Annotated in this window: 50 protein-coding genes (2 of these 50 only partly in view); 27 read left to right on the forward strand and 23 right to left on the reverse strand. The window is 61.4% G+C overall.

Translation table 11 applies throughout. From position 1 onward, the window contains the following. From AC3IX1_RS12535 to AC3IX1_RS12555, 5 genes are all read left to right on the forward strand, one after another. Positions 1-259, forward strand: partial view of an NnrS family protein gene (locus AC3IX1_RS12535; protein WP_489388424.1) — the 3' end only. The gene continues 896 nt to the left of window position 1, outside the view; the window shows 259 of its 1,155 coding nt (coding positions 897-1,155); its start codon lies beyond the left edge, outside the window; it ends in the stop codon at positions 257-259. A gap of 231 nt (positions 260-490) precedes the next feature. Beyond that, positions 491-946, forward strand: coding sequence for a (2Fe-2S)-binding protein (locus AC3IX1_RS12540; protein ID WP_489273309.1), 456 nt, complete (start codon positions 491-493; stop codon positions 944-946). Between the two features lie 7 nt (positions 947-953). After that, entirely contained in the window at positions 954-3,122 is a 2,169-nt protein-coding gene (locus tag AC3IX1_RS12545; RefSeq protein ID WP_489388425.1) for a xanthine dehydrogenase family protein molybdopterin-binding subunit, read from the forward strand. A 1-nt stretch (position 3,123) separates the two neighbouring features. Continuing rightward, a complete protein-coding gene (locus tag AC3IX1_RS12550) occupies positions 3,124-3,705 on the forward strand; it encodes a hypothetical protein (RefSeq protein ID WP_489388426.1) in 582 nt (193 codons plus the stop codon). A 73-nt stretch (positions 3,706-3,778) separates the two neighbouring features. After that, positions 3,779-4,360 carry a GGDEF domain-containing protein gene (locus AC3IX1_RS12555; RefSeq protein WP_489388427.1) on the forward strand — a complete coding sequence of 194 codons (582 nt, stop codon included), beginning with the start codon at positions 3,779-3,781 and terminating at the stop codon, positions 4,358-4,360. A 123-nt stretch (positions 4,361-4,483) separates the two neighbouring features. Here AC3IX1_RS12555 and AC3IX1_RS12560 read toward each other — a convergent pair whose 3' ends face one another. Further along, positions 4,484-4,909 (reverse strand): VOC family protein, encoded by a 426-nt coding sequence (locus AC3IX1_RS12560; protein ID WP_150724089.1) that lies wholly within the window; start codon positions 4,907-4,909, stop codon positions 4,484-4,486. 112 nt (positions 4,910-5,021) lie between these two features. Between AC3IX1_RS12560 and AC3IX1_RS12565 the strand changes: the two genes are divergently transcribed. Next, positions 5,022-5,882 carry a LysR family transcriptional regulator gene (locus AC3IX1_RS12565; RefSeq protein WP_489388428.1) on the forward strand — a complete coding sequence of 287 codons (861 nt, stop codon included), beginning with the start codon at positions 5,022-5,024 and terminating at the stop codon, positions 5,880-5,882. Between the two features lie 181 nt (positions 5,883-6,063). Here the strand turns inward: AC3IX1_RS12565 and fabI are convergent, their stop codons facing one another. The 8 genes from fabI to gloB form a co-directional block, all read right to left on the reverse strand. After that, the gene (gene fabI / locus AC3IX1_RS12570; RefSeq protein WP_046037212.1) at positions 6,064-6,858 is read right to left on the reverse strand and encodes an enoyl-ACP reductase FabI; all 795 of its coding nucleotides are present in this window, start codon (positions 6,856-6,858) and stop codon (positions 6,064-6,066) included. A gap of 19 nt (positions 6,859-6,877) precedes the next feature. Beyond that, a complete protein-coding gene (locus AC3IX1_RS12575; protein ID WP_489388429.1) occupies positions 6,878-8,488 on the reverse strand; it encodes an ABC transporter ATP-binding protein in 1,611 nt (536 codons plus the stop codon). Between the two features lies 1 nt (position 8,489). Further along, entirely contained in the window at positions 8,490-9,509 is a 1,020-nt protein-coding gene (locus AC3IX1_RS12580) for an ABC transporter permease (RefSeq protein WP_489388430.1), read from the reverse strand. 1 nt (position 9,510) lies between these two features. Then, entirely contained in the window at positions 9,511-10,584 is a 1,074-nt protein-coding gene (locus AC3IX1_RS12585; protein WP_489388431.1) for a microcin C ABC transporter permease YejB, read from the reverse strand. Positions 10,585-10,588: 4 nt separating this feature from the next. Next, positions 10,589-12,430, reverse strand: coding sequence for an extracellular solute-binding protein (locus AC3IX1_RS12590; protein ID WP_489388432.1), 1,842 nt, complete (start codon positions 12,428-12,430; stop codon positions 10,589-10,591). Beyond that, complete coding sequence (locus tag AC3IX1_RS12595) at positions 12,427-14,256, reverse strand: extracellular solute-binding protein (RefSeq protein ID WP_489388433.1); 1,830 nt, start codon at positions 14,254-14,256, stop codon at positions 12,427-12,429. Before AC3IX1_RS12595 ends, AC3IX1_RS12590 begins: the two co-directional genes overlap by 4 nt. 152 nt (positions 14,257-14,408) lie before the next feature. Then, a complete protein-coding gene (locus AC3IX1_RS12600; protein ID WP_489388434.1) occupies positions 14,409-15,842 on the reverse strand; it encodes a transglycosylase SLT domain-containing protein in 1,434 nt (477 codons plus the stop codon). Positions 15,843-15,941: 99 nt separating this feature from the next. Further along, positions 15,942-16,709, reverse strand: coding sequence for a hydroxyacylglutathione hydrolase (gloB, locus tag AC3IX1_RS12605; RefSeq protein ID WP_489388733.1), 768 nt, complete (start codon positions 16,707-16,709; stop codon positions 15,942-15,944). A 65-nt stretch (positions 16,710-16,774) separates the two neighbouring features. Here gloB and AC3IX1_RS12610 point away from each other — a divergent pair, with 65 nt between their 5' ends. The 5 genes from AC3IX1_RS12610 (at position 16,775) to AC3IX1_RS12630 (ending at position 22,083) form a co-directional block, all read left to right on the forward strand. Further along, the gene (locus tag AC3IX1_RS12610; RefSeq protein ID WP_008051875.1) at positions 16,775-17,533 is read left to right on the forward strand and encodes a class I SAM-dependent methyltransferase; all 759 of its coding nucleotides are present in this window, start codon (positions 16,775-16,777) and stop codon (positions 17,531-17,533) included. Between the two features lie 92 nt (positions 17,534-17,625). Then, positions 17,626-18,078 (forward strand): ribonuclease HI, encoded by a 453-nt coding sequence (gene rnhA / locus AC3IX1_RS12615; RefSeq protein WP_007979123.1) that lies wholly within the window; start codon positions 17,626-17,628, stop codon positions 18,076-18,078. 72 nt (positions 18,079-18,150) lie between these two features. Beyond that, positions 18,151-18,909, forward strand: coding sequence for a DNA polymerase III subunit epsilon (dnaQ, locus tag AC3IX1_RS12620; protein ID WP_046037200.1), 759 nt, complete (start codon positions 18,151-18,153; stop codon positions 18,907-18,909). A gap of 289 nt (positions 18,910-19,198) precedes the next feature. Further along, positions 19,199-21,454, forward strand: a complete 2,256-nt coding sequence (locus AC3IX1_RS12625) for an Orn/Lys/Arg family decarboxylase (protein WP_489388435.1) — start codon at positions 19,199-19,201, stop codon at positions 21,452-21,454. Positions 21,455-21,468: 14 nt separating this feature from the next. Further along, the gene (locus tag AC3IX1_RS12630; protein ID WP_489388436.1) at positions 21,469-22,083 is read left to right on the forward strand and encodes a GNAT family N-acetyltransferase; all 615 of its coding nucleotides are present in this window, start codon (positions 21,469-21,471) and stop codon (positions 22,081-22,083) included. Here the strand turns inward: AC3IX1_RS12630 and AC3IX1_RS12635 are convergent. Both AC3IX1_RS12635 and AC3IX1_RS12640 read right to left on the reverse strand, forming a co-directional pair. Further along, positions 22,049-22,942 carry a LysR substrate-binding domain-containing protein gene (locus AC3IX1_RS12635; RefSeq protein WP_489388437.1) on the reverse strand — a complete coding sequence of 298 codons (894 nt, stop codon included), beginning with the start codon at positions 22,940-22,942 and terminating at the stop codon, positions 22,049-22,051. The two genes, AC3IX1_RS12630 and AC3IX1_RS12635, sit on opposite strands and share 35 nt — an antisense overlap. Before the next feature lie 88 nt (positions 22,943-23,030). Further along, complete coding sequence (locus tag AC3IX1_RS12640) at positions 23,031-23,258, reverse strand: hypothetical protein (RefSeq protein WP_008051885.1); 228 nt, start codon at positions 23,256-23,258, stop codon at positions 23,031-23,033. 175 nt (positions 23,259-23,433) lie between these two features. On the opposite strand from AC3IX1_RS12640, the gene AC3IX1_RS12645 reads away from it, so the two are divergent. Then, entirely contained in the window at positions 23,434-23,994 is a 561-nt protein-coding gene (locus tag AC3IX1_RS12645; protein WP_489388438.1) for an NADPH-dependent FMN reductase, read from the forward strand. Positions 23,995-24,066: 72 nt separating this feature from the next. Here AC3IX1_RS12645 and AC3IX1_RS12650 read toward each other — a convergent pair whose 3' ends face one another. Further along, a complete protein-coding gene (locus AC3IX1_RS12650; RefSeq protein WP_489388439.1) occupies positions 24,067-25,017 on the reverse strand; it encodes a DUF1853 family protein in 951 nt (316 codons plus the stop codon). A gap of 117 nt (positions 25,018-25,134) precedes the next feature. Between AC3IX1_RS12650 and AC3IX1_RS12655 the strand changes: the two genes are divergently transcribed. The 9 genes from AC3IX1_RS12655 to AC3IX1_RS12695 all read left to right on the forward strand — a co-directional run bounded on the left by AC3IX1_RS12655 (position 25,135) and on the right by AC3IX1_RS12695 (position 37,762). Then, entirely contained in the window at positions 25,135-26,025 is an 891-nt protein-coding gene (locus AC3IX1_RS12655; RefSeq protein ID WP_057398469.1) for an NAD(+) kinase, read from the forward strand. Continuing rightward, complete coding sequence (locus AC3IX1_RS12660) at positions 26,025-26,996, forward strand: metallophosphoesterase (RefSeq protein ID WP_489388440.1); 972 nt, start codon at positions 26,025-26,027, stop codon at positions 26,994-26,996. Before AC3IX1_RS12655 ends, AC3IX1_RS12660 begins: the two co-directional genes overlap by 1 nt. Then, positions 26,993-27,862: a rhomboid family intramembrane serine protease gene (locus AC3IX1_RS12665; protein ID WP_489388441.1), complete on the forward strand. Its 870-nt coding sequence runs from the start codon at positions 26,993-26,995 to the stop codon at positions 27,860-27,862. The genes AC3IX1_RS12660 and AC3IX1_RS12665 overlap by 4 nt, the downstream gene beginning before the upstream one ends. 32 nt (positions 27,863-27,894) lie before the next feature. Next, a complete protein-coding gene (locus tag AC3IX1_RS12670; RefSeq protein WP_056727623.1) occupies positions 27,895-28,155 on the forward strand; it encodes a YeaC family protein in 261 nt (86 codons plus the stop codon). Then, positions 28,152-28,982, forward strand: a complete 831-nt coding sequence (locus AC3IX1_RS12675; RefSeq protein WP_489388442.1) for a DUF2797 domain-containing protein — start codon at positions 28,152-28,154, stop codon at positions 28,980-28,982. The genes AC3IX1_RS12670 and AC3IX1_RS12675 overlap by 4 nt, the downstream gene beginning before the upstream one ends. 10 nt (positions 28,983-28,992) lie before the next feature. Further along, positions 28,993-31,650 (forward strand): aminopeptidase N, encoded by a 2,658-nt coding sequence (gene pepN / locus AC3IX1_RS12680; protein WP_489388443.1) that lies wholly within the window; start codon positions 28,993-28,995, stop codon positions 31,648-31,650. Between the two features lie 919 nt (positions 31,651-32,569). Next, a complete protein-coding gene (locus AC3IX1_RS12685) occupies positions 32,570-33,673 on the forward strand; it encodes an IS110 family RNA-guided transposase (RefSeq protein WP_489388444.1) in 1,104 nt (367 codons plus the stop codon). A gap of 623 nt (positions 33,674-34,296) precedes the next feature. Next, a complete protein-coding gene (locus tag AC3IX1_RS12690) occupies positions 34,297-35,349 on the forward strand; it encodes a WD40/YVTN/BNR-like repeat-containing protein (protein WP_489388445.1) in 1,053 nt (350 codons plus the stop codon). A 28-nt stretch (positions 35,350-35,377) separates the two neighbouring features. Further along, positions 35,378-37,762 carry an efflux RND transporter permease subunit gene (locus AC3IX1_RS12695; RefSeq protein WP_489388446.1) on the forward strand — a complete coding sequence of 795 codons (2,385 nt, stop codon included), beginning with the start codon at positions 35,378-35,380 and terminating at the stop codon, positions 37,760-37,762. 90 nt (positions 37,763-37,852) lie between these two features. Here AC3IX1_RS12695 and AC3IX1_RS12700 read toward each other — a convergent pair whose 3' ends face one another. The 3 genes from AC3IX1_RS12700 to AC3IX1_RS12710 form a co-directional block, all read right to left on the reverse strand. Then, positions 37,853-41,566 carry a dermonecrotic toxin domain-containing protein gene (locus AC3IX1_RS12700; protein WP_489388734.1) on the reverse strand — a complete coding sequence of 1,238 codons (3,714 nt, stop codon included), beginning with the start codon at positions 41,564-41,566 and terminating at the stop codon, positions 37,853-37,855. Between the two features lie 30 nt (positions 41,567-41,596). Further along, positions 41,597-42,742, reverse strand: a complete 1,146-nt coding sequence (locus AC3IX1_RS12705) for a hypothetical protein (RefSeq protein ID WP_489388447.1) — start codon at positions 42,740-42,742, stop codon at positions 41,597-41,599. Positions 42,743-42,892: 150 nt separating this feature from the next. Beyond that, on the reverse strand, positions 42,893-43,606 hold the full coding sequence (locus AC3IX1_RS12710) for a FadR/GntR family transcriptional regulator (protein WP_489388448.1): 714 nt from the start codon (positions 43,604-43,606) through the stop codon (positions 42,893-42,895). Between the two features lie 205 nt (positions 43,607-43,811). Here AC3IX1_RS12710 and AC3IX1_RS12715 point away from each other — a divergent pair, with 205 nt between their 5' ends. The 6 genes from AC3IX1_RS12715 (at position 43,812) to AC3IX1_RS12740 (ending at position 46,573) form a co-directional block, all read left to right on the forward strand. Then, positions 43,812-44,150 (forward strand): DUF5629 family protein, encoded by a 339-nt coding sequence (locus AC3IX1_RS12715; protein WP_223448248.1) that lies wholly within the window; start codon positions 43,812-43,814, stop codon positions 44,148-44,150. After that, a complete protein-coding gene (locus tag AC3IX1_RS12720) occupies positions 44,143-45,312 on the forward strand; it encodes a lactonase family protein (protein ID WP_489388449.1) in 1,170 nt (389 codons plus the stop codon). Before AC3IX1_RS12715 ends, AC3IX1_RS12720 begins: the two co-directional genes overlap by 8 nt. A gap of 156 nt (positions 45,313-45,468) precedes the next feature. Continuing rightward, positions 45,469-45,648 carry a hypothetical protein gene (locus AC3IX1_RS12725; protein WP_489388450.1) on the forward strand — a complete coding sequence of 60 codons (180 nt, stop codon included), beginning with the start codon at positions 45,469-45,471 and terminating at the stop codon, positions 45,646-45,648. Positions 45,649-45,865: 217 nt separating this feature from the next. Next, positions 45,866-45,991, forward strand: a complete 126-nt coding sequence (locus tag AC3IX1_RS12730) for a hypothetical protein (RefSeq protein ID WP_489388451.1) — start codon at positions 45,866-45,868, stop codon at positions 45,989-45,991. Between the two features lie 115 nt (positions 45,992-46,106). Beyond that, positions 46,107-46,319 carry a hypothetical protein gene (locus AC3IX1_RS12735; RefSeq protein ID WP_489388452.1) on the forward strand — a complete coding sequence of 71 codons (213 nt, stop codon included), beginning with the start codon at positions 46,107-46,109 and terminating at the stop codon, positions 46,317-46,319. Next, a complete protein-coding gene (locus AC3IX1_RS12740) occupies positions 46,316-46,573 on the forward strand; it encodes a hypothetical protein (protein WP_489388453.1) in 258 nt (85 codons plus the stop codon). Before AC3IX1_RS12735 ends, AC3IX1_RS12740 begins: the two co-directional genes overlap by 4 nt. A gap of 172 nt (positions 46,574-46,745) precedes the next feature. Here the strand turns inward: AC3IX1_RS12740 and AC3IX1_RS12745 are convergent, their stop codons facing one another. The 8 genes from AC3IX1_RS12745 to AC3IX1_RS12780 form a co-directional block, all read right to left on the reverse strand. Then, positions 46,746-47,342 carry a glutathione S-transferase gene (locus tag AC3IX1_RS12745; RefSeq protein ID WP_489388454.1) on the reverse strand — a complete coding sequence of 199 codons (597 nt, stop codon included), beginning with the start codon at positions 47,340-47,342 and terminating at the stop codon, positions 46,746-46,748. Beyond that, entirely contained in the window at positions 47,339-50,980 is a 3,642-nt protein-coding gene (locus tag AC3IX1_RS12750) for an AAA family ATPase (protein WP_489388455.1), read from the reverse strand. Before AC3IX1_RS12750 ends, AC3IX1_RS12745 begins: the two co-directional genes overlap by 4 nt. Next, positions 50,977-52,221 carry an exonuclease SbcCD subunit D C-terminal domain-containing protein gene (locus AC3IX1_RS12755; RefSeq protein WP_489388456.1) on the reverse strand — a complete coding sequence of 415 codons (1,245 nt, stop codon included), beginning with the start codon at positions 52,219-52,221 and terminating at the stop codon, positions 50,977-50,979. Before AC3IX1_RS12755 ends, AC3IX1_RS12750 begins: the two co-directional genes overlap by 4 nt. 271 nt (positions 52,222-52,492) lie before the next feature. Next, positions 52,493-54,142: a BatD family protein gene (locus tag AC3IX1_RS12760; protein ID WP_489388457.1), complete on the reverse strand. Its 1,650-nt coding sequence runs from the start codon at positions 54,140-54,142 to the stop codon at positions 52,493-52,495. Further along, positions 54,139-55,878: a tetratricopeptide repeat protein gene (locus AC3IX1_RS12765; protein WP_489388458.1), complete on the reverse strand. Its 1,740-nt coding sequence runs from the start codon at positions 55,876-55,878 to the stop codon at positions 54,139-54,141. The genes AC3IX1_RS12760 and AC3IX1_RS12765 overlap by 4 nt, the downstream gene beginning before the upstream one ends. Further along, positions 55,875-56,957, reverse strand: coding sequence for a vWA domain-containing protein (locus AC3IX1_RS12770; protein ID WP_489388459.1), 1,083 nt, complete (start codon positions 56,955-56,957; stop codon positions 55,875-55,877). Before AC3IX1_RS12770 ends, AC3IX1_RS12765 begins: the two co-directional genes overlap by 4 nt. Beyond that, positions 56,950-57,444 carry a DUF4381 domain-containing protein gene (locus tag AC3IX1_RS12775; protein WP_489388460.1) on the reverse strand — a complete coding sequence of 165 codons (495 nt, stop codon included), beginning with the start codon at positions 57,442-57,444 and terminating at the stop codon, positions 56,950-56,952. The genes AC3IX1_RS12770 and AC3IX1_RS12775 overlap by 8 nt, the downstream gene beginning before the upstream one ends. Beyond that, positions 57,441-57,671 carry the end of a DUF58 domain-containing protein gene (locus AC3IX1_RS12780; protein WP_489388461.1) on the reverse strand. The gene runs 714 nt beyond the window's last position, so the window shows 231 of its 945 coding nt (coding positions 715-945); its start codon lies beyond the right edge, outside the window; its stop codon occupies positions 57,441-57,443. Before AC3IX1_RS12780 ends, AC3IX1_RS12775 begins: the two co-directional genes overlap by 4 nt.

Raw genomic sequence — 57,671 nt, forward strand, 5'->3', positions numbered from 1 at the left:
TTCACTGGCCGTCGGCGGTATCGGCGGGTTGGTTCTGGCGATGATCGCGCGGGTCAGCCTGGGGCATACCGGGCGGCCGTTGCTGCCCTCGAAAGTAATCGTTGTGGGATTTGCCCTGGTGCTGGTGGCGGGTGTGTCACGGGTGTTGCTGGTGCCGTTTTCCGGGTGGGGATTGGGAATGTCGGCGCTGCTTTGGTGTATGGCATTCGGGCTGTTTCTTTCGCGTTACATCGGTATTTTGTTCAAGCCCAGGGTGTAGGAGCGAAGCTTGCTCGCGACGGACGTCAACGATAACGCGCCCTGTCTGAATGACCGCGTTGTACTGACGTTTTTCGCGAGCAAGCTCGCTCCTACAGGTGACCGGTGGTCGATGCGCCACGGCCTGCCGGCAAATTTGCGCTTAGCTGAAGGGATAGCCCGAGGCGCGCACAGGTTTTACAAGGCCGCAGCGACGCCCCTTCAGATCACCCTGAGTCTGAGGAACTGCGCCATGCTCACCCTGAACATCAATGGCCAGGATCAGGAGCTGGATGTCCCCGCCGACATGCCGCTGCTCTGGGTCTTGCGCGATGTCGCCCACCTCACCGGCACCAAGTTCGGCTGCGGTATGGCCCAATGCGGGGCCTGCACCGTGCACGTCGATGGCGCACCGCTGCGCTCGTGCATCACACCGGCCACAGCCGTGGCCCATGGGCAAAAAATTCTTACCATCGAGGGCCTTTCCGCGGACGGTTCGCACCCGGTGCAACAGGCCTGGGCGGAACTTGACGTGGTCCAGTGTGGCTACTGCCAGTCCGGGCAGATCATGTCGGCGGCGGCGTTGCTGGCGAAAATTCCGCAACCGACCGACAGCGACATCGATCAGGCGCTGTCCGGCAACATCTGCCGTTGCGGCACTTACCCGCGGATCCGCGCGGCGGTCAAACGCGCCGCCGAGCTGGGTTGAGGTGGCCATGAACAGCATCAATGGGTTATCGCGTCGTGGTTTTCTCAAGGGCAGTGCCGTGCTGGGCGGTGGGCTGGTGGTGGCGTTTGCCATGCCCGGTGCCCACCGTTTCGCCATGGGCGCGGAGAACCAGGGCAACGTGTTTGCACCCAACGCCTTCCTGCGCATTGGCAACGACAACAGCGTCACCGTGTTGCTCGGCCACTCGGAAATGGGCCAGGGCATCTGGACCGGCCTGACCATGCTGATCGCCGAAGAACTGGACGCCGACTGGACGAAAATCCGCGTCGAGCATTCCCCGGCTTCGGCCGCCGATTACGGCCTGCCTGGCTTTGGCGGGATGCAGATCACCGGCGGCTCGACCTCGACCTGGATGGAGTTTGACCGCTATCGTCAGGCGGGCGCGGCGGCGCGCTTGATGTTGATCGACGCGGCGGCCAAGCGTTTCAACATCGCACCGTCCGGGATTCATACAGAATCGGGGGTGGTCATTGCCGGTGAACACCGTGCCACCTATGGCGAACTGGCCGATGACGCCGGGCAGTTGCCACGACCGGACCCGGCCTCGATCAAACTCAAGGACGCCAAGGACTGGAGGCTGATCGGCAAGCCCACCAAGCGTCTGGACACACCGGAGAAAATCACCGGCCGGGCAAAGTTCGGCATGGACGTGCAGTTTGACGGGTTGATGACCGCGATGGTCGCCCGTTCACCCACCTTCGGCGGCAGCGTAAAATCCTTTGAAGGCGCCGAAGCGCTGGCGATTCCGGGGGTGCACAAAGTGGTGCAAGTGCCGACGGGAATCGCGGTGATTGCCGATCATTTTTGGGCGGCGAAGTTGGGGCGCGATGCGCTGAAAATCGAGTGGAATCCAGGGCCGAACGCTGGGCTCGACAGCCAGGCGTTGCTGGAAAACTTCCGCAAGCTCGCCACCACCCCCGGCCTGAACGCCGGTCAGGCAGGCGATACCCAGGCAGCGCTGGCGAAAGCGGCGAAGAAAATCGACGTTGAATACAGCGTGCCTTACCTGGCCCACGCACCGATGGAGCCGCTGAACTGCACGGTGAGCATCACCCAGGACAAATGCGAAATCTGGACCGGCACCCAGTTCCAGACCCTGGACCAGATGGTCGCCGGGGAAATCACCGGGCTCAAACCCGAACAGGTGTTGATCCATACCGAATTTCTCGGCGGCGGCTTCGGGCGCCGGGCCAATCCGACGTCGGATTTCGTCAGCGAAGCGGTGTATGTCGCCAAGGCCGCCGGTGCACCGGTGAAAACCGTGTGGGCGCGGGAAGACGACATCCGCGGCGGCTATTACCGTTCGGCGTTCCTGCACCATGCGCGTATCGGGCTGGGCGCCGACGGCCTGCCGCTGGCCTGGAAGCATGTGATGGTCGGGCAGTCGATCATGGCCGGGACCTCGCTTGAGGCGAGCATGGTCAAGGACGGAATCGACAAGACCTCCGTCGAAGGCGTGGCCGACAGCCCTTACCTCGAAGGACTGGCCAATCACCAGATCGAACTGCACTCACCGAAAACCGGCATCAGCGTGTTGTGGCTGCGTTCGGTGGGGCACACCCACACTGCGTTTGTCATGGAGTCGCTGATCGATGAGCTGGCCACGGCGGCCGGCAAGGATCCGGTGGAATACCGACGCACCTTGCTCAAGGACCATCCGCGCCACCTCGGTGTGCTGAACCTCGCGGTGGAGAAGGCCAACTGGACCGCGCCACTGCCGGACGGCCATGCCCTGGGTGTGGCGGTGCATGAGTCGTTCGGCAGCTACGTGGCCCAGGTGGCCGAGGTGTCCCAGGACAACCTTGCCATCCGCGTGCACCGGGTGGTGTGTGCGGTGGACTGCGGCATTGCGGTCAACCCGCAGAGCATCGCCGCGCAGATGGAGTCGGGCATCACCTTTGGCCTGAGCTTCGCCTTGCACAGCAAATTGACGCTCAAGGACGGGCAGGTGGTGCAGTCCAACTATCATGACTATCAGGTGCTGCGGCTCAACGAAATGCCGGTGGTCGAAGTGCATATCGTGCCCAGTAGCGACAAACCCGGTGGTATCGGCGAAGCCGGTGTACCACCCACGGCGCCGGCGGTGGCCAATGCGGTGTTTGCCTTGACCGGGCAGCGCCTGCGCGAACTGCCCTTGCAGCTGTCGGGGGTGTGAGATGAAACGACATCACTGGTTGCTTGGGGCGGTGATCCTGGTCTGTCTCATAGCCTACGCATCCCACGTGTTCGCCGATGACCGCGAGGCCTTGCAGGCGTTCGACACCGTGCAGAAGGTCTTCCAGAGCCCCCGTTGCCAGAACTGCCACATTCCCGGGGATTCGCCGCTGCAATTCGATGCCGGTGTGCCCCACGCCATGAATGTCGTGCGGGGCATGGACGGCAAGGGCTCGGCCGGGTTGCCCTGTGCAACCTGCCATGCGCAAAACAATCCGCCGGCCAGTTACGGTCCGCACGCGCCACCGGGGGCGCCGCACTGGAGTTTGCCTCCGGCCGCGCATCGCATGGCCTGGATCGGCCTGCCAGCCGACCGGCTATGCGCGATGATCAAGGATCGCTCCAGCAATGGCGATCGGGATTTTGCCGCGCTGATCAAGCACGTCAGCGACGACAAGCTGGTGCTGTGGGGCTGGAATCCGGGCGGCAATCGTGCGCCGGTGCCGGTGCCGCACGATATCTTCGTCACCCGGTTCAAACTCTGGGCCGATGCAGGAGGGCCGTGTCCTGTGGCGGGTAGCTGACCAGCGGCACGCTAACAGGGAGTCAATGCGGGTATGGGCGACTCTAACGTGCATACCTGCAAAGGAGTGAACGATGTTGATCTCAGGCAAAACGGGCAAATCGGGCCGATCCGCAAACCCCTTGCTCACGCCACAGCAAGAACGTGAACGGCTGCGGGATCTAGCGCGCCAGGCTGAGCGAGAGCTGGCAGGCGTGCAGATGGCGAGCATGGACGAGCTGACGCTGCTGTCCAATCGCCATGGTTTCGCCGAACTGGCCCGACTCGGGCTTGGCGCCTGCCGGGAGCTGGAAACGCCGGCAACGCTGCTGTACTTCACCCTCGATGAATTCAAGCGCATCAGCTATCTGTATGGCCGGGCCAAAGGTGACGATGCACTCAAGACATTTGCCGATGTCCTGCGTATCGGCTTTCGTGAAAACGATGTGGTCGGCCGACTCGAAGGCGACCGGTTCGTGGCGCTGCTGACCGGTTCCACTGCCGTGGAGATTGCAGTGATCAAGGCTCGGCTCAATGAGATACTCGACGAGCGCAACGCCACGGCGCATCGCAGTTATGACATTCGGTTCAGTGTTACCCAGGTCGAATATGACCCTATTGTTCATGACTCAATCGAGGAACTGCTGGGTGAGGCCGAGCGTGTGATGAGCCGTTAGGGCGGTGTTGTGTTGGCGGGCCTCTTCGCGAGCAGGCTCGCTCCCACACAGGCCAGTATTGTTCACACAATCCCTGTGGGAGCGGGCTTGCCCGCGAAGAGGCCCGAACAGGCACCACAACTTTCATTTGGCAAACAACTGCCCAATGTCCTTGAACGCCTTGAACTCCAGCGCATTCCCGCAAGGATCAAACAGAAACATCGTCGCCTGTTCACCCACCAGCCCCTGAAAGCGAATCCCCGGCTCGATCACGAAGCGAGTCCCCAGTGACTTCAACCGCTCGGCCAACGCCTCCCACTCAGCCATCCCGAGCACCACGCCAAAATGTGGCACCGGCACGTCGTGACCATCAACGGCATTGGTGTGCGCGGCTTCCTGCGAAGGATTTTTCGGTGCCAGGTGAATCACCAGTTGATGACCGAAAAAATTGAAATCCACCCAATGCTCGCTAGAGCGACCTTCTTCCAGGCCAAACACTGAACCATAGAAATGTCGGGCGGCCGGCAAGTCGTAGACCGGAATGGCCAGGTGAAAAGGGGACAGTTGCATCAGGCGAGCCTCGGTGTGGGTGGGAATGTGTCGAGTTTAGCCCTGTGCTTTTTGATTGAAAGACGATAATTTTTGCATCGAGCTCAAATTATTTCGATCAATCGAGGCCGCTATGCTGCGAGAACTGAAAACCTTTATCGCGGTGGCGCGTTACGGCACGTTCGCCGCCGCGGGTATGCACATCGGCCTGACACAATCGGCGATCAGCGCACAGATTCGCAATCTGGAACAGGCTCTTGGCATCCGTCTGTTCGACCGCACCGGCCGCCAGGCGCTGCTCAATGCGGCGGGGCAGCGTGCGTTGCCGATGGCCAGGGAAATGCTCGAAACCTTCAGCCGCATGGCCGTCAGTGACGATGTCAGCGAGTACCGTGGCGAACTGAAAATCGGCGCGGTGGCGACGGCGCAGACCGGGCTGCTGCCCCAGGCGCTGCTGCAACTGCGCCAACAGGCCCCCTTGCTGGAGCCCAAGCTGGTGCCCGGGGTGTCGCTGAATCTGTTGAGCCAGGTGGACACGGGAGAAGTGGACCTGGCGATCCTGATCAAGCCGCCGTTCGAGTTGCCCAAGGAGTTGTCCGCGCAGGTGATTCGCCGCGAGCCGTTCGTGCTGATCGTACCGGCGGACCTGGACGGCGATGATCCGCTGCAACTGCTCGCTGAGCACCCTCAGGTGCGCTACGACCGCAATTCGTTTGGCGGGCGGCTGGTGACGCGGTTTCTGCGCGAGCGGCAGATCGAGGTGCGGGTGGCGCTGGAGCTGGATGAACTGGAGGCCATTGTGAAAATGGTCGAGTGTGGCCTGGGGGTTTCCCTGTTGCCGGAGGCCGGGTTGTGGCTTGAGCATGGGGCCGGGGTGCGGATCGTCCCGCTGGGCGAATTGACTTTCTATCGGGAGATCGTGCTGTTGCAGCGCTACAGCCAGCGGATGCAGCCGATTCAGCAGTTGTTTGCCCAATGTCTGAGACAACACTGACCCTGTAGGAGCGAGCTTGCTCGCGAAGGTCGTCAACGATAACGCGCGCAGTCTGGATGAACGCGGCGTGCCCGGGTTTTTCGCGAGCAAGCTCGCTCCTACAGGAGGACGGCATCGGCCGGGGAATTCACAGGCATAAAAAACCCGCCAAAAAAGGCGGGTTTTTTTGGCTGACCGAAGATTACTCTTCGATGCTGCCCATGGCCGTGGTGTTGAAGCCACCGTCCACGTACATGATTTCACCGCTGATGCCGGACGCCAGGTCCGAGCACAGGAAGGCGCCGGCGTTGCCGACTTCGTCGATGGTGACGTTGCGACGCAGCGGAGTTTGCGCTTCGTTGGCGGCCAGCATCTTGCGGAAGTTCTTGATGCCGGAAGCAGCGAGGGTGCGGATCGGGCCGGCCGATACGCAGTTGACGCGAGTACCGTCCGGGCCCAGGGAGCCGGCCAGGTAACGTACGCCGGCTTCCAGGGAAGCCTTGGCCATGCCCATCACGTTGTAGTTCGGCATGGTGCGCTCGGCGCCCAGGTACGACAGGGTCAGCAGGCTGCCGTTGCGGCCTTTCATCATTTCGCGGCCGGCCTTGGCCAGGGCCACGAAGCTGTAGGCGCTGATGTCGTGGGAGATACGGAAACCTTCACGGGTGGTGGCTTCGGTGAAGTCGCCGTCCAGTTGGTCGCCCGGGGCGAAGCCGACGGAGTGCACGATGCAGTCCAGGCCGTCCCACTTCTTGCTCAGCGCTTCGAAGACCTTGGCGATTTCTTCATCGCTGGCCACGTCGCACGGGAAGCACAGCTCAGGGCTCGAACCCCAGCCTTGTGCGAACTCTTCGACACGACCCTTGAGTTTGTCGTTCTGATAAGTGAAGGCAAGCTCAGCGCCCTCGCGATGCATGGCGGCAGCGATGCCGGATGCGATGGACAGCTTGCTGGCGACACCGACGATCAGTACGCGCTTACCGGCGAGAAAACCCATGTGTTGCTCCTCTTTCAGGTTATTGCGCAGTGGCCGGAGCCAAAAAAGCGGCTTCCAGCAACTGCTGTGTATACGGATGTTGGGGGGCGGCAAAAATGCTTTGCGCGTCTCCCTGTTCGACCACTTGGCCATGCTTGACCACCATCAACTGGTGGCTCAGCGCTTTCACCACAGCCAGGTCATGGCTGATAAACAGATACGTCAGGTTGTACTTGGTTTGCAGTGAACGTAAAAGCTCCACTACCTGGCGTTGTACCGTGCGGTCGAGGGCCGAAGTCGGCTCGTCCAGCAAAATCAACGCCGGTTTTAACACCAATGCCCGGGCAATGGCGATTCTCTGCCGTTGCCCGCCGGAAAATTCGTGGGGGTAGCGGTGCCGGGTTTCCGGATCCAGACCTACCTCCTTGAGTGCCGCAATGATCGCTTGTTCCTGTTGCGCCTCGGTGCCCATCTTGTGGATCCGCAGGCCTTCGCCAACGATCTGGCTCACGCACATCCGCGGGCTCAGGCTGCCGAACGGGTCCTGAAACACCACCTGCATCTCCCGCCGCAGCGGCCGTACCTGTTGCTGCGTCAGGCAGTCTAGCTGCTGGCCCTCAAAGCGAATGGCGCCTTTGCTGGCGATCAGCCGCAAAATCGCCAGGCCGAGCGTCGATTTACCGGAACCGCTTTCTCCCACGATCCCCAGGGTCTGGCCCTGGGGCAGGCTGAAATTGATGCCGTCGACCGCCTTGATGTAATCCACCGTGCGCTTGAGCAGGCCTTTCTTGATCGGAAACCAGACTTTCAGGTCCTCGACCGCCAGCAGAGGCGGGCCGATCACGTTGCTTGCAGGCTTGCCGCCGGGCTCCGCTGCCAGCAGTTCCCGAGTGTACGGATGCTGCGGCGCGCGGAACAATTCTTCGCACGATGCCTGTTCGACGATGCAACCTTGCTGCATGACACATACGCGATGCGCAATTCTTCGCACAAGGTTCAAATCATGGCTGATCAGCAGCAGCGCCATGCCCAAACGAGCCTGAAGTTCCTTGAGCAATTCGAGGATTTTCAGCTGGACGGTCACGTCCAGCGCGGTGGTCGGTTCGTCGGCGATCAGCAGTTCCGGCTCGTTGGCCAGGGCCATGGCGATCATCACCCGCTGGCGCTGGCCGCCGGACAATTCGTGGGGCAGGGCCTTGAGGCGCTTGTGCGGCTCGGGGATGCCGACCATCTCCAGCAGCTCCAGGGTGCGTTTGGTCGCGACCTTGCCGGTCAGCCCCTTGTGGATGCCCAGCACCTCGTTGATCTGCTTTTCGATCGAGTGCAGGGGATTGAGCGAGGTCATCGGCTCCTGGAAGATCATCGCAATGCGGTTGCCGCGAATGTGGCGGATGGTTTTTTCTTTCAGGTCCAGCAGGTTCTGCCCGGAATATACGATGGTGCCGGACGGATGCCGGGCGAGCGGGTAGGGCAGCAGGCGCAGGATCGAATGTGCGGTGACCGATTTGCCGGAACCGCTCTCGCCGACCAACGCCAGGGTTTCACCGCGCTTGATGTCGAAGCTGACGCCTTCGACCGCCCGCTGACAGCGATTGCCGACGACAAAATCGACGGACAGGTCGCGCACTTCGATCAGATTGTGCTGATTCATTTCACTTCCTCGGGTCGAAGGCATCGCGAGCGGACTCGCCGATGAACACCAGCAGACTCAACATCAAGGCCAGCACGGCAAAGGCGCTGATGCCCAGCCACGGCGCCTGCAGGTTGGATTTGCCCTGGGCCACCAGTTCACCCAAAGACGGGCTGCCCGCCGGCAAACCGAAGCCGAGGAAGTCCAGGGCGGTCAGTGTACCGATGGCGCCGGTGAGGATGAACGGCATGAAGGTCATGGTCGAGACCATCGCGTTGGGCAAAATGTGGCGGAACATGATTGCGCCGTTCTGCATGCCCAGGGCGCGGGCGGCGCGCACGTATTCCAGGTTGCGCCCGCGCAGGAATTCGGCGCGCACCACGTCCACCAGGCTCATCCACGAGAACAGCAGCATGATCCCCAGCAACCACCAGAAGTTGGGCTGCACGAAACTGGCAAGGATGATCAGCAGGTACAGCACCGGCAGCCCGGACCAGATTTCCAGGAAGCGCTGCCCGGCCAGGTCCACCCAGCCGCCGTAGAAGCCCTGCAAGGCCCCGGCGATCACGCCGATGATCGAGCTGAGCACGGTCAGGGTCAGGGCGAACAGCACTGAAATGCGGAAACCGTAGATCACTCGGGCCAACACGTCGCGGCCCTGATCGTCGGTGCCCAGCAGGTTGTCCGCCGAGGGCGGGGCCGGGGCCGGGACTTTCAGGTCGTAGTTGATGCTCTGGTAGCTGTAGGGAATCGGCGCCCACAGCACCCAGGCGTCCTTGGCCTTGAGCAGTTCGCGGATGTACGGGCTCTTGTAGTTCGCCTCCAGGGGAAATTCGCCGCCGAAGGTGGTCTCCGGGTAGCGCTTGAGCGCCGGGAAGTACCAGTTGTTGTCGTAGTGCACCATCAGCGGCTTGTCGTTGGCGATCAACTCGGCGCCCAGGCTGGCGCCGAACAGGATCAGGAACAGCCACAGCGACCACCAGCCACGCCTGTTGGCCTTGAACAGTTCGAAGCGGCGGCGATTGAGAGGGGACAGGTTCATCTCAATGCTCCCGGCTTTCGAAGTCGATGCGCGGATCGACAAAGGTGTAGGTCAGGTCGCCGATCAGTTTCACCACCAGTCCGAGCAGGGTGAAGATGAACAACGTGCCGAAGACCACCGGGTAGTCGCGGTTGATCGCCGCTTCGAAACTCATCAGGCCGAGGCCGTCGAGGGAGAAGATCACCTCCACCAGCAACGAGCCGGTGAAGAAGATGCCGATGAGGGCCGAGGGGAAACCGGCGATCACCAGCAACATGGCGTTGCGGAACACATGGCCGTACAGCACGCGGTGGTTGGTCAGGCCCTTGGCCTTGGCGGTGATCACGTACTGTTTGTTGATCTCGTCGAGGAAGCTGTTTTTGGTCAGCAGGGTCATGGTCGCGAAGTTGCCGATCACCAGTGCGGTCACCGGCAGCGCCAGGTGCCAGAAGTAGTCGAGGATCTTGCCGCCCATGCTCAGTTCATCGAAGTTGTTCGAGGTCAACCCGCGCAAGGGGAACCAGTCCAGGTAACTGCCGCCGGCGAACACCACGATCAACAGGATGGCGAACAGGAACGCCGGGATCGCGTAGCCGACGATGATCGCCGAACTGGTCCAGACGTCGAAGTGGCTGCCGTGCCGCTTGGCCTTGGCGATCCCCAGCGGGATCGACACCAGGTACATGATCAGCGTGCTCCACAGCCCGAGGGAGATCGAGACTGGCATCTTTTCCTTGATCAGGTCGATGACCTTGGCGTCGCGGAAGAAGCTGTCGCCGAAATCCAGGGACGCATAGTTCTTGACCATGATCCACAAGCGTTCCGGCGCCGATTTGTCGAAGCCGTACATGTGCTCGATTTCCTTGACCAGCGCCGGGTCCAGGCCCTGGGCGCCGCGATAGGCGGAGCCTGCCACCGAGACTTCGGCGCCGCCGCCGGCAATGCGGCTGGTGGCGCCTTCGAAGCCTTCGAGCTTGGCGATCATCTGTTCCACCGGACCGCCTGGGGCGGCCTGGATGATCACGAAGTTGATCAGCAGGATGCCGAACAGGGTCGGAATGATCAGCAACAGTCGCCGAAAAATGTACGCCAGCATCTGATTACTCCGTGCCCGCAGGATCGGCCTGCAGTGTGGTTTCGACTTCTATTGCCGGCTTGATATCGGGCTTGACCCACCAGGTGGCCGTGCCGATGTCGTATTTAGGCGAGACCTTTGGATGGCCGATGTGGTTCCAGTACGCCACGCGCCAGGTCTTGATGTGCCAGTTGGGTATTACGTAATAGCCCCATTGCAGCACCCGGTCCAGCGCACGGGCGTGGGCCACCAGGCTGTTGCGCGAATCGGCGTTGATCAGTTGCTCGACCAGTTGATCGACCACCGGATCCTTCAGGCCCATGGAGTTGCGGCTGCCGGGCTTGTCGGCGGCGTCCGACATCCAGAATTCCCGTTGTTCGTTACCCGGCGAGTTGGACTGCGGGAAGCTGCCGACGATCATGTCGAAGTCCCGGGAGCGCACGCGGTTGATGTATTGCGAGACGTCGACCCGGCGAATCACCAGGTCGATGCCCAGGTCACTCAGGTTGCGCTTGAACGGCAGCAGCACCCGTTCGAATTCGGTCTGGGCCAACAGGAACTCGATGACCACCGGCTTGCCGGTGGCGTCGACCATCTTGTCATCGACGATGCGCCAGCCGGCCTCCTGCAGCAGTTGATAGGCTTGCCGTTGCTGGGCGCGGATCATGCCGCTGCCGTCGGTGGTCGGGTTCTGGAAGGCTTCGTTGAACACCTGCGGTGGCAGCTTGGCGCGGAACGGTTCGAGGATCGCCACCTGATCGGCGTTAGGCAGGCCGGTGGCGGCCATTTCCGAGTTTTCGAAATAACTGCGGGTACGCGCGTAGGCACCGTTGAACAGTTGCTTGTTGGTCCATTCGAAGTCCAGCAACAGCGACAAGGCTTGGCGCACGCGCACATCCTGGAACACCGGGCGGCGCATATTGAACACGAAGCCTTGCATGCCGGTGGGATTGCCGTTGGGAATCTGTTCCTTGACCAGTCGACCTTCGGTGACCGCCGGAACGTTGTAGGCGTTGGCCCAGTTCTTCGCGGTCATTTCCAGCCAGTAGTCGAACTGCCCGGCCTTGAGCGCTTCCAGGGCCACGGTGTTGTCGCGGTAGTAATCGGTGGTCATCACGTCGAAGTTGTAGAAACCACGATTGACCGGCAGGTCCTTGCCCCAGTAATCCTTGACCCGCTCGTAACGCACCGAGCGTCCGGCCTTCACTTCGCTGACCTTGTATGGGCCACTGCCCAACGGGATTTCCAGGTTGCCCTTGTTGAAGTCGCGGTCGGCCCACCAATGCTTGGGCAGAACTGGCAACTGGCCGAGGATCAGCGGCAGTTCGCGGTTGTTGGTGTGCTTGAACTTGAACAATACGGTGAGCGGATCTTCGGCGACCACTTCGGCCACGTCGTTGTAGTAGCCGCGGTACATCGGTGCGCCGTCCTTGGTCAGCATCTGGAAGCTGAACACCACGTCCTCGGCGCGTACCGGATGGCCGTCATGGAAGCGTGCTTCGGGGCGCAGGTAGAAACGCACCCAGGCATTGTCCGGGGCTTTCTCGATCAGCCGGGCGATCAAGCCGTACTCGGTGAACGGCTCGTCCAGGCCTTGCTTGGCCAGGGTGTCGTAGATGTTGCCGATATCGTCCGCCGGCACGCCTTTGCTGATGAAGGGGTTGAGGCTGTCGAAGCCGCCGAAACCGGCCTGACGGAAAGTCCCGCCCTTGGGTGCGTCCGGATTCACGTAGTCGAAGTGTTTGAAATCGGCCGGGTATTTCGGCGGTTCGTTGTACAGGGTCACGGCATGTTGCGGGGCGGCGCAGGCCAGCCCGGCGAACAGCAGACCGCTGGCCTGCAGGAGCAGGGCACGGATGGGTTTCATTGATCTTTCTCCGAAGATTTCAGCCACCACGCGTTCAGGCCCAGGGTGTAGGGCGGCGTGGTGACGAAGGCGAGCCGGTTGCGGTACGCCAGACGGTGATAATTGAGGTACCAGTTGGGCACGATGTAGTGCTGCCACAGCAGCACGCGGTCAAGGGCCTTGCCGGCGGCGACTTGTTCATCGCGGGTCTGGGCGGCCAGCAACTGCTCGAGCAAATGGTCGACCACCGGGTTGGTTATGCCGGCGAAGTTCTTGCTGCCCTTGACCCCGGCCTGGCTGGAGTGAAAGTACTGCCATTGTTCCAGGCCCGGGCTGAGGGTCTGGTTGAGGGTCATCAGGATCATGTCGAAATCGAACTGGTCGAGGCGCTGCTTGTATTGCGCGCGATCGACCGTGCGCAGCCGAGCGTCGATGCCGATGCTGGCGAGGTTCTCGACGTAAGGCTGGAGGATGCGTTCAAGGTTCGGGTTGACCAGCAGCAGTTCCAGGCGCAACGGCTGCCCGGCAGCGTTTTGCAGGCGCTGGCCATTGAGCTTCCAGCCGGCTTCGGCGAGCAGGCCGAGGGCTTTGCGCAAGGTTTCCCGGGGGATGCCGCGGCCGTCGGTCTGCGGCAGGCTGAACGGCTCGGTAAAGAGCCTGGTCGGCAGTTGCTCGCGATAGGGCTTGAGCAACAGCCATTCATGCCCACCCGGCAAACCGCTGGCCGAGAACTCGCTGTTGGGGTAGTAACTCATGGCGCGTTGGTAGGCGCCGCCGAACAGCGTGCGGTTGGTCCACTCGAAGTTGAACATCAGCCCCAATGCTTCACGAACCTTGGCATCCGAGAAAGCCGGACGGCGGCTGTTCATGAACAGGCCCTGGGTCTGGGTCGGGATCTGGTGGGGGATCTGCGCCTTGATCACCTCACCGCGGCGCATGGCGGGGAAGTTGTAGCCGGTGTCCCAGTTCTTCGCCTGATGCTCGATGTAGATGTCGAATTCACCGGCCTTGAACGCCTCGAACGCCACGTCGCTGTCGCGGTAGAACTCGACTTCCATGCGGTCGAAGTTGTACTTGCCGCGATTGACCGGCAGGTCCTTGCCCCAGTAATCCTTGACCCGTTCGAGGGCGATCTGTCGTCCTGGCGTGACCGAGGTGATGCGATATGGCCCGCTGCCCAGCGGCGGCTCGAAAGTGGTGGCCTTGAAGTCGCGACCTTTCCAGTAGTGCTGCGCCAGCACCGGCATTTCACCCAGGCGCAGGATCAGCAGCGGATTGCCGGCACGCTTGAACACGAAGCGGATGCGCTGCGGGTTGAGGATGTCGACCCGCGACACTTCCTGAAGGCTGGTGCGGTACAGCGGATGGCCTTCCTTGAGCAACACGCGATAGGAGAACGCGACGTCGTAGGCGGTGATCGGCGTGCCGTCATGGAAGCGTGCTTCGGGACGCAGGTTGAACACCACCCAGCTGCGGTTCTCGCTGTATTCCACCGACTGGGCGATCAGGCCATAGCTGGACGCGGACTCGTCACCCGAAGGCGCGTACTGCCCGGTACCGACCATCAGCGGCTCGTTGAGCTCGTTGATGCCGTATTGCAGGAAGTTCGGTGTGGTGACCGGGCTGGTGCCCTTGAAGGTGTAGGGGTTGAGCGTATCGAAGGTGCCAAACGCCATGACCCGCAACGTACCGCCCTTGGGCGCTTGCGGGTTGACCCAGTCGAAGTGGGTAAATCGGGCCGGGTACTTGAGCGTGCCGAACTGCGCATAACCATGGCTTTCGCTGATCGTCGCGCTTGCGGTGGAGCTCAAGGCCAGGCTGATCAGGAAGAGGAGGGGACGCTTCAAATAGGGGATCCGGTCCGGGCGGCTTGGGCTTTGTGGACCGTACAGTAACAGCTTGTATGGACAGGAAAAAGACGGGGGGTAAATGCGTAATATCGGCCGGGCCACAAAAACTGCGCAGGCATAAAAAAGCCCCAGGATTCAGGGGCTGTTTTTTAGTGCGGATTGGCTACCGTCAACATCTGGCCAGGCTTGAGCGCCTGACCGACACGCGGGTTCCAGCGCTTGAGGTGCTGCATCTCTACATTGAAGCGCTTGGCCACGATGTACAGCGAGTCGCCTTGCTGGACCTTGTACTTGGTTTGCTGCTTCTTGGTATTGGCTGCAATCACGGTGTTGACGCGCCCGGAGCTGCGTTTGCTGTTGTCCTGCATGACCAGGGTCTGGCCGGGCTTGAGGTTCTTGCCGGTCAGTTTGTTCCAGCGTTGCAGATCCTTCACGTCGACGTTGTTGGCCTTGGCGATGGAGCCGAGGTTGTCACCCCGCTTGACCCGGTAGGAACGCTTGACGCTGGCAACCTGGGTGTCGTCGGCACCTTCGAAGACCGGCTTGAGCGATTTCTTGCTGATCAACTCCTCAGGGCGCATGGTCTGCAGGCTGCTGGTCAGCAGTTGTGCCTTGGAGGTCGGCACCAGCAGATGTTGCGGGCCATCAAGGGTGGTGGTGCGCTGCTTGAAGGCCGGGTTGAGCTGGAACAGTTCGTCTTCGTCGATGTTGGCGACTTCAGCAACCTTGGACAGGTCCATGCGCTGGTTGATTTCGACGGCCTGGAAGTAGGGTTCGTTGGCGATCGGGTTGAGGTTCACGCCGTAGGCTTCCGGCGCCATCACCACCTGCGACAGTGCCAGTAACTTCGGCACGTAAGCCTGGGTTTCGGAGGGCAGCGGCAGGTTCCAGTAGTCGGTTGGCAGGCCGAGGCGCTCGTTGCGTTCGATGGCCCGGCTGACGGTGCCTTCGCCGGCGTTGTAGGCCGCCAGGGCCAGCATCCAGTCGCCGTTGAACATGTCGTGCAGGCGGGTCAGGTAATCCAGCGCGGCGGTGGTCGACGCGGTGATATCGCGACGGCCATCATAGAAACGGGTTTGACGCAGGTTGAAGTAACGCCCGGTGGACGGGATGAACTGCCAGAGACCCACCGCGTTGGCCCGGGAATAGGCCATCGGGTTGTAGGCACTTTCAATCACTGGCAGCAGGGCCAGTTCCAGCGGCATGTTGCGTTCTTCAAGGCGTTCTACGATGTAGTGAATGTAGAGGCTGCCACGTTCGCCGGCGTTTTCGAGGAAAGATGGATTGCTGGCGAACCACAGGCGCTGTTGCTCGATGCGCGGGTTGACGCCCAGCCCGTCCTGCAGCTGGAAGCCCTGGCGCATGCGCTCCCAGACGTCCTGGGGAATTTGCGGGCTGGGTTTTTCGCTGAGCCAGATCGGCTTCTGCTTGGCGCGCGCGGCGATGTTCTGCGTGTGCGCCGCATCGGTCTGCGGCGCATGGCTGGAACAGCCCGCCAGGGTGGCGGACACAGCCACCGCGATGGCTTGAGCCAAGCGGGTCAATGCGTCTGAACTGATGGCTTTGCGAATAGGTGACGACATTGGCTGGAAGTAAGTTCCGGGCAAAAATGTCGGGCGATTCTAGAAAGCGCACCCTGCGCGGTCAACCTTTCAGAATTGTTGCAATCTTGAGAAGCCCCTTTAGAACCTGTCTTTCCACGCTCGAAGCGCAGCAAAAACCATATCGGGCGCCGAGTTATCGGTGCCGGTCCGTTCGTCCGCTTTTTCTTTAACGGATGTTTCATCGGAGCGCAAAAACGGGTTTGTGAGCTTTTCCAGCGCCAGTGTCGAGGGCAGCGTCATGATCCCGGATTCTCGTTGGCGGGTGACTTTGGCCAGGCGTTCGGCGGTGTGCGGATTGTTCGGTTCGACCGCCGCGGCAAACTTCAGGTTGCTGAGGGTGTACTCGTGGGTGCAGTACACCAGCGTGTCTTCCGGCAACCCGGCGAGGCGTGTCAGCGAGCTGTACATTTGCTGTGGCGTGCCTTCGAACAGGCGTCCGCAGCCGGCGGCAAACAATGTGTCGCCGCAGAACAGCAAGCCGTGATGGTAATAGGCGATGTGCCCCAGGGTGTGACCCGGGACCGCAAGGACATCGAAGTCCCAGCCGAGTACGCTGACCTTGTCGTTGTCCTTGAGCGCAACGTCCCGCGCCGGGATCGTTTCGCTGGCCGGGCCATAGACTTTCGCGTCCGTCGCTTTTTTCAGCTGTTCGACACCGCCGACGTGGTCATGATGGTGATGAGTGATCAAAATATCACTCAGTACCCAGCCCGGATTGGCCGCGAGCCAGGCTTGCACGGGGGCTGCATCACCCGGGTCGACGACCGCGCAGCGCTTGCTGCCGTGGTCTTGTAACAACCAGATGTAGTTGTCGGTGAAGGCGGGCAGGGCAGTGATCTGTATCATCGTCGGATTCGCCAAGCGGAAAACATTGGCGCATCTTAGAACTTCCTGGCGCGTTGGAGAATGCAATGACTGATAAAGCGTTCGCACAAGCCGATCCTGACTGGCTGGCGTTGATCAGCGCCGCCCGCGAGTGGCTGGCCGGTCCCCTCGGGCAATTTCTGCTGGACGAAGAGCGGCGCATGCTCGAAGACGAGCTCGGGCGGTTCTTCGGTGGCTATCTGGTGCATTACGGTCCCTCGGCCCAGACACCGCCGCCGGCCCCACAGGTGCAGCGCAATGTGCGCCTTGGCGCGCCGTTGCCGGGGGTCGAGATCGTTTGTGAGGAACAGGCCTGGCCGCTGAGCGAGCATGCCGCCGATGTGGTGGTGCTGCAGCATGGCCTGGATTTCTGCCTGTCGCCCCACGGTTTGCTACGCGAGGCGGCAAGTAGCGTACGCCCCGGCGGGCATTTGCTGATCATTGGCATCAACCCCTGGAGCAGTTGGGGCCTGCGGCATGTGTTTGCCCAGGATGCGCTGCGCAAGGCGCGCTGCATTTCGCCGTCACGGGTCGCCGACTGGCTGAACCTGCTGGGCTTCGCGCTGGAGAAACGCCGCTTCGGGTGCTATCGTCCGCCGCTTGCGTCGCCGGCGTGGCAGACCCGCCTGGCCGGTTGGGAGCGCAAGGCCGGTGACTGGCAATTGTCGGGCGGCGGCTTCTACTTATTGGTGGCGCGCAAGATCGTGGTGGGCCTGCGACCGGTCCGTCAGGAGCGGCGCGAACCGATGGGCAAGCTGATCCCGTTGCCGATGGCCAAGGTCAACCGGCGCAACATCGAACCGTAATACACACTTTTCATTTGCGGCCGGGCTTGTCCCGGCTTCGGGCGTCGTCGGTCAGCGATCGGCGGGCCAGCGCATTTTCTGGATAGATTGGCATGAGCGATAGCGTAGAACTGTTCACCGACGGCGCCTGCAAAGGCAACCCCGGCCCTGGCGGCTGGGGCGCACTGCTGGTGTGCAAGGGCGTCGAAAAGGAACTCTGGGGCGGCGAAGCCAACACCACCAACAACCGCATGGAACTGATGGGCGCGATCCGTGGCCTGGAAGAGCTCAAGCGTCCCTGCGAGGTGCTGTTGGTGACCGACTCCCAGTATGTGATGAAAGGCATCAACGAGTGGATGGACAACTGGAAGAAGCGCGGCTGGAAAACCGCGGCGAAGGAACCGGTGAAAAACGCTGACCTGTGGAAGTTGCTCGACGAGCAGGTCAACCGCCACAAGGTCACCTGGAAATGGGTGCGCGGACACATTGGCCATCACGGCAACGAACGCGCCGACCAGTTGGCCAACCGTGGCGTCGATGAAGTGCGTGGGTACAAGCAGGGCTGATCAACCTCCCGTACGGTGAGCATGTTAAGATTCGCGCTTTTGCACGATTGACCGATTGAGAGCTGAGCACCGATGGCCACCAGATCCGTTGTACTCGACACCGAAACCACCGGCATGCCGGTGACCGACGGCCACCGGATTATCGAAATCGGTTGTGTCGAGTTGATCGGCCGACGCCTGACGGGCCGGCACTTTCACGTGTACCTGCAACCCGATCGCGAAAGTGACGAGGGCGCCATCGGCGTCCACGGCATCACCAACGAATTCCTTGTGGGCAAGCCGCGTTTTGCCGAGGTGGCCGAAGAGTTCTTCGAGTTCATCAAGGGCGCGCAGCTGATCATCCATAACGCGGCGTTCGACGTTGGCTTCATCAACAACGAATTCGCCCTGATGGGCCAGCAGGACCGCGCGGACATCACGCAGCACTGCTCGATCCTCGACACCCTGATGATGGCCCGGGAACGTCACCCGGGGCAGCGCAACAGCCTCGACGCCCTGTGCAAACGCTATGGCGTCGACAACTCCGGCCGTGAGCTGCACGGCGCTTTGCTCGACTCCGAGATTCTCGCCGACGTCTACCTGACCATGACCGGGGGGCAGACCAGTCTGTCCCTGGCCGGCAACGCTTCCGATGGCAATGGTTCGGGGGAAGGGGCGGACAACTCCGCCACCGAGATTCGCCGTTTGCCGGCGGACCGCCAGCCGACGCGCATCATCCGTGCTAGCGAAGACGACCTGGCCCGCCACGCGGCACGCCTGGAAATCATCGGCAAATCCGCTGGTGCTCCGGCGTTGTGGGTGCAGTTGGCTGAGGCTGAAGCGCAGGCTTGACCCTTTCAAAAAAAAGGGACGCCTTGTGACTAATGCCAGTCAGTTAAGCGCAATCCATGTGGGAGCGAGCCTGCTCGCGATGACGACGGTACATTCAGCATCAATGTTGGCTGACCCGCCGCTATCGCGAGCAGGCTCGCTCCCACAGGGGAGGGTGTTCAAACTCTTAACTGACTGGCATTACGCCTTGTGACCCATTTCAGGGCATCCCGCTCGCCACATCCGCTGCAACACTCTACCCTGAGGTGATTGGCAGGCTCTGGTCTGCCGCCTCAGGACACTGAGCCTCATGTATAAAGACTTGAAATTCCCGGTCCTGATTGTCCATCGCGACATCAAGGCCGACAGCGTCGCCGGCGACCGTGTGCGGGGGATTGCCCGGGAGCTGGAACAGGAAGGGTTCAGCGTCGTTTCGGCGGTGGACTACACCGAAGGACGTCTGGTGGCGTCGACTTACCATGGCCTGTCCTGCATGTTGATTGCCTCCGAGGACGCCAGTACCCACTCCCATTTGTTACAAAACATGGCAGAACTGATCGGTCTGGCGCGGGTGCGTGCACCGAATCTGCCGATCTTCGCCTTGGGCGAAAAAGTGACCCTGGAAAACGCACCCGCCGACGCCATGGCCGAGCTCAATCAGTTGCGCGGCATTCTTTACCTGTTTGAGGACACCGTGCCCTTTCTCGCCCGGCAGGTGGCCCGTGCCGCGCGCAAATACCTCGATGGCCTGCTGCCGCCGTTTTTCAAGGCGTTGGTACAACACACGGCGGATTCCAATTATTCGTGGCACACCCCCGGTCACGGCGGTGGCGTGGCGTATCACAAAAGTCCGGTCGGGCAGGCGTTTCACCAGTTTTTCGGGGAAAATACCCTGCGCTCGGATCTTTCGGTGTCGGTGCCCGAGCTCGGCTCCTTGCTCGATCACACCGGCCCCCTGGCTGAAGCCGAGGCTCGTGCGGCACGCAATTTCGGCGCCGATCACACCTTTTTCGTGATCAATGGCACCTCCACGGCCAACAAGATTGTCTGGCACTCGGTGGTCGCCCGCGATGACCTGGTGCTGGTGGATCGCAATTGCCACAAGTCGGTGCTGCACTCGATCATCATGACCGGTGCGATCCCGTTGTACCTGTGTCCGGAGCGTAATGAACTGGGGATCATCGGCCCGATTCCCCTGAGTGAGTTCAGCCGCGAATCGATCCAGGCCAAGATCGACGCCAGTCCGCTGACCAAGGGGCGTTCACCGAAGGTCAAGCTCGCCGTAGTGACCAATTCGACCTATGACGGCCTCTGCTACAACGCCGAGCTGATCAGGCAGCAACTGGGCAATAGCGTTGAGGTGTTGCACTTCGACGAGGCCTGGTACGCCTATGCGGCGTTTCATGAGTTCTTTGCCGGGCGCTACGGCATGGGCACCTCCCGTGATGAAGACAGCCCGATGGTGTTCACCACCCATTCGACCCACAAGTTGTTGGCGGCATTCAGTCAGGCATCGATGATTCACGTGCGCGATGGCGGTGCGCGGCAACTGGACCGGGATCGCTTCAACGAAGCGTTCATGATGCACATCTCGACCTCGCCGCAGTACGGCATCATCGCCTCGCTGGATGTGGCTTCGGCGATGATGGAAGGGCCGGCCGGGCGTTCGCTGTTGCAGGAAATGTTCGACGAAGCCCTGAGTTTTCGCCGGGCGCTGGCCAATTTGCGCCAACACATTGCCGCCGATGACTGGTGGTTTTCGATCTGGCAGCCGCCGTCGGCAGAAGGCATCGAGCGAGTCATCACCGAGGACTGGTTGCTGCAGCCTGATGCCGACTGGCACGGCTTTGGCGGTGTGACCAACGATTATGTGTTGCTCGATCCGATCAAGGTCACGCTGGTGATGCCGGGATTGACCGCCGGTGGCGCCCTCAGCGAGCGCGGGATTCCGGCGGCGGTGGTCAGCAAGTTCCTTTGGGAGCGCGGCCTGGTGGTCGAGAAGACCGGGCTGTATTCGTTTCTGGTGTTGTTCTCCATGGGCATCACCAAGGGCAAGTGGAGCACGCTGCTCACCGAACTGCTGGAGTTCAAGCGCAGCTACGACGCCAACGTCAGTCTGGCCAGTTGCCTGCCTTGCGTGGCGCAAGAGAATGTCGCGCGCTATCAGGGCATGGGCCTGCGGGATTTGTGCGATCAGTTGCATGCCTGTTATCGCAGCAACGCCACCGCCAGGCACCTCAAGCGCATGTACACCGTACTGCCGGAAGTCGCGATGAAGCCGGCGGACGCCTATGATCAATTGGTGCGGGGTGAAGTCGAAGCCGTGTCGATCGATGCACTGGACGGGCGGATCGCGGCGGTGATGCTGGTGCCGTATCCGCCCGGCATTCCGCTGATCATGCCGGGTGAGCGCTTTACCGAATCAACCCGCTCGATCATCGATTACCTGGCATTTGCCCGCACGTTCGATAGCAGTTTTCCGGGGTTCGTTGCTGATGTGCACGGATTGCAACATGAAGATCAGGGCAGTGGACGGTGCTACACCGTCGATTGCATCAAGGAATGAGGACCTTTCCCAGTATGCAGCCGGTTATAAATCCGAATTATCCAGGGTTGTCGGTACGGATTGCCGACGAGGGTTTTGCCGCCTATATCTGGGGCAGTGATTTCAGTTTTGAAGTCGCGGCCTACGGTGCGGCACAAATAGGAGCGTCGGTGGCACAGTGGCCGGTCACCCCGATCACGCCTTATCGCAAGTGCTACGGCATCGACCCTGAGGAATTCAGCAGCTATCGCGATGGCGCCGACAGCGCGATTTTCATGGCGTATCTGGATGACCAGCCCGTGGGGCACCTGGTGGTCAGCACCAACTGGAACGGCTTTACCCATATCGACGAACTGGCGGTGCATGCACCGGCCCGGCGGCATGGCGTGGCCAAGGCCCTGCTGGATGTGGCGCATTTCTGGAGCCGCAAGAAAAAGCTCCCGGGCATCATGCTCGAAACCCAGAACAACAACCTGGGGGCCTGCAGGCTCTATGAACGCAGCGGTTACGTGCTTGGCGGGATCGACCACCTGCGCTATCGAGGCATCGATCCGAACACCGCCGAAGTGGCGCTGTTCTGGTATCGACTGTTCGAAAACCCGCTGGAAAACCCGTTCAGTTCGTCAGCATCGCCGCGGCTTGTTCCGTGACGATGGCCAACAGTGCCTGAACCGCCGGAGACGGCTCGGCGTTTTTCAGAGTCAGGGCGTAGAGACTGATCGGGACCGCGGGTGCCAGCGGGCAGGCGTCCAGCCCCGAGGCTTTGGCGCCGAGGGCGGTGAAGGGGTCGACGATGGCCAGGCCTTCGCCGACCTCGACCATGCTGCGCATCATCTGATGCGTCTGGACCCGGGTCTGAATCACCGGGGCAGGGCGCAAGCCGTGCAGTTTGTTTTCCAGCGCCGGGCTCAACGGATCGTGCCCGTCCAGGCCGATCATCGATTGGCCGGCCAGATCCAGCAGTGAAATGTATTTCTGTTTCGGTTGCAGCCAGCCATGGGGGGCGAGCAACTGGAGTTTGCCTTGGGCAATCACCTGGCAATCGAGGTCGGCGTGATCGGGGTCATGCAGGCTCAGGCCCAGATCGCTTTCACGCAGCAGCAGGCTTCTGACGATGTCGCGGGTCGGCTGGCTCAGCAGTGTGCAAGGCGCGTCGGGCAGGCGTCGGCGCAGGGCGGCGATGCTGTGTGGCAATAATTGGTTGGCCAGGGGCGGGGTGCAGATGATGCGCAGCGGCGGCGCCAGGTATTGCCTCAGGCTGTTGGCCAGGCGCTGCACCGGTTCAAGCGCATCGTAGACCCGGGCAATTTCCACCTGCAATTCCCGCGCTTCGCGGGTGGCCTGCAATCGCCCGCGTACGCTGGCGAACAGCATGAAACCCAACTGATCCTCGGCGTCGCGCAGCAAGCGTTCGACTTCGGCCACCGGCAACTGCAGCCATTCGGCGGCGGTGCCCAGGTGACCGGTCTGCAAGAGCGCCTGGATCACTTCGATATGGCGTAAGCGCATGCGTGAAGTCCATGTTCAGCAGGTGGAGGAGTCAGTGGCTGAATCCTACCCCAAGTCCGCGCATATGACTTCTGCTCATAACGACGGGTTATGAAACGCTGGCGGTTTGCGGTTCGCGGGTAATGGTCACACCGGTTTGCACCAGCATGAATTCATTGTCGTCGACCTTGTTGACACGGTCGCCAATGGCCAGCTTGTAGGTGGTGACAGGGCCTGAACCGTCTACCGCCGGGGTGGAGTCCTGGAACTCGTGTACCGAATAAATACGGCCTTCCGCATCTCTTGCATGGAACTGACCGACGAGTACTGCTGCCATCTGCTTAGAACCTCTGGAGATAAATCACTCAATTTGCGGCACTGTAGACCGTGCTTGGGCGAGGTAAGTTTTCCTACAGGAAAAAAATAGTCAGGGACGCTGTTTTCGGTCGCCCGCTGCTTGAATCGTCATCTATAACTACAAGCTCTTCCTATCGGACAGTCGAGAAACTCTAATGAGCAACGTCTATACGATCGCCGTCGTGGTCGGCAGCTTGAGAAAGGAATCGATCAACCGCAAGGTCGCACGGGCCCTGGTGGAACTGGCACCGGCCAATCTCAAGCTCAACATCATCGAAATTGGCGATCTGCCGCTCTATAACGAAGACATCGATGGCGCTTCACCGCCGGCAGCCTACAGCACTTTCCGACAACAGGTGAGCTCATCCGACGCGGTGTTGTTCGTGACCCCGGAATACAACCGATCGGTGCCGGCGCCGCTGAAGAATGCGATTGACGTGGGCTCGCGTCCGTATGGCAAAAGTGCATGGAACGGTAAACCGGGGGCCGTTATCAGTGTTTCGCCGGGGGCCGTCGGCGGGTTTGGTGCCAATCACAACTTGCGTCAATCCATGGTGTTTCTGAATGTGCCGATGATGCAGCAGCCGGAGGCCTATCTGGGGAACGCCGGTTCGGCATTCGACGAGGCGGGCAAGCTGTCCGAGTCGGTCAAGCCGTTCCTGCAAAAATTCATCAATGCCTATGGGCAATGGGTCGAGCAGCACAAGAAAGATTGATGTTCATTGTGTGGGAGCGGGCTTGGTCCGGGCGGCGTTCCGACGAAGGGGCCGGCTCAGGCAATACAGGACTCAACCCTGTCCCGGCACATTCGGCCAAAGGTCCGCCACCAGAAACAATCGCTCGGCTTCTTCCCAGTCGCCGCTGGCATTCTCCGTCAGGCGCACCAGCAGTTGTGCCGGCGCCAACGGGTCCAGTTCATCCAGCCACGCCTGCATCTGTCCGGGGTTCCAGGTGTGCTCGGCCGAATAGTGCGCCGGCGCCAGCCAGGCGTGGCGGGGCAGGGGTTGCCAGCGACCGGGCGGGCTCTGGGCCAGCAACGCCGGCCAATCCTTTTGATGCAACCAGCGACCGCGCAAGTGCTGCGGATGGGCACCGGACGGCGGGGCAGCCTGCCCGGGCCACGGATACAGCAAGTAACCTCCCAGCCATAAATGGGCGCTGAAGGCCTGGATATCCAGCGCTGCCAGCACTTCACGGCTCTCGGCGCGAGCGGAAATCGGCAATTGATGCTGGCTCAGGTGCGCCAGTTTGCGGTCGAGCCGGTCGTGGCAGCCCGGGCCCAGCCACTGGGCGGTGTCGTGCCCGTCGCCGGATTGCGGGCCGAGGTAGAGCTTGATCGCCAGCTCCAGGTGATGCACGCCGTCGCGGTCGCGCAGCAGCATGTCCAGTTCACCCAGGGTGTGCCCCTCGCGGCGAATCGGCATGTTGGCGGCAATCAGTTCAATGCCCGGCGCATGTTGCACGGCGAATTGCCAGAGGCGTTCGTAGTACAAACCCAGGCGCCGGGTCCGGGCCTGGGCCAGCCAGTGCAGCAGGCCATAACTGTCCCGGTCCAGCTGCCGCAGCCAATGTTCCAGCCGATCCGGTGCCTGCACCCAGTCGCTGCCGGCCAGCGGGTGACGCTGCGGCCACGGGGTATCCTCCAGCATGGGCGGCGCGAGGATGACCCACGCCAGGTCACGCACTTCGGGATGGCGTAACTGATGGGGCAGGTGGAGCAAATCGGGAAATAGCATCATCTTGCGAGCATAGCCCGAAACCCGGGCACACCCTTGAAGCTGAAAGGATTTTGTCTACGGGCGGCTTTCGCCCATAATCGTGGTTTTCACCGCCACGCAGATCCCCGCAGGAGCCCCATGGAGCAATTTCGCAATATCGGCATCATCGGTCGCCTGGGCAGTTCCCAGGTGCTGGATACCGTCCGCCGACTGAAACGGTTTCTGCTCGATCGTCACCTGCACGTGATCCTCGAAGACACCATCGCCGAAGTGCTGCCAGGGCACGGCTTGCAAACCTCGTCGCGCAAGATGCTCGGCGAAGTCTGCGACATGGTCATTGTGGTCGGTGGTGACGGCAGCCTGCTCGGCGCCGCCCGGGCACTGGCCAGGCACAATATTCCGGTGCTCGGCATCAACCGGGGTAGCCTGGGTTTCCTCACCGACATCCGTCCCGATGAGCTGGAAACCAAGGTCGCCGAAGTGCTGGACGGCCACTACCTGGTGGAAAACCGCTTCCTGTTGCAGGCCGAAGTCCGTCGCCACGGCGAGGCCATCGGCCAGGGCGATGCACTGAACGACGTGGTGCTGCACCCCGGCAAATCCACGCGAATGATCGAGTTCGAGCTGTACATCGACGGCCAGTTCGTCTGCAGCCAGAAGGCCGACGGCCTGATCGTCGCCACGCCGACCGGTTCCACCGCCTACGCGTTGTCCGCCGGCGGGCCGATCATGCATCCCAAGCTCGACGCTATTGTGATTGTGCCGATGTACCCCCATACCTTGTCAGGTAGACCCATCGTGGTCGATGGCAACAGTGAGCTGAAAATCGTCGTGTCCAAGGATATGCAGATTTACCCGCAAGTTTCGTGCGACGGGCAGAACCACTTTACCTGCGCGCCGGGCGACACCATTACCGTCAGCAAGAAAGCCCAGAAACTGCGGCTGATCCATCCGCTTGACCACAACTACTATGAAGTCTGCCGGACCAAGCTCGGCTGGGGCAGCAAGTTGGGGGGTGGAGGCGACTGATGCTCGATCCCGCGCGTAGCTACGACCTGATCGGTGACGTGCACGGTTGCGCCCTGACCCTGGAGCACTTGCTCGACCGACTCGGTTATCACAAGCAGGGTGGCGTCTGGCGGCATGCCTCGCGCATGGCGGTGTTCGTCGGCGATATCATCGACCGCGGCCCGCGGATTCGCGAGGCACTGCACATCGTCCACGACATGGTCGAGGCCGGTCAGGCGCTGTGCATCATGGGCAACCATGAGTTCAATGCGCTGGGCTGGAGCACGCCGGCACTGCCGGGCAGCGGCAAGCAGTTCGTGCGCGAGCACACGCCGCGCCATGCCCGCCTGCTGCACGAAACCCTGACCCAGTTCGAACACCATCCGGGTGACTGGCACGACTTCCAGCAATGGTTCTACCAGTTGCCATTGTTCGTCGATGCCGGGCGTTTTCGCGTGGTCCACGCCTGCTGGGACGCCGGGCTGATCGAGCCGCTGCGGGCGTTGTTCCCCAACGGCTGCGTTGACGAGCATTTTGTCCAGGCGTCGGCGGAGTCGGGCTCCTTTGCCTGCACCGTATTCGACCGGCTGCTGCGCGGCACGGACATGCGCTTGCCCCATGGCCTGACCATGACCAGCGGTGACGGCCTGGTGCGTTCGTTCTTCCGGACCAAGTTCTGGGAAGACGATCCGAAAACCTACGGCGATATCGTGTTCCAGCCGGATGCACTGCCCGAACCCGTGGCCCGGACGCCGCTGACGTCCACCGAAAAGAACAGTTTGCTGCGCTACGGCATCGATGAGCCGCTGTTGTTCGTCGGCCATTACTGGCGCAGCGGCAAGCCGGCGCCGATCCGGTCGAACCTGGCCTGTCTGGATTACAGCGCGGTGCTGTACGGCAAACTGGTTGCCTACCGACTGGATCAGGAAACCCGCCTGGATCCGCAAAAATTCGTCTGGGTCGATGTCGAGCGGCCGGAGGTGCTGCAATGAGTGCTGTAGCGATATTGCGTCTGCCATTGGCGGTGGACTTGAGCGGGTTCGTCACGTTGCTCAAGCGCATGCAAGTGCCCCATCGGGTCAGCGAGGAAGCTGGTGAACAGGTGCTGTGGGTTCCCGACAACATCAGTGAAGACGTGCGCGCGCTGTACGAACGTTTTCCGGCGGGCGATCCCGATCAGCAACTGGACATTCCGCTGGCGCAGACCATCAAGCATCCGGGGTTCGTCGAGCAGTTGAAGTACGCCAGGGCCACCGCGCTGGTACTGCTGCTGAGCATGATCGTCGGCGCGGTGACCATGCTGGGCGACAACCTTGAAACGATGCGCTGGCTGACCTTCCTCGAATTCCGCGTGGTCGGCGAGTACATCCACTTCACGCCACTGGCCGACAGCCTGGCGGCAGGGCAGTGGTGGCGCCTGGTCACGCCGATGCTGATCCACTTCGGCATCCTGCACCTGGCGATGAACGGCATGTGGTACTGGGAGCTGGGGCGGCGCATCGAGTCGCGCCAGGGCAGTATCAACCTGATCGGCCTGACCTTGCTGTTCAGCCTGGTGTCCAACTTCGCCCAGTATTTCTTCAGCGGTCCGACCCTGTTCGGCGGTTTGTCCGGCGTACTGTACGGCCTGCTCGGGCATTGCTGGATCTTCCAGCTGCTGGCGCCGAACCCGGCCTATCGCCTGCCGCGCGGCGTGCTGGTGATGATGCTGGTGTGGTTGCTGCTGTGTCTGTCCGGGCTGGTGTCGATGATCGGCTTCGGCGAAATCGCCAACGCGGCCCACGTCAGCGGGTTACTCATCGGATGCTTCACCGGTTTGTTGGGCGGTTTGTATAACCGCCGTAAACTGGCCGCCTAATTCAGAACATGCAATAAAGAGACGGAGACCCAATGTCCTCTTTTAACGAAATGATCAACAACATCACCCCCGATATCTACGAGAGCCTGAAACTGGCCGTGGAAATCGGCAAGTGGTCCGACGGTGGCAAGCTCACCGCCGAACAACGCGAGCTGTCGCTGCAGGCGATGATCGCCTGGGAGATCCAGAACCTGCCCGAGGACCAGCGCACCGGCTACATGGGCCCGCAGGAATGCAGCTCCAAGTCGATTCAAGTGCCCAATATCCTGTTCAAATCGGATGCCATCCATTGATCGAGATTGGCCGCGGTGCAATCAGCAAAATGTCGGCGCGCCTGGACGGGCTGAACGTGCAATACGCTTTCCGTCTGGGCGAAACCGAAGTTCCGGTCAATCCGTTGATCGGTACCACGGTGCGCCTGGAATACCTGGGGGCGATCCACTGCACCCATTGCGGACGCAAGACCAAGACCAGTTTCAGCCAGGGTTACTGCTACCCGTGCATGACCAAGCTGGCCCAGTGCGACGTGTGCATCATGAGCCCGGAGCGCTGCCACTTCGAGGCCGGCACTTGCCGGGAACCGGAGTGGGGCGAGAAGTTCTGCATGACCGACCACGTGGTGTACCTGGCCAATTCGTCGGGGGTGAAAGTCGGGATAACCCGCGCCACCCAGCTGCCGACCCGCTGGCTCGACCAGGGTGCGAGCCAGGCCTTGCCGATCATGCGCGTATCGACCCGCCAGCAGTCCGGTTTCGTCGAGGACCTGTTCCGCAGCCAGGTGGCCGACAAGACCAACTGGCGTGCTTTGCTCAAGGGCGATGCGGCGGCGGTGAACCTGGTTGAGGTCCGCGATCAACTGTTCGACAGCTGCGCTGAAGGCTTGCCGGGGTTGCAGCAGCGATTTGGCTTGCAGGCGATCCAGCCGGTGACCGATGTCGAACCGCTGGAAATCCGCTACCCGGTCGAGCAGTACCCGGCGAAGATCGTCAGCTTCAACCTGGACAAGAACCCGATTGCCGAAGGCACGCTGATGGGGGTCAAGGGCCAATACCTGATCTTCGACACCGGCGTGATCAACATTCGTAAATACACGGCTTACCAGCTCGCCGTGCATCAGTAAGGACTCCAGCATGCGCACCGAACAACCGAAGATGATCTACCTCAAGGACTATCAGGCGCCCGAGTACCTGATCGACGAAACGCACCTGACCTTCGAGTTGTACGAGGACCACAGCCTGGTCCATGCGCAACTGGTGATGCGCCGCAACCCCGAGCGTGGCCCGGGCCTGCCGCCGCTGGTGCTGGACGGCCAGCAGCTGGAACTGCTGTCGGTCACTCTGGCCGACCAGGAGCTTTCCGAGGCGCAGTATCAGCTGACCGAGAATCACCTGACCCTGCACCCGACCAGCACCACCTTCACGGTCGATACCAGCGTCCGGATCCACCCGGAAACCAATACCGCGCTGGAAGGCCTGTACAAGTCAGGCACGATGTTCTGCACCCAGTGCGAGGCCGAAGGCTTTCGCAAGATCACCTATTACCTCGACCGCCCGGACGTGATGAGCACCTTCACCACCACGGTCGTCGCCGAACAACACAGCTATCCGGTGCTGCTGTCCAACGGCAACCCGATCGCTTTCGGTCCCGGTGAAGAAGGCCGGCACTGGGCGACCTGGGAAGACCCGTTCAAGAAACCGGCGTACCTGTTTGCGCTGGTGGCCGGTGACCTGTGGTGTGTCGAAGACAGCTTCACCACCATGAGCGAGCGCAACGTGGCGCTGCGCATTTACGTCGAGCCGGAAAACATCGACAAGTGCCAGCACGCCATGAACAGCCTGAAGAAATCCATGCGCTGGGACGAAGAGGTCTACGGTCGCGAGTACGACCTGGACATCTTCATGATCGTCGCGGTCAACGACTTCAACATGGGCGCCATGGAAAACAAGGGCCTCAACATCTTCAACTCCAGCGCCGTGCTGGCCAAGGCCGAAACCGCCACCGATGCCGCACACCAGCGGGTCGAGGCGATCGTCGCCCACGAATACTTCCACAACTGGTCGGGCAACCGCGTGACTTGCCGCGACTGGTTCCAGCTGTCGCTCAAGGAAGGCTTCACCGTGTTCCGCGATGCCGGTTTCTCCTCGGACATGAACTCGGCCACGGTCAAGCGCATCCAGGACGTGGCGTACCTGCGCACCCACCAGTTCGCCGAAGACGCCGGCCCCATGGCCCACGCCGTGCGCCCGGACAGCTTCATCGAGATTTCCAACTTCTACACCCTGACCGTGTACGAGAAGGGCTCGGAAGTGGTCGGCATGATCCACACCTTGCTCGGCGCCGAAGGCTTCCGCAAAGGCAGCGACCTGTACTTCGAACGCCACGACGGCCAGGCCGTGACCTGCGATGACTTCATCAAGGCCATGGAAGATGCCAACGGTGTCGACCTGACTCAGTTCAAGCGCTGGTACAGCCAGGCCGGTACACCGCGTCTGGCGGTGAGCGAGACCTATGACGCGGCGGCAAAAACCTACAGCCTGACCTTCCGCCAGAGCTGCCCGGAAACCCCGGACAAGGTTGAAAAACTGCCGTTCGTGATCCCGGTCGAACTGGGGCTGCTGGATTCCAAAGGGGCAGCGATTGCCCTGCGTCTGTCCGGTGAAGCCACCGCGCAAGGCGCCTCGCGGGTCATTTCGGTGACCGAAGCCGAGCAGACTTTTACCTTCGTCGACATCGCCGAACAACCGCTGCCATCGTTGCTGCGCGGCTTCTCGGCGCCGGTGAAACTGAGCTTCCCGTACAACCGCGACCAGCTGATGTTCCTGATGCAGCACGACAGCGACGGCTTCAACCGCTGGGATGCCGGCCAGCAATTGTCGGTGCAGGTGCTGAAAGAGTTGATCGGCCAGCAACAGAAGGGCGAAGCGCTGGTACTCGATCAGCGTCTGGTGTCTGCGTTGCGCACGGTGCTCTCGGATGAGTCGCTGGATCAGGCCATGGTCGCCGAAATGCTGTCGCTGCCAAGCGAGGCGTACCTGACCGAGATCAGCGAAGTGGCGGATGTCGAAGCGATTCACACGGCCCGTGAATTTGCTCGCAAGCAATTGGCCGATGCGTTGTTCGAAGGTCTGTGGCTGCGTTATCAGGGCAATCGCGAACTGTCCAAGCAAACGCCGTACGTGGCCGAAGCCGAGCACTTTGCCCGTCGTGCCTTGCAGAACATCGCGCTGTCGTACCTGATGCTCAGCGGCAAGCCGGAAGTTGTGGCGGCGACCCTGGAGCAGTTCGATGCGTGCGACAACATGACCGAGCGCCTGACCGCACTCGCCGTGTTGGTCAATTCACCCTTCGAAGCCGAGAAAGCCAAGGCGCTGGCCAGCTTCGCCGAGCACTTCAAGGACAACCCGCTGGTCATGGACCAGTGGTTCAGCGTCCAGGCCGGCAGCGTGTTGCCCGGCGGCCTGGCACGGACCAAGGCGTTGATGCAGCACCCGGCGTTCAACATCAAGAACCCGAACAAGGTGCGGGCGCTGGTCGGTGCGTTTGCCGGGCAGAACCTGATCAACTTCCATGCGGCCGACGGTTCAGGGTATCGCTTCCTGGCGGATCTGGTGATCGAGTTGAATGGCTTTAACCCGCAGATTGCTTCTCGGCAGTTGGCGCCTTTGACTCGCTGGCGCAAGTACGACAGTGCTCGTCAGGCTTTGATGAAGGGGGAGCTGGAGCGGATTCGGGCTTCGGGTCAACTGTCCAGTGATGTGTTTGAAGTGGTCAGCAAGAGTTTGGCCTGAGTTTGTTGTTGACCTTGGCGGCCTTCGGGCCGACCAGGGTTGTGGGTTGATTGAGTACATATCCATTCCTGCGGTAACGACGACTTATGGTTCCGCTCTTACAACGGGTCACTTTGGCAAACGCCCCAAAGTAACCAAAGGTCTCGCCCCTTACGTACGGCCCCTCGCTAAGGCTCGGCGTTCCTTCGCTGCGGTATTCATCCGGGGGCATTGCCCTCCGGTCGGCTTCGCTTCGACCTACATGCAATGAGTTCGACTGCGTCGAACGGCGCTGCGCGCCAATCCCCGGATAAACACCTCCACTCAGCCTGCCGAGGGGGCGGGTGGATCAAGATCAAAAGCTGCAGGCGAGCTAACGCTCGGCCTGATGAGTGGTGAAAAGCGTGGGTGTACGCCGATCAACTGTAGGAGCTGGCTTGCCAGCGATGGCGGCCTGACGGCCGACCAATTTCTTTCAGATGTCCCCGCTCCCACATTTGAGCGGTGTCGAGCGCAAAATCTGTGTACAACCACGTCCCCTGTGGGAGCGAGCTTGCTCGCGATGACGGCCTGACAGCCGACCAGGTCATCACAGACGAACGAACCCAACAAACAGGCCGGCCGGTAGGCCGCCTCGAGCGCTGTTGCGGTGTACGCCCCCTCGTGAGGCCGAGCGCAGGTTCTGCGCAGTGGGCAACCCGGCATGGATGCCGGGTTAGCTGCCGCCGGCCATGGATGGCCGATGGCGGCGGGCCCACGGAGCAGGACCGGAGCGAGGGCATGCCGAGCCTTGGCGAGGCACCGAACGTCAGGGGCAAGAGCCCTTGGTTACTTGGGGCTTTTCCAAGTGACCCGCCGTAATTGGATGGACTCGCCCGCGCCGAGGCGTCAATGCGCCACGGGGGCAGTCTAAGAAGCCACCGACAGCGAGGGCGAATCCATGAAAAAGAATACGACGGTTAAACAGTCCCTGTCTCCAACCGATCTATCGACATGCACGACAGTGGCAGTCGATCTTGCCAAGCAGATATTCCAGGTCGCGGGGGAAGATGCCCTTGGCCAAGTGCTTTACGAAGAGCGAATCAAGTCGCGTGAAGCCTTTCATACCTTCCTGCGCAAACTGCCGCCAACCGTAGTGGTGCTGGTAGAAACGGGCCCAGGCGCTCAAGCATGGGCGCGGCAGCTACAGGCTCAGGGCAATCTGGCGCGAATTCTTCCGGCGCAACTTGTGGCCAAGCACCGCAGCGGCGCCAAAAATGATCGTAATGATGCCCGGGCCATATTGCGTGCGGGGCGCGACAGCAAAATTGCGGCGGTCCCCATCGAAAGTGCCACAGCACTGGCCATGCAGGCCTTGCACCGTGCCCGGCAGGGTTATGTGCGTCGGCGCACAGCCATGAGTAACCAGATGCGGGGCTTGCTGATGGAACACGGTATAACCCTGGCACAAGGTGATGTCGCTATCAGTCAGACCCTGCCTCGGGTGCTGGAAGACGCGACACAACCATTGCCAGACATATTGCGTGAGCTGATAGACGAGCTGCTGGGCGAGTGGCGTCAGTTAGGCGAACGGATCAACGTGCTGACCGGTCGCCTGGAGAGCGCCGCGAACGAGGATAAAACAGCCCGGCGACTGATGACCGTGCGCGGTATCGGCCCGATCATCGCCACAGCGCTTTTGGCCAAGGAGACCGAACCTGAACGTTTTGCCAATGCACGCCAGTTCGCGGCCTACTTTGGCATGGTGCCTGAGCAGAACAGCAGTGGGCAGAAGATTCGCCTGGGCAGGATGAGCAAACGAGGCGACAGCTATGTGCGCAGCCTGATGGTTCAAGGGGCTCACGCGGTATTGAGGCATTTGCGCCCTGATTCAGAGCAGCCCGACGATCGTCGGTTGCAACGTTGGCTGGGTCGACTGGGACGCAAGGAAGCGGCGATACGGTTGGCGAACCGCAACCTTCGAATCGTTTGGGTGCTGCTACAAAATGACCAGACTTACCGCAGCCAACCGGCCAATGGCCGGCCAGCTGCGCCAAGTTACTGATCGACAGCGTTCTGCCTCCGGGGCGCCAAGGCGCTCCAGCCCCTGCTAGAAAACATTGACCCCAGGTCAGACCGTCGCGGATCGATGCCTGCGCCCTTACCGGCCTTCGAGGCCTGAACGTAATCGGCATGCCGCGAGCTCAACCAATGTTGGCCAGAAGCCGAAGACAGCTTCCTCGAACAGGCCTTATACATAGATGCAACCGGGTAGCAGTGTTTGAAAAGCAGGTAGACCGTAGGGGCGAGTCCATACATAAGGGCGGAACCAATAGCGGCCGTTACCGAAGAAATGGATATGTACACCGAACACCGAACACCGAACACCGAACACCGAACACCGAACACCGAACACCGAACACCGAACACAACCACCCACCACCAAAACCCCAATCACCCCACCTGATACCCAACCATTCAGAACAACCCCCCATCCCCCCCGGTTAACAAAAGATAACGTGGCGTCGATTGTCAGACATGAAAAAACACCGATAGGATAGGCCAGCTTCCGAAGGGGCTCTGGATTGCGGGTTTCAGGACTATGCTCTGAAACAACCGGTCCAGACACGCACCCTTGCGGCGCCCAGAAAGGTTGAACGACCTAACAATAATAATGGGAGAAGGTCTATGAGTGAGCCTGTCATGGGTGTGGGTATCTGCCGCCCGCCGGCATTACGCAAATTCGCGTTGCTGGCCACAGCGCTCTCGCTGTTGGGCTCTGCCATGCTGTCGGCGCCTGCGTTGGCCGCGGCGGCGCCAGCATCCGATGTTGTTTATTCCATTGAATCCGCCAAGGCTGCCAAAAGCCTGATGCTCGATGTCGTCCACGCCGGCAAGCGCCTGGTGGCGGTCGGGGATCGTGGGCACGTCCTGTATTCCGATGACCAGGGCGCCACCTGGACCCAGGCCAAGGTCCCGACTCGGTCCCTGCTGACGTCGGTGTTTTTCGTCGATGACAAGCACGGCTGGGCCGTCGGCCATGACGCGCAGATCCTCGCCAGCGAGGACGGCGGCGCGACCTGGACCAAGCAGTTCGAAGATCTGACACGCGAATCGCCGCTGCTCGATGTCTGGTTCAAGGACGTCGACAGCGGCTTTGCCGTGGGCGCCTACGGTTCGCTGATGGAAACCACCGACGGTGGCAAGCATTGGGAAGACGCCAGCGATCGCCTCGACAACGAAGACCAGTACCACCTGAATTCGATCGCTGCGGTCAAGGACGCCGGGCTGTTCATCGTCGGCGAGCAGGGCAGCATGTTCCGTTCCGCGGACTGGGGCCAGACCTGGGAGAAACTCGAAGGTCCGTACGAAGGCTCGCTGTTCGGCGTGATCGGTACGGCGCAGCCCAATACGCTGCTGGCCTACGGTCTGCGCGGCAACCTTTACCGCTCCACGGATTTCGGTAGCAACTGGGAGCAAGTGGAGCTCAAGGCGGAGCGTGGCGACCTGGAGTTCGGGCTGTCCGGCGGCACACTGCTCGATGATGGTTCCATCGTGATTGTCGGCAACGGCGGCTCGGTGATTCGCAGCAGCGACAATGGCGAAACCTTCAAGGTGGTCAACCGTCCGGACCGGATTTCGGTCTCGGCAGTGACGGCGGCAGGCAATGGTAATCTGGTTCTGGCCGGGCAGGGCGGCGTTCGCGTCACCTCGCCGAGCGGCACCGAGTCGGGCAAATGAGCCGGGTTAATAATAAGAAGGCGGAGCTATGACTTCCTTGAGTACTCATCACCAGGACAAGGCGACGTTCCTCGAGCGCCTGATCTTCAACAACCGCCCGGCAGTGATCACGATCTGCCTGCTGGTCAGTATTTTCCTGTTCTGGCAGGCGACGCTGATCCGTCCGTCCACCAGTTTCGAAAAAATGATCCCGCTGGAGCATCCCTTCATCCAGAAGATGATGGAGCACCGCAACGATCTGGCGAACCTGGGCAACACCGTACGGATTTCGGTGGAAGCCACCGATGGCGACATCTTCTCCAAGGAGTACATGGAGACCCTGCGTCAGATCAACGACGAGGTGTTCTACATCTCCGGTGTCGACCGTTCCGGCCTCAAGTCGCTGTGGAGCCCGAGCGTTCGCTGGACCGAAGTGACCGAAGAGGGCTTCGCCGGCGGTGAAGTGATCCCGCAGAGCTACAACGGCTCCCAGGCCAGTCTCGACTTGCTGCGCAACAACGTGCTCAAGTCCGGTCAGGTCGGGCGGTTGGTGTCCAACGACTTCAAGTCGAGCATCGTCGACATTCCGTTGCTGGAGTCCTACCCGGACCCGCAGGACCAGGGCAAGCTGCTGGCGCTGGACTATCGCAAGTTCTCCCACGAGCTTGAAGACAAGATCCGCACCAAGTTCGAAGCACAGAACCCGAACGTGAAGATCCACATCGTCGGTTTCGCCAAGAAAGTCGGTGACCTGATCGACGGCCTGGTGATGGTGGTGATGTTCTTCGGAGTCGCCTTCGTCATTACCCTGATCCTCTTGCTGTGGTTCACCAACTGCCTGCGCAGTACCGTCGCCGTGTTGAGCACGACGCTGGTGGCAGTGGTCTGGCAACTGGGCCTGATGCACTTCTTCGGCTTCGGGCTCGACCCCTATTCGATGCTGGTGCCGTTCCTGATCTTCGCCATCGGTATTTCCCACGGTGTGCAAAAGATCAACGGGATCGCCCTGCAATCGAGTGAAGCGGACAACGCCCTGACGGCGGCGCGCCGTACGTTCCGCCAATTGTTCCTGCCGGGGATGATCGCGATCCTCGCCGATGCGGTGGGTTTCATCACGCTGCTGATCATCGATATCGGCGTGATCCGTGAGCTGGCCATCGGCGCATCCATCGGTGTGGCGGTGATCGTGTTCACCAACTTGATCCTGCTGCCGGTGGCGATTTCCTATGTCGGCATCAGCAAGCGCGCGGTCGAGCGCAGCAAGAAAGACGCGGTGCGCGAACACCCGTTCTGGCGTCTGCTGGCGAATTTTGCCAGTGCGAAAGTGGCCCCGGTTTCCATTCTGCTGGCTCTGATCGCCTTTGGTGGCGGCCTCTGGTACAGCCAGAACCTGAAAATCGGCGACCTCGACCAGGGTGCCCCGGAACTGCGTCCGGACTCGCGTTACAACAAGGACAACAACTTCATCATCAACAACTACTCGACAAGTTCCGATGTGCTGGTGGTGATGGTCAAAACCAAGTCCGAAGGCTGCTCGCGCTATGAAGCCATGGCGCCGATCGACGAGTTGATGTGGAAGATGCAGAACACCGAGGGCGTGCAGTCGGCGATTTCCCTGGTGACTGTGTCCAAGCAAATGATCAAGGGCATGAACGAAGGCAACCTGAAATGGGAAACCCTGTCGCGCAACCCTGATGTGCTGAACAACTCCATTGCCCGCGCTGACGGCCTGTACAACAACAGTTGCTCCCTGGCGCCGGTGCTGGTGTTCCTCAACGATCACAAGGCCGAGACCCTGGATCGCGCGGTGCATGCGGTGCAGGAGTTCGCCAAGGAAAACAACAAGGAAGGCCTGGAGTTCATCCTCGCTGCCGGTAACGCCGGGATCGAGGCGGCCACCAACGAGGTGATCAAGAAGTCCGAGCTGACCATCCTGATCCTGGTGTACATCTGTGTGGCGGTCATGTGCATGATCACCTTCCGTTCGTGGGCGGCGACCTTGTGCATCGTGCTGCCGCTGGTGCTGACCTCGGTACTCGGCAACGCCCTGATGGCCTTCATGGGCATCGGCGTGAAAGTGGCGACCTTGCCGGTCGTGGCGCTCGGGGTGGGGATTGGCGTGGACTACGGCATCTACATCTACAGCCGCCTGGAAAGCTTCCTGCGTGCCGGCCTGCCGCTGCAAGAGGCGTACTACCAGACGCTGAAATCCACCGGTAAGGCCGTGCTGTTCACCGGTCTGTGCCTGGCGATCGGCGTGTGCACCTGGATCTTCTCGGCCATCAAGTTCCAGGCCGACATGGGTCTGATGCTGACCTTCATGCTGCTGTGGAACATGTTCGGTGCGCTGTGGCTGTTGCCGGCACTGGCGCGGTTCCTGATCAAGCCGGAGAAACTGGCGGGGCAGAAGGGCAATTCGTTGTTCGCCCACTGACCGTTTCGTTGCCCTGACACCGAAAGCCGCGACCTGAAAAGGCGCGGCTTTCGGCGTTTCTGGCGGCGTACTTCGCAGTTGGCGACTCGACTACCGAACAGGCAACAGGTCCAGAAACAGCCTTTGATCCGGTGGAGGGGTAATGGGGCTGTAGAGGTCGCGGATGATCACCTTGCTGTCCGGCCCGGCCTGGGCAATCAGATCCTTGAGGGTCATGAAGCGATGTTCGGGGCGTTTGAGGTGGGCGATGGTGTAGGTCGAGGGCGCGCTGTTCGCCTGGGCGTAGTGGAAATGCGCGTACCACAGCACCCTGTCCGAGTTTTTCTCCCGAATGGCGAATTCCGTCAAATAGTCTTTGGCAGCCGTCCGCTTCAGTGCCTGTACCAGACCGATGTCCACTGCCTGGCGATCCCGAAGGTACTCGATATTTTCCTGCCGGGGACGTTGCGCCTTGTATCCCTCGATGCAATGTTGCTGGCCATTGTGCCGGGTTTGGGTGGCCGTACTGCGTAATGATTCAAGCACGTTGTTGATTTGCGGGTTGTCTGGATGGGCGTGCTCCAATTCGCTGGCCAGCGTTTCGATCCGTTTGGCCTGGTGTTCCAGCATGTCGCTCCAGTCGCGGGGGTTGAGCTCATCTCGCCGTTGCGGATCACTGAGCTTTCTTTTCTGAAATTCGATCGAGCGTTCAATGGCCGGGATTTCATCGATCAGCCGCTGCCCCTCCGTGCGCAGCGTGGCAAACGAACGCGGTTGCGGTGTTGGGGTCGGCTGCACAGGCGCGGCGTCGACAATCTCGACCCATCCCTCATTGGGGTGCTCCATGAACCGTCCACTGACCTGGAGGGTGACCGGGTTTCGGGTGACGATGGTCGGAAACGGCATGCCGGTGGTTGCCGGTTCCAGCTCTCCGACCAGGGTGCCGTTATCCCGCGACTTGAACACGCGCTTGGTTTTCGACGGTGCTTTCACGGCTTTGTAGGTGACGGGCAATGGCGGCAGAAATTCGTCCTCGCGCAACAGATCGGCCAGTTCCGTCTCGGCACTGTCCCGTGCGATTTCCAGTCGCTCCATCAGCAGCGCCATGTAGCGTGGGCGGATCAACGAGGACCCAAGCTCCAGCAGTGAGGCGTTGATTTGCAGGCGCCTTTTGTAGTGCTTGATCAGGTTGATCAGGACGTCCTTGCGCTCCTGAGAGGTAAAACCATCCGTGGTCAGCAGATCCAGGTGGGAGTCTTCGAGCGCTGACATGGCGACCTGACGATCTTCATGAACTTTGAGAAAGTACTGTTCCTGCGGCGTTTTCGCCTCGACGGTGGTATCAATGCTCAAGATGTTGAGTATGTCGAGCGATTCGAGGATGGCGGTGACTCGGTTGTAAAACCTTCGGTCAGGATGGCTTTTGAGGTATTTCAGGCGTTGTGCCGGCCCGGTCTTGAAGTTCTGCGCAAGCTCTGTCAGAACCCCATCCTGCATGATGATTGCCTGGGTATGTCGTTCGGAGGCGGCAAAATTGGTTTCCAGTAGGTCGTACATGCGCTGGGCGCCTTCGATGTCACTGATGTTGTGTTGCAATTCAATCAGCGACTCGCCTTGCTCGGAAATGAAGCTGGCCAGGTAGAGGGACGCCAGCCGATAGATTCTAAGTCCGTAGGCGGACAGGATCGCGGTGTACTCGCTGGTCGCTTTTGCCTCGTATTCGAAGCGCGCGTCTACGTCCTTGAGTTGTCGATAGGCCTGGATCAAATCGCGACGGGCCTGGATCAACTGATCGACAATGACCTGATCTCTTTCCTGCAATATCTGGAAATTAAGCCGGCTGCGCGATCGTGCAATGACCCTGAGCCGGTGGTCGCCCTGGAGGGCCTGATCCTCGGGCGATGCGCGAAGACGTATATGGGCGGTTTCCAGTTCGTTGTCGGCGCTGACGTACACGGTTCTTGCGGCTTCCAGTTGCCGGTCCATATCCCTGGCCTGTCTTGCCAGCGTCGATACGGCCCCACCGATTCGATTGACCTCAACGGTGGCTTGCTCACGTTTGTTTTCTATTTCCGCCAGTTTGGCTTTGAGGCGATTCTTGGGGCCTCCGCCCTGCAGCTTCAGACCCGTGTCCAGCGACCATCTGCCTTGTCCGTCAGTCTTGAGCCTGAACCCGGGATGGAGCGGCTTTTGGGGATGAATGATGTAAACGTCGCCGACTCCCGCAACGACATTGACCTTGAACAGCAGTCCTCCCAGCGAGGCATGCCATTGGTTGTCGATACGGTACAAGCCCTTGAGCGTTCCGGTCTCAACGGGGGCGGGTACCGGAGCCGGCCAAGCGACATTCAGCTCGAGTAATGCATTCAACAGACGCCGGCTGGAGGAGTCCCTGGCGGTGGAGTGAATGAAATCGACCTGTGTTTTGTCGGCGGCCGGGGGTTCGGCCGGCAAGCCAATCATGCCTTGCTCGATGACAGTCGTGAGTGGGGCGCCATCGAGGAGCGGTCGGCGCAGGTCGGCGAGTTTGAGCGGCGGCTCTACGGGGTGGAGTCTGGGCGCCGACGGATCGGAAGGGTGGGCCCGGGACGACGCGTGCAACAGGATCAAACCAATGTTGAGCAGCAGATCGACCCAGGCCAGTTCCCTGGCTGTCGGGTCATTACTGTGCAGCGCAGTCATATCGTTTTCCAGGCTGGCGGCCATTTGCAGCATCCAGCCGGCCACCATCGCTGGTCCACGTAGCAGAGGCAAAAGCACGGCGTTGAACAGTAACCAGCCGCCCTCGCGCAGGGTAGCCCAGCGACTTTCGGCGTTGGATACGGACTCTCTGTCAGACAAGTCGATGAGGGCTCGGGCGTTTCTGCCGTAGAGATACTGCGTCAGGTTTCCGCTGGTCAGTGCCTGTGCCAGCGAGCCCGGTACTGCTTCGGTGTTAGAGTCTTGCCCCAATTGTGCCGGCTCCGGTTTTTCCCAGCGGACCGTGTCGTCTCCTAGGCCAAAGCGCAGGATGTGGGGGCTGTTGAACCCGTCATGGCTGTAGATCGGCCTGGCCTTGTCCGGCAACCAGTTCAGCACGCTGTCTTGCAGCGCACCGGGTTGTGCAATGGCATTGAACAGCGCTTCACGGCTCGCGAACTGCCGCAATGAGTCCTGGTACACCGGTCGATACAGGATATGCGGCCCGATGGCGATGTCCCGCGGTTCAATGATGAACATGTTGTTGACCACATCGGCGGCGGCACCCGCTTTGCGGATGAAGGACAGGGCGCGAACGACGATGTCATTGCCGTCGACGACGCGTTCGGGTGCGTGGGTGTGCATGACGGCCTTGACGTAGCGGTAACCCAGAGAGCTCACGCCGTGCTCGCCCCGGATTTTGTGCTCCAGCGCCTGAAGCGGCAGGTGTACCTTCAAGGTCTGGCCAAAAAGCGTCTCGCGGCGTTGTGATTCGCTGTTGTCATCAAGCAGCAGCGTTTTGAGGGTTTGAGGGTAGCGCTCCCCGATGTTCACCCGACTGATCAGTCCCTCGGTGCTGCTCAGCAGACCTTTTTCACCCAGGATGTAGTCGGGGGTCAGCCACTGCGGGACGGGTTTGCCTGTCTTGTCCGAGATGGTCATGCTGCCGGAGGGGGCGGCGCTGAGATTCTGGATGGCCAGTTCGATCAACGTCATGGGCACGCGGGTAACGAAACCGCTGCCCAGATCGCCTGCCGCCACCTGGAAATTCAGCAACAGGTCGTCCGGTTCACAATCGGCGTCGGGATGATCCTTGCGTAACTGATCACGCAAGGCGTTGGCGGTGAAGTCATGCAGGTTTTCGATGCCGTCGAGGAACGACTTGCCCGCGGTTTGTCATTGCAATTGCGCCTGCTCGACCAGCCATTGGCGATATTCTGCGCGGTCGCTGGCGCTGGCGTCCTTGAGCCACGGGGGCAGGGTCGAGCGAATTTTTTCTGCGGGTTGTTGGCCCGGCATCGGGGCATGGCTGAAGTAAGGGGTCGGGTCGGTGCTGGCCGCGAAAAAATCTTCCAATGGGCGAACACCCTGGTCGGCCGGAAGCCGAATGGCGTCCAGGTTCTCCAGCTGACACTCAAGCAGCAACGCGGCTTGGGTATCGAAGATGTTGCCGTCGGGTTCAGAACGCTTAATGACGACCTTGTCGGCGATGAATTGCCGCTCCACCTCGCGGCCCCAGGCCTGGTTGAACGCTTCCATGGTCGGGTGTGACTCCAGACGGCCTGAAGCCCTGTACAAAAAGATCTGGTTTCCTTGCAGCACGAGCAGGTCCGGCGTCATGAAAGACCTGCTTTCGCCGTTGCGGATCAAGCAGGTTTCCAGGCAGTAGGCATGTACGAAGCCGTCAGGGTGGGGGATGGCCTGACGCTCCCGGCGGTCAGGATGACGAGCCAGTTCGTAGAGTGCAGCCCTGCACTGTTTTTGCGCCGCCGGAAGAAGGCTGGCCGCGCTGTTCAGACCGGTCGCCAACAGGTCACCCAGCCATTTCCAGCGGGTTGCACCTGTTTCGTCAGCCTGGTTCCAGTAGGCCGTCAGTGCTTCCTGAAAGTGGGTGCCCAGGGTCAACGCCAGTGCCTGGATTTTTTCCTGGATAACCCCCATGTCGGGGCGTTTAGGCCCTTGCGCTTCATAGGTCAGGCGCGAGGGAACCCGGTTGGTGAGGAAGTGTGTGCGACCGTCAATTTCTTCAGTGAGATTAAGGCGGGTGTCGCTGCCCAGAAAATCCATGGCCACATCGATCAACAGTTTGAGATCCCATCCCCCGGTCTGGTTCGGTATGGCCAGTCGGGTGACATCCAGATCCACGGCCAGAGACGGGTAGTGCTCCAGAATGCTGGCTTGAAGGGCTTGTCGGGCGACCTGGCGCAGAGTTGGCCGGCTGGCGAATTTAAGGGCGACCGCTTGAGCGGGGGCGTTGCTGGTATCGAGACTTGAGGGGGGCGAGGCCGCGCCTGGCGTAGTAACGGCGGATTGATTTTGCATGTCGGATTCCATTCTGTAGCGAAAGAGGCAGGGTTTTCGCTGCCAGAATGGCAAGTTCGTCGGTGGCCTGTGCGGTATTCCGCTACCACCTGAGCACTCGAAAAATGTGCCCGGTCGCGCCTTGGCGAGCGGTTGAGGCGACGCTCAGGATTATTCGGAACCCAGCACCACATTCAACGCACTGCGCGCATCATCGAGTTGCACCAGCGTCGCATGCCGCGCGCCGAGGGCGTCGCGGTTTTCGATGGCGGTCAGGATTGCCTTGTGCCGGGGCAGCGCCAGTTCATGCAGGTTCGGCCGCTGGTTCGAATGCTTCAAGGCTTCGGCGATGGCCACCGAGAGCATGTTGCACAGGTTGGCCAGCAAGTCGTTGTGCGTGGCATCGGCGATGCGACTGTGGAAGTCCAGGTCCGGCTGCAACAGAGCCTCCGGCGTCGGCGCGGCTTCCATGCGCTGGTAGGCCTCACCGATGGAGGCAATGTCCGCTTCCGTGGCGAATTGCGCGGCGAGGGCGGCAGCGGCCGGTTCGATGATGCTGCGCACGCTGGTCAGCAGGTCAAAGAACTGATTCTGCGGACTGCTTTGCATCAACCAGTGCAGCACGTCCGGATCGAGCATGTGCCAGTCCTTGCGCGGCTTGACCACGGTTCCGACCCGCGGGCGGGAGTACACCAGGCCCTTGGCAACCAGCACCCGGGTGGCTTCACGCAGCACCGGCCGGCTGACCGCATACTCTTCGCACAACAGCGCTTCGGCGGGCAGTTTGTCGTCCGGTAGGAAACGTCCCGAGACGATCTGCATGCCCAGTTCCTGGACGATGCGCGAGTGCATGCTTTTGCGGTCGGAGGGTTTGCGGTAATCCATGGGGAGCGGCGCGGTCCTGTGCGAATAGGTGTCGCGCATGATAGCAGGCGCGGCGCGAACTTGAGGCGGGCGTAGTTCAAATGTGGGAGCGGGCTTGCTCGCGAAAGCGGAGTGTCAGCCAACAGAGATGTTGAATGATAAACGGCATTCGCGAGCAAGCCCGCTCCCACAGGTTGGTCATTCCAACCGAGGGAAATGGGGTGCTATGAGCTATCATTGCGTCTTTCCCATTCAAAGACTGATTGCCATGACAGCCCCAACCGACACCTTGCTCAATGCCCTCGAACACTGCGGAATGGTCGAAATCGACGGGCTGCACGCCTTCGAATTCGCCCTCGACGAGTTCGATAACTTGCACATTGAATGCATGGATGGCCGTGCGGCCAAACACTGGGAGTTCACCCCGGCGCAGATCCAGGCCGCGACCTTCGACACTACGCTGCAAAGCTGGTTGATCACCGGTGACTCGGGTGAACACCGTTTGGTGTGCCTGGGCGATGTCGTCAGCGGTGACAACGAAGATGACGACCAGGACGATGCGTAACCTCTGGCCACTGTTGATGGCCGGCAGCATCGGCGCCATGGGCGTCCAGGTCGCATCCGCCGATGATTATCAACTGCTCGTGGGCTCCTACACCGCCGGTCAGAGCCAGGGCATCTACCGCCTGGCTTTCGACAGCAGCACCGGGCAGATCAATGCCCGGCCCCTGCAAGTGATCAACAGCGAAAACCCGTCGTGGCTGACCCTGTCGAAGGATCAGCGACACCTGTTCGTGGTCAACGAGAATGGCCCGGGCCAGACCGATCCGGTAGGGCGCGTCAGCAGTTTCGCGATCGATCCCAAGACCCATGCGCTGAGCCTGTTAAGCCAGGTGCAAAGCCTGGGTAACGAGCCGACCCATTCCAGTCTCAGCACCGATGGCAGCCATCTGTTTGTCAGCAATTACTCGGTGGCCGAAGACCCGGGCGGCACCCTTGCGGTATTGCCGGTGGCGGTCGATGGCAAGCTCAAACCGGTAGTGCAGATGAGCAGCCATCCGGCGAGCCGGGTCAATCCCGAGCGCCAGGCCTCGGCCCACGTGCATTCGACGATTGCGTCGCCGGATGGCAAATACGTGTTCTCCAACGACCTGGGCGCCGACAAGGTGTTTGCCTACCGTTTCGACCCAAAGGCCAACCCGGAACTGCCATTGACCCCGGCGACCCCGGCATTCGTGCAGCTGCCACCGGGCAGCGGGCCGCGCCACTTGCTGTTCAGCGCCGATGGCAAACATGCCTGGCTGACCATGGAAATGAGCGCGCAAGTGGCGGTGTTCAATTACCAGGACGGCCAACTCGAACAGACGCAGATGGTCGATCTGGCTGCCGGGCAGCCAGTTTCAGACAAGGCAGCGGCGGCGTTGCACGCCTCGGCTGATGGCAAGTTCCTCTACGTCAGCAACCGTGGCACCGCCAATCAACTGCTGGTGTTTGCCATTGATCCGGCCACCGGCTACCTCCGTGAGCTGCAACGCCGGGCGGTGGAGGGCGATCATCCGCGGGAATTCAGCCTCGATCCGAGCGGCAAATTCCTGTTGATCGCCAACCAGAAGAGCAACCGGATTGTCGTCGTCGAGCGCGATGCCAAGACCGGTCTGCTGGGCAAGACCGTGCAAAAACTGCCAATGGACGCCCCGAGCGACCTCAGGTTTCTGCTGCGTCAATAAGCCGCAGGCCCCGGTTGATGGGGCCTGCCTGCTTTTATCAATGACGCTGATATCTGGTACTGCTACAAAGCATTTCAAGGCACGAACCCTCGGGGGTTAAGTTTGCTTCACGGCCCCACCGGGCAAGCAAGCCAACTGAATCCGAGGAATACCGCCATGAACTTCAACATCTTCTCTGTCATCGCCGCTTCCGCCATTTCTGCCACCGTTGCGCTGCCAGCCAGTGCCAACGTTGAAATCAGCGACAAAAAAAATCACACCCAGAGCTACACCCAGAAGTACCTGCAACAGAGCGCCAATTTCTACGCCGCGCTGGATCACAAAACCCAAGCCTGAACGTTCAGCCCTGCCTTTATGCAGGAGCGAAGTCACTGATGATCGAAGACCCTGATGATGAAATACGGGTGTTGAAAACGATCAGAGTGATGTCGCTCCTGCATAACGCATTTGCGACAGTATCAGTTTGCCATCAATATCGTGCTTGATATCACATTGCCATGCGTTTAAATTGACGCTGATTTTTTGACTCCTCCTCACGGCAAGGATCGGCAGCATGGTGACGCGTCTGGCATTGGTTGTTCTTTTTCTCTATTCAAGCCCCATTCTGTCGGCAGCCGACCCTGTTCCGAGTGAGCCGGATACTGCCCGCGAGCGCTTGATGAGTTTTATTGAAGACTGAAATAGTCTGGCTTAATGATCAATGAAGCTGATGGTCACTATGGATAACCCTGAGTGGTTACCCAGGCTTTTTTGATCGATTCTGTGGGCATTGAAACATGCCTGCGGAGAACATCATGGCCAGCGCAATTCTCACTTCTGCCAAACACGGCGCCTATGTGGCGATCGGTCTTTACCTTGCCATGGTGCTGCTGGTCAGCCTTTCAGCCCAGGCGCAATCCACCTTCGAAGCACCGATCCAGGTCGCTCATCCCGGCATCCAGTTTGAACACCGTGGGCAAAACGCGAGCGTCGATCAGGCTGAACTCGCGGGAGTCGTCGGCGCATGAAAGGGCACAGACTCTGGGTCATCGCCTTCCTGGCGTTCATGACCAACGGATCCTCCCTGTTGGGGGTCGGCCAGGGCTCGGCGGGCTCGGTGGCACGGGCCATCGAAGCCAACCACAACATCGCCCGCAACATCGAAAACGCCAATGCCCAGGGCATGCTCGCCGGTAATCCACCGATCAGGAATGAAGGTGTGGTTTTCGGGCCGTTCCAGGTGGATTGCTCGGCGATCGGGATGTGTGAGGTGTTGGCCTGAAGCCTGCTGTCGATGAAGGGCTTTTGTGGCGAGGGGGCTTGCCCCCGTTCGGCTACGCAGTAGTCGCAAAACCTGCACGTGCAATCTGAATGATATGGCACGGTAGTCAGACTATGGGGGGCTGCTTCGCAGCCCAACGGGGGCAAGCCCCCTCGCCACAGTGTGTGGTGGCTTACTTGCGCATTATTCCCGTAAACAAATCCGACTCCAGAAACCGCTGCAACCAATCCTGCAACCGCCGATACGGTGTCTGCGCGAACCAGTCGCGGTCGACGTGGGCGAACTGGCGCACGAAAGGTATCAACGCCACATCGGCCAGGCTCGGATGGTCGGCCAGCAAGTAGTCGCGTCCCTCCAGCAACGCCTCCAGCCTTTGCAAAAACACCTCGCCCTCGCCGCGATAAACCTCCATCGGCTGCTCGGGATAACGCTCGGCGTACTTGTAGCGATTCAAGTGCACCTTGAACACCTGATCGTTCTGTTCGATCAATGGGGCGATTTGCGCCGCGGCGGCAGGATCGTCCTTGAGCAGCCAGTCCTGCGGATCGTTCTGTGCGAGCGCCCAGCGCATGATGTCGAGGCTTTCGTCGATCACCCGGCCATCGGCGCTCAGCACCGGCACCGTGCCTTTGCCCGACAGCGCGAGCATTTCGGCGGGCTTGGCCTTCAGGCTGACTTCGACAATGTCCACCGCCACGCCCGAGTAGCGCAGGGCCATGCGTGCGCGCATGGCGTACGGGCAGCGGCGGAACGAATACAGGGTGTTCATTTCACCTCCAGGGTGCTCAGGCCGTTGCCCTGGCGCTGGACCTGAATCTGCACCGGAATCCGTTCATGCATTTCCTGGACGTGGGAAATCACCGCGACCTTGCGGCCCTGGGCCTGCAAGCCGTCGAGGGCGTCCATGGCCAGTTGCAGGGATTCCGGATCGAGGCTGCCGAAGCCTTCATCGATGAACAGCGACTCGATTTTCAGCGTGCTCGACGCCATCGACGCTAGGCCAAGGGCCAGCGCCAGCGAGACCAGGAAGGTCTCGCCACCGGACAGCGAATGCACCGAGCGCAGTTCGTCGCCCATTTCGGTGTCCATCACCAGCAAGCCGAGCATGCTGCCGCCGCGCTTGAGGCGATAACGACGCACCAGTTGCCGCAGTTGCACGTTGGCGTGATGCACCAGCAGGTCGAGGTTGTAGGCTTGGGCGATCTTGCGGAAGGTGTCGCCGGTGGCGGAGCCGATCAACGCATTCAGGCGTGCCCAGCGTTGATACTCGTTGTAGGCGTCGGCAATCTGCTGCGCCAGAGCCTGATTGGCGTTCTGCCGGCGCTGGTCCTCGGCCTGCTCGGCGCGCAGCTCGGCGCAGTGTTGCTCGCTGGTGGCGGCGAGGTTTTGCAGGTCGACCAGTGCACTGGCCAACTGCTCGGCATCGAGGTTGCCATTGTGTTGTGCCTGGTGATCGAGCAGGCGCTTGTCGCGCTCCTGCACCAGCACGCTGGTCTGTTCTATGGCTTTTTCGCTGTGCTGCAAGCGCTGGCGCAACTCGCTGACCTGGGTGTCGTCGACGCGCAGCAGGTCTTCGAGGCCGCCGTCATCCAGCTCGGGATGACGGGCACGCCAGTCGCCGATCTTGCCGGCGAGTTCACGTTCTTCTCCTTCCAGTGCGTGCAAGCGCTCCTGCTGGGCCTTGAGCTCGGCGGCGATTTGCACTGATTGCGTGTGGACGTTTTGCAAGGCCTGACCGGTAGTGGCTTCGGCGCTGCGCGCCTGTTCCACGGCCTGTTCCAGTTGCTGCTGCCAGTGCTCGGCGCTGCTGTGTTCGCCGAGTAATTGCCCGAGTATGTGCCGGCTCGCCTGTTGCTGCTCGGCCAGCCCGGTGAACTGCTGTTCGGCGGCCTGCAATTGCTGCACGCGGCTGTGCTGGCGATCCTGTTCCTTCTCCAGGTTTTGCTGGCGCTGTTGCTGCTCGGCCAGTTCTTCCTTTTGTTGCTCGAGTTGCGCCAGGCGCTCGGCGATCTGCCGGTCGAGCTGCATGAAGGTTGCGGCCGGTTCCACGCGCAGCGCTTGCAGGGTTTCGGCCGGGAGCAGGCTGGCGAATGCCTTTAGTTCGTCGTCCAGGCGCTGGCGATCGTTGTCCAGTTCGCGCTGTTGATTGCTCAGGTGCTGGGCCGCTTGCTGATGCGCGGTTTCGGCATGACGCAGTTGCTGAGTCAGGCGCGCGGCATCCTGTTGCAAAGTGAGCAGCGCGCTCTGCCGTTGCTCGTCCTGGCTGATGCTCTGGTTGAGCTGACTGTTTTGCTGGATGAGCCAGGCATCGCGTTTGGCGGCATCCTGGTTCAGCAGTTGGGTCGCCAGCGGATGCGCTTCCAGGCTCGGTGCGAGGGTTTGCTGCTGGGTCGCCAGTTGCTCCTGCTGTTGCAGCAGTTCCTTTTGCTGGGCGATCAGCCCGCCGACTTCGGCGCGCAAGTCAGTGAGTTTTTCCTTGAGCAGGTCGACGGCCTTCTGCGCATTGGCCTGTTCGCTTTCATCAAAGCGGCCGAGGCTTTGCAGCAGGGCTTCCGGCTGATGATACGGATGCTCGTTGCTGCCGCAGACCGGGCATGGCTGGTCGTCCAGCAACTGCGCGCGCAGCTCTTCGACACTGGCACTGCGCGCCAGACGCTGACGTTCCAGCAGCTCGCGCGTGACGTTGAGGGTCTGTTCGGCAACGCTCAGATCAGCCTTGGCCTTGACCCCGTCCTGGGTCAGGCGTTCACGTTCCTGTTGCGCGCTGAGCTGGCGTTGTTGCAGCTCGGCACCGCGCTTGTCCAGGTCCTGCTGGCTGTCCCACAGGCGCGCCAGGTCTTCGACGGCGCGCAGTTGCTTGCGGTTGTCCTGCAAGAGGCTGCCCAGGATTCCGATCTGCTCGGCGACGGCGTCCGGTTCGGCGCCGGCCTCCTTGAACAGCACCTCCAGTTGCTGCTTCTGCGCGCTGAGCGTTTGTTCGGCGCTGGTGGCGTTTTGCTCGAGGCTGGCCAGTTCGGCCTGGCCCTGATTCAGGCGGTTGCCGATCAGCATCAACTGTTGCAGGCGATCACGGTAGGCATTCCAGGCATCGCTCAACGGAGCCAGGTGGGTGCTTTGCTCCAGCTCGGTGGCAATGCGCTGCAAGTCCCCGGCGCCACGGGCTTGCTGATCGAGCAAGGTCTGAATCGTGCCCTGGCCCTGGGTGCAGGCCTGTTGCGCCTGTTGCCTGGCTTCGGCGCTGAGGGCGGTGTCCTTGGCCAGGCGGGCGAGGGTGCTTTGCGCTTCGAAGGCCTGACGCAGCAACGGCGTGCTGTCGGCTTGCCGCTGTTGGGTTTCGCTCAAGGCGATCCGGGCGCTGCCGAGCTGTTGCTCAAGCTGCGTCTGGCGCGCGCCGAGTTCGCCGTGCTGTTGCGTCTGCAGGGCAATGTGCGCCGCCAAGGGTGTCAGCAGCGTATCGACCTCGGTTTTACGGGCGAACTGGTGCCGTTGCGGAGCCAGTTGTTCGAGGCGGGTGAGCCTCAAGCGCTCGCTGGCCAAGGCTTCCCAATGGGCCTGCGCCGATTGCAGTTGCTCGCTGGCGGCAAGATGTTCGTCCTGCAAGCGACGCAGGTCCTTGAGCCAGGTGTCCTGCAGTTCAAGTTGCTTGAGCTGCGCCTGTTGGGTCTTGAGTTGTTGCTGCGCCTGGTTGAAGCGCTCATCCAGTTCGGCGCGGGCTTCCGGCGACAGTGGCGTCACACCGCTGGCCTGATCCTGCAGCAGCTTGTGAACCTCGCGAGCCTCCTTGGTCTTGTCGAAAGCGCGACGACCGAGACGCGTATAGAGCGCCGTGTCGGTGAGTTTTTCCAGCAGTTCGCTGCGGTCGTTGTCGTCGGCCTTGAGGAATGCGCTGAACTCGCTTTGCGCCAGCATCACCGCGCGGGTGAACTGTTCGAAATTCAGACCCAGTGCGGCTTCGAGCTGAGTCTTGTATTCGCCTTTCTGGCTGGCGAGCAATTGATCCTGATCGATGTCACGCAAGCTCTGGCGGCTGGCCTGCAGCTTGCCGGCGGCCTTGTCACGGGCGCGATTGGCTTCCCAGCGGGCGCGGTAGCGGCGGCCGTCGACACCGACGAAATCCACTTCCGCATAGCCTTCACCCGTGCCGCGACGCAGCAGGGTGCGCGGGTCGCCGGTAGCGATTTCGCCGTCGGCGTCCGGCACCTTGGCGTCGCGGCCGGTGTTGTTCAGGCGCGGCACGGCGCCAAACAGCGCCAGGCACAAAGCATCGAGCAGGGTACTTTTACCGGCGCCGGTGGGGCCGGTGATGGCGAACAGTCCGGCACTGGCCAGGGGTTCGGCAGTGAAGTCGATTTCAAACGGCCCGGCCAGGGAGGCGAGGTTTTTCAGGCGGATCGCGAGGATTTTCATGGTTGTTCGCTCTCCATCTGCACGTCCTGCAACAGCTCGGCAAAGTCCTTGAGGGTCTGCTCGTCGACCTCGCTGCCGTAGTTGTCCTGCCAGGCGCGGCTGAACAGTTCCTGAGGCGTGAGCTGGTCCAGTTCGATCAGCGTGCTGCCTTCGTCGGCACCGTCACGGCCGCCGTTGCCGGCGTACTCGGCGGCGATGCGCACCAGGCGCACGGCCTTGCCTTGCAGGGCGGTTTCCACTTGATTGCGCAGGTCGGGCTGCGGCTCGTCGAGGCGCACCCGCACCTCCAGCCATGGCTGGCGCTGGATCTCGGCCAACAGGTCGATGTTCGGCAGGTCCGCCAGTTGCAACAGGATCTCGCTCAATGGCGCCGGGCCGATGCGTTGCAGGTTGACCGCGCGGGGGATCAGTTTCGGCTCGACGCTGACCAGGGTTTCGCCGTCGAGTTTGATGTCGAGGATCTGGTGCTGATAGCCGATCTCGGAGAACGACAGCGGAATCGGCGAGCCGCTGTAGCGGATGCGCTCTTCGCCGTTGACCTTCTGCGGTTTGTGCAAATGACCGAGGGCAACGTAACTGATGCTCGGCCCGAACAGGCTGGCGGGCAGGGCTTCGGCGTTGCCGATGATCAGGCTGCGCTCGGAGTCTTCCGACACCGAGCCGCCGGCCATGTGTGCGTGGCTGATGGCGATCAGTGCCTGGCCCGGCTGGCGCTTGGCGTTGGCCGCTTCGATCAGCCACTCGTGCACCTGACCGATCCCGCGCAGATAGTTGTCGCCCAAGTGCGCACCGGTGACTTCCGCCGGGCGCAGGAACGGCAGCGCCAGGCACCAGCCGGCAATCGCACCGCTGGCGTCAGGCAGCGGCAGCAACAGGCGCTCGGCATCCAGTTGCCCGTCGTCCAGCCACAAAACACGACCGAGCGCATGGGTACGCAAGCGCCGCATCAAGGGTGCGGGCAGTTCGATCCGCGAGCCGGAGTCGTGGTTGCCGGCGATCATCACGATGGTCAGCAAGGGCTGCTGTTCATGGGCGCTGACGATGAAGTCGTACAGGCGTTCCTGGGCTTTGACCGGCGGGTTGACCGTGTCGAAGATGTCGCCGGCGATCAACAGCACATCCGGTTGATCCAGTTTCAGTTGGCGCAACAGCCAGTCGAGAAAACAGCCATGTTCGAAATCGCGATCCTGGCCGTGCAGGTTCTGCCCGAGGTGCCAGTCGGAGGTGTGAAACAAGCGCAAGGCGGACTCCGCTACAAAAATAGGTAATGGCCGCGTGAAAAATGAAGGCGGCGAAAGGGGAGAGAGTTTACTGGTTTAAATGCCCGGTCGCGCGATGGAATGTTTTGTGGCGGGGGGCTTGCCTGTGGCGAGGGGGCTTGCCCCCGTTCGGTCGCGAAGCGGCCGTAAATCCTGACAGCTCGGTATGCCTGAAGGAATTAGGGGGCCGCTTCGCAGCCCAACGGGGGCAAGCCCCCTCGCCACAGGCAAGCCCTTCACCACGGGTTGGTGTTTACTTCGGATAAAGCGGCGGCAACCCGCTGTCACCGACCGGGTCCTGCACCCGTTCGGCCATCGGGATCGCCTTGATCGCCCGCCACAACTCGTCACCTTGCCAATACTGGCCGGTTTCGCTGTACAGCGCGCCGTTCAGGCCGTCGAGGGCGTTGGACAGTGGCACGAAGCGGGCGGCCATGTCGGCCAGGGTTTCCGGCTGTTGGCGGGCCCAGGCGTCGAGGGCCTGGCGGGTGGCGTGGGAGTCGTTGGCCTGGCAGGCGCGCTTGAGGTCGTCGAGTACGGTGCGCGGGCTCGGGCCGGTTTGAGCGACACGCGCCACCGCCGGTTGCCAGCGGCCACGCCACCAGAGGCCGAAGCCGAGCAGGGTGGTGCAGGCCAGAATCAAGGTGCTGAGCTTCCAGCGCCAGAGTGCTTCGCTGTCGGCACTGGCATCGGCCAGTGAGGCGCCGGCCGGGGTGTCGACCATCAGGCTCGGATTAGCCGCCACGTGCAGCGTGCGAGCGGGCAGGCTGCTGTGTTCCAGATGGTCTTCGAAGGTGTTCCACCAGACCACGTCGACCGTGGGCAGTTCGATGGCGCCGGTCCGTGTCGGCACCAGGGCCTCGCGGTCTTCACGACTGCCGACCAGGCCGCGTTCGCTGTTCTGGTTACCGAGCACCGGTTGATCCGGGTAGCGGCGCAGACCGCCGACATCGGTACCGGGCAGCGGTGGCAGTTGGGTGCTGGACAAACCTTCGGCCTTCACCGTCAGGCTGCGGGTCAGTGAGTCGCCGACCAGGGTGTGATCCGGCTCCGGGTTCCAGCTTTCGCTCAGGGTCAGGCTGCGTGCTGGCAGCCAGGGGGCATCGGCCGGATAGGTGATGGGCTTGGCCTTGACCGTCAACAGCAGTTCGGTCGAGGTGACGCGCATCAGCTTGCCGGCTTTGGGCCCCTGGGCTGCGTCCTGTACCGGTTGCGGGTCGACCAGCGCGGCGTTGAAGATCTGTGCCGGAATGATCAGTTCGCCACTGTGTTGCGGGTAGATCGCGTAGCGCATTTCGATCACGCCATGGCGCAGGCCGTCGATGTCCTTTTCGTAGGTGCGTGAGTCGCCCAATTGTTCGATGCGCGCATCAGGGATCTGCAAGGGCGGCAGGCTGCTGTCGTCGTACAGCGACACCGAGTGGTAGATGCGCAGGGTCAGGACTGCCTGAGCCTGAACGTACACACTGGTTTGATCGAGGCTGGCATCAATGAACACCGCGGCCCGCTCGGTCGGGATGTCCGGTGTTTCGCTCTCGACCACTTGCAGGGTGATCGGCTGGCTCTGCAGTTCGCCCAGTTGCAGTGGCGGAATCACCACGCTGCCGTTTTGCCGGGGCAGGAGGGTGACGATCCAGCGGGTGGTGGCCTGGTTTTCACCGCTCAGGGTATTGAGCTGGTTGACCTGGCGTGTGCCGCGCACTTCGAACAACGGCTCCAGCGCTGTCAGGTCAGGTTTGCCGAACTGGGTGACATCGCTGGATTCCAGGGTCAGTTCGACCGTCTCGCCCGAACTCAGGCGACTGCGATCAACACTGGCGACCAGTTCTGCGGCCTGTGCCTGAACCGTGCAGAACAACAGGCCATGCAGCAGCGCGAGCAATAAAACGGTGAAGCGGGTCATCGAGTTTCTTCCTGATCCTGATGTTGTTGCTGTTCGTACCAGAATTTGCGCCTGAGCAGTTCACCGGGGTCATCCGGGATCTGCCGCAGCCACTGCTCCAGTGCCTGGCGCTGTTCACCTTCGATGCTGTCGGTGGCCGGGCGCAAGGGCGGTGTGGTGTGTTGTTCGTCACCCAGTTCGCTGCCCGGTACCTCGTTGGTCCCCGGTTTCGGCGGTCTGGTGGGTGATTGTTCCTCATCCGGGCGGGTCGGTTGGCCCTCGGTTTTCGGTTCACCGCTGCTCGAGGGTTGGGCGGCGGCACCGGGCGGTGGCTCCGCCGATTCGGCTTCGGGCCGGGCGTTGCCGGCTTCGTCTGGCTTGGGAGCGGGTGGCGTGTTTTTCTCCTTGAGCAGACGTTCGACCAGCGCCTTGTTGGTCAGTGCCGGACGCAGATCCGGTTGACGTTCCAGTGCCTGTTCGTAAGCGTCCAAGGCTGCCTCCAGCTCACCGCTTTTGGCCAGGGCATTGCCTCGATTGTAGTGGGCGTGGGCATCGTCGGCTTCGGCAAACCGCTCGGCGGCGCCTGCGTAGTCGCCGGCCTCATAGAGCGCCACGCCTTGCCACTGATGGTCTTCGAAGCGTCGCGAGGCCTCCGCAGGGCGCTTCTGCTTGAGTAAATGCAAGCCTTGTTGATCAGGGCGCAGCCACAGGTCCGCGAGGTCGAAGGCGTAGCTCGGTTGAGGCAGCGCCAATAGCAGCGGCAGGCACAGCAGCCAACCGCGACGTCCCGCGCAGGCCGCGAGCAGCAACAGTGGTAGCAGCAACCAATAACCCTGGTCGGCCCAGGTGTCCAGGCGCAAGGTCTGACCGTCGTTGCGCAAGTGGCGTGGACCGTCGAGCAGGCCAAGGGCGTGCAGGTCGCTATCGTCCAGGCGCGCCTGGCGATAGTGGCCATCCAGGTCGTTGGCAAAACTGTTCAAACCAGGTTCGTCGAGGCGCGGCACGAGAATGGCGCCTTGTTCATCCTTGAGGAAACTGCCGTCCTCCTGGGTGATTGGCGAGCCTTCGGCGGTGCCGATGCCGAGCATCAGGAATTGCGTCGATTTGCCGCTCAGCGCGCGACGGATGCCCAGCCGCTCCTGATCGGTCAGGGACGAACCAACCAGCAGGATACGGCCGTCGCCCAAAGCAGCCTGATCGAGCAGCGCGAGGGCCTTGAGCACCGCCAGATCGGCGCGATGACCGGCCTCTGGCATCAACGACGGCTTCAGCACATCCAACAGGTTGCGGCTGGTGGCAAGATCATCTGACAGCGGTACCAGCGTGTGGGCACTGCCGGCGTAGACGACGATGGCAGTTTGCGCGTCGCTGCGAATCTCTAGCAGGTCAAGCAGCTTGCGTCGTGCCTGTTCCAGTCGATTGGGCGTGACGTCGGTGGCGAGCATTTCCGGGGTCAGTTCGAGAATCGCCACCAGCGGATCGGCGGGCTTTTGACTGGTCTGTTCGACACGCTGCCAGCTCGGTCCCAGCAGGGCGAGCACGGTCAACAGCCAGGCGATACCGAGGGCGATCCAGGGCAATTTACTGTCGCGACCACTACCACCGCTGAGCAATGCCGCGTGGAAGGCCGGTGGCAGGATCATCTGCCAGCGCCCGGCGCGCTTCTTGCGGTGCCAGAGCTGCCAGAGCAACCAGCCAAGCACCGGCAGCAACAACAGCCACCAGGGGCGGAACCAGTAGGGCCACAGCACGCTCATCGGCGCCTCCGCAGACGCAGGCGTTTGAGACGCTGGCGCCAGTCGGGCAGCAATTGCGTTTGCAAAAACAGATCCTTGGTAAACAGGCGTTGCAAGGGGTTGTCCGGCCAAAGCACGGGTGCCAGCAGCAGCATGCTCAACCACAGCGCCAGGGCCAGCGGCCAGTGGTACAACGCTTGGGCCGGGCGGGCCTGGGTCGGTTGCTGGGCCACGGGCTCCAGTTGATCGAGGGTGTCCTTGATCGATTGCAGTTCCTTGCCATCGTGGGCGCGGAAATACTGGCCGCCGGTGGCTTCGGCGATGGCTTTGAGGGACGGCTCGTCAAGGTCCAGGCTCGGATTGACGCCGAGAAAGCCGACCGTGCCACTTTGCTCCGGATCGGCGCCGATGCCGATCGGGTAGATTTTCACGCCTTCCCTGGCCGCCAGTCGCGCAGCGGTAAGCGGGTCGATTTCACCGCCATTGTTGGCCCCGTCGGTGACCAGGATCAACACGCGGCTTGTTGCCGGGCGCGAGCGCAGGCGCTTGAGGGCCAGGCCGATGGCATCGCCGATGGCGGTGTTTTTGCCGGCAATGCCGATGCGCGCTTCGTCGAGCCAGACGCGTACGGTGTGGCGGTCGAAGGTCAGCGGGGCTTGCAGGTAGGCCTGGCTACCGAACAGAATCAGGCCGACCCGGTCACCTTCGCGGCTTTCGAGGAAATCGCCGAGCAGGTGCTGGACCAACGCCAGTCGGCTCACTTCTTCGTCCTGCCACTGCATGTCAGGGAAGTCCATGGAGCCGGAAACGTCCACCGCCACCAGCAAGTCACGGCCACTGGCGGCGATCGGCAAGGGTTCGCCGAGCCACTGCGGGCGCGCCGCCGCGACCAGCAGCAACAGCCACAGCAGTATGAAGGGTGCCTGCTGACGCCATGCCGGCAGGTTGGCCCGGGCGCGACGCCCGGCGAGGCCTTCCAGATCACTGAGGAAGCTGACCTTGAGCGCCGGTTCGCCACTGTCGGCCACCGGCAATACGACGCGCATCAGCCACGGCAGCGGCAACAGGGCAAAAATCCACGGCCAGGCGAACTCAAACATGCTTGCGAATCCATGTGTCGACGGCCTGGGTCAGGCCGGCGATGGCCTTGTCGTCGAGTTTGCATTCGGGTTTGTAGGCGCCTTCGACCAGCACCATCCAGCGGGTCAACCCGGCGGCCGGGCAGCGATTGTCGAGGAACGCCAGCCACTTGCGGCCGTTGAGGGTATGGCTCTGGCTGTAGGGATAGTGGTTGCGGCACAGGCGCTTGAGCAAACCGTTGAGTTGCTGCAGCCAGGCGCCGGCCGGCGCACCGTCGTAGGGTTTGGGCATCATTGCCAACTCGGCCAGTGCGGCCAGGCGCACCGGGTCAAGCGGTTGTTCAGCACGTACCACGGGGCGCTTGTCCGGAATAAAGCGACGCAGCTTCCACAGGCCCATACCGATCAGTGGCACCAACAGAAGCAGCAACCACCAGCCTGGTGCCGGAGGCCAGAACTCCACCGGTGGCGGGGATATCAGTGGTTGCAGTTGATCCAGGCTGCTCATCGACCTTTCCCCGGTTTCTGTGGGTTCAGGTATTCGCGCAATTGCTCGACCATCTCGCTCTGAGTGCTCAAAGGCATCATCAGCACCCGCAGTTTCTGCGCGAGCAGCTCCCAGCGAGCGATGCGTGCTTCGGCCTGGGCCCGGTAAGCCTGGCGCAGGTCGAAATTCAGCGTATCGAGTTCCAATTGCGCTCCACGCTCGGCGAAACGTAAAAGGCCAGCGGCGGG

Source organism: Pseudomonas sp. KH_046_2, assembly GCF_057838985.1.

Bases quoted from the DNA above. Each gene is read 5' to 3' on its own strand.
- AC3IX1_RS12540 (WP_489273309.1), top strand. From the start codon at position 491: ATGCTCACCCTGAACATCAATGGCCAGGATCAGGAGCTGGATGTCCCC.
- AC3IX1_RS12685 (WP_489388444.1), top strand. From the start codon at position 32,570: ATGAAAAAGAATACGACGGTTAAACAGTCCCTGTCTCCAACCGATCTA.
- AC3IX1_RS12715 (WP_223448248.1), top strand. From the start codon at position 43,812: ATGAGCTATCATTGCGTCTTTCCCATTCAAAGACTGATTGCCATGACA.
- AC3IX1_RS12650 (WP_489388439.1), bottom strand. From the start codon at position 25,017: ATGATGCTATTTCCCGATTTGCTCCACCTGCCCCATCAGTTACGCCAT.
- AC3IX1_RS12610 (WP_008051875.1), top strand. From the start codon at position 16,775: ATGACTGATAAAGCGTTCGCACAAGCCGATCCTGACTGGCTGGCGTTG.
- AC3IX1_RS12695 (WP_489388446.1), top strand. From the start codon at position 35,378: ATGACTTCCTTGAGTACTCATCACCAGGACAAGGCGACGTTCCTCGAG.
- gloB (WP_489388733.1), bottom strand. From the start codon at position 16,709: ATGATACAGATCACTGCCCTGCCCGCCTTCACCGACAACTACATCTGG.
- dnaQ (WP_046037200.1), top strand. From the start codon at position 18,151: ATGGCCACCAGATCCGTTGTACTCGACACCGAAACCACCGGCATGCCG.
- AC3IX1_RS12625 (WP_489388435.1), top strand. From the start codon at position 19,199: ATGTATAAAGACTTGAAATTCCCGGTCCTGATTGTCCATCGCGACATC.
- AC3IX1_RS12600 (WP_489388434.1), bottom strand. From the start codon at position 15,842: ATGTCGTCACCTATTCGCAAAGCCATCAGTTCAGACGCATTGACCCGC.
- AC3IX1_RS12720 (WP_489388449.1), top strand. From the start codon at position 44,143: ATGCGTAACCTCTGGCCACTGTTGATGGCCGGCAGCATCGGCGCCATG.
- AC3IX1_RS12580 (WP_489388430.1), bottom strand. From the start codon at position 9,509: ATGAACCTGTCCCCTCTCAATCGCCGCCGCTTCGAACTGTTCAAGGCC.
- AC3IX1_RS12735 (WP_489388452.1), top strand. From the start codon at position 46,107: ATGGCCAGCGCAATTCTCACTTCTGCCAAACACGGCGCCTATGTGGCG.
- rnhA (WP_007979123.1), top strand. From the start codon at position 17,626: ATGAGCGATAGCGTAGAACTGTTCACCGACGGCGCCTGCAAAGGCAAC.
- AC3IX1_RS12630 (WP_489388436.1), top strand. From the start codon at position 21,469: ATGCAGCCGGTTATAAATCCGAATTATCCAGGGTTGTCGGTACGGATT.
- AC3IX1_RS12585 (WP_489388431.1), bottom strand. From the start codon at position 10,584: ATGCTGGCGTACATTTTTCGGCGACTGTTGCTGATCATTCCGACCCTG.
- AC3IX1_RS12745 (WP_489388454.1), bottom strand. From the start codon at position 47,342: ATGAACACCCTGTATTCGTTCCGCCGCTGCCCGTACGCCATGCGCGCA.
- AC3IX1_RS12545 (WP_489388425.1), top strand. From the start codon at position 954: ATGAACAGCATCAATGGGTTATCGCGTCGTGGTTTTCTCAAGGGCAGT.
- AC3IX1_RS12740 (WP_489388453.1), top strand. From the start codon at position 46,316: ATGAAAGGGCACAGACTCTGGGTCATCGCCTTCCTGGCGTTCATGACC.
- AC3IX1_RS12565 (WP_489388428.1), top strand. From the start codon at position 5,022: ATGCTGCGAGAACTGAAAACCTTTATCGCGGTGGCGCGTTACGGCACG.
- AC3IX1_RS12750 (WP_489388455.1), bottom strand. From the start codon at position 50,980: ATGAAAATCCTCGCGATCCGCCTGAAAAACCTCGCCTCCCTGGCCGGG.
- AC3IX1_RS12705 (WP_489388447.1), bottom strand. From the start codon at position 42,742: ATGCAAAATCAATCCGCCGTTACTACGCCAGGCGCGGCCTCGCCCCCC.
- AC3IX1_RS12560 (WP_150724089.1), bottom strand. From the start codon at position 4,909: ATGCAACTGTCCCCTTTTCACCTGGCCATTCCGGTCTACGACTTGCCG.
- AC3IX1_RS12690 (WP_489388445.1), top strand. From the start codon at position 34,297: ATGAGTGAGCCTGTCATGGGTGTGGGTATCTGCCGCCCGCCGGCATTA.
- AC3IX1_RS12550 (WP_489388426.1), top strand. From the start codon at position 3,124: ATGAAACGACATCACTGGTTGCTTGGGGCGGTGATCCTGGTCTGTCTC.
- AC3IX1_RS12640 (WP_008051885.1), bottom strand. From the start codon at position 23,258: ATGGCAGCAGTACTCGTCGGTCAGTTCCATGCAAGAGATGCGGAAGGC.
- AC3IX1_RS12635 (WP_489388437.1), bottom strand. From the start codon at position 22,942: ATGCGCTTACGCCATATCGAAGTGATCCAGGCGCTCTTGCAGACCGGT.
- AC3IX1_RS12770 (WP_489388459.1), bottom strand. From the start codon at position 56,957: ATGTTTGAGTTCGCCTGGCCGTGGATTTTTGCCCTGTTGCCGCTGCCG.
- AC3IX1_RS12775 (WP_489388460.1), bottom strand. From the start codon at position 57,444: ATGAGCAGCCTGGATCAACTGCAACCACTGATATCCCCGCCACCGGTG.
- AC3IX1_RS12660 (WP_489388440.1), top strand. From the start codon at position 26,025: ATGCTCGATCCCGCGCGTAGCTACGACCTGATCGGTGACGTGCACGGT.
- AC3IX1_RS12655 (WP_057398469.1), top strand. From the start codon at position 25,135: ATGGAGCAATTTCGCAATATCGGCATCATCGGTCGCCTGGGCAGTTCC.
- AC3IX1_RS12645 (WP_489388438.1), top strand. From the start codon at position 23,434: ATGAGCAACGTCTATACGATCGCCGTCGTGGTCGGCAGCTTGAGAAAG.
- AC3IX1_RS12665 (WP_489388441.1), top strand. From the start codon at position 26,993: ATGAGTGCTGTAGCGATATTGCGTCTGCCATTGGCGGTGGACTTGAGC.
- fabI (WP_046037212.1), bottom strand. From the start codon at position 6,858: ATGGGTTTTCTCGCCGGTAAGCGCGTACTGATCGTCGGTGTCGCCAGC.
- AC3IX1_RS12725 (WP_489388450.1), top strand. From the start codon at position 45,469: ATGAACTTCAACATCTTCTCTGTCATCGCCGCTTCCGCCATTTCTGCC.
- AC3IX1_RS12710 (WP_489388448.1), bottom strand. From the start codon at position 43,606: ATGGATTACCGCAAACCCTCCGACCGCAAAAGCATGCACTCGCGCATC.
- AC3IX1_RS12765 (WP_489388458.1), bottom strand. From the start codon at position 55,878: ATGAGCGTGCTGTGGCCCTACTGGTTCCGCCCCTGGTGGCTGTTGTTG.
- pepN (WP_489388443.1), top strand. From the start codon at position 28,993: ATGCGCACCGAACAACCGAAGATGATCTACCTCAAGGACTATCAGGCG.
- AC3IX1_RS12670 (WP_056727623.1), top strand. From the start codon at position 27,895: ATGTCCTCTTTTAACGAAATGATCAACAACATCACCCCCGATATCTAC.
- AC3IX1_RS12730 (WP_489388451.1), top strand. From the start codon at position 45,866: ATGGTGACGCGTCTGGCATTGGTTGTTCTTTTTCTCTATTCAAGCCCC.
- AC3IX1_RS12555 (WP_489388427.1), top strand. From the start codon at position 3,779: ATGTTGATCTCAGGCAAAACGGGCAAATCGGGCCGATCCGCAAACCCC.
- AC3IX1_RS12590 (WP_489388432.1), bottom strand. From the start codon at position 12,430: ATGAAACCCATCCGTGCCCTGCTCCTGCAGGCCAGCGGTCTGCTGTTC.
- AC3IX1_RS12575 (WP_489388429.1), bottom strand. From the start codon at position 8,488: ATGAATCAGCACAATCTGATCGAAGTGCGCGACCTGTCCGTCGATTTT.
- AC3IX1_RS12760 (WP_489388457.1), bottom strand. From the start codon at position 54,142: ATGACCCGCTTCACCGTTTTATTGCTCGCGCTGCTGCATGGCCTGTTG.